Origin of the sequence: Enterobacter sp. SENG-6, assembly GCF_001605945.1 — a bacterium.
GTDB lineage: Bacteria > Pseudomonadota > Gammaproteobacteria > Enterobacterales > Enterobacteriaceae > Enterobacter > Enterobacter cloacae.
Window position 1 is genome coordinate 55,796 of record NZ_LOMM01000077.1, and the last position, 57,671, is coordinate 113,466.

Consider the following 57,671-nt stretch of genomic DNA (forward strand, 5'->3'; position numbering starts at 1 on the left):
AGTTGCCTATACCACATTTTGTTATGCTGCGAATCAGTTAAGAAGTAAGTAAATTCTTAATTCATATTAGGCTAAGGTCGGCTCTCATCTCCAATGGAAATGGGTATGGGGGGCTATTACCCGAAATTCAGTACGGGGGATTAATAATATTTTTCTGATTATCTATACCTCTTTTTGGGTAAAGGGTTAAACCATTCGCAGACTCAGGGAGATATAAATGATGAGAGAGCGAAATTATAAGTGGGTCCGATTATCCGCAGTGCTGGTGTTAATTTCGGCATGCATTAATACGACCTATGCCAATAGCGGCGCGTTGGGTTTTGCCACGGTGCCGACGACAACATTAAAAGAAAGTATTCTTTTTGCCATCGATCGCGATCCGTCGGTCAGCCAGCAGGCGGCACAATTGGGGATTGGTCAGGCGCAAATAGATGAAGCACGTAGCGGATGGATGCCGCAAATATCGCTGAACGGCAGTACGGGCCATAGTCAAACCACCGATTCCAGCGGTTCACTGAGAAATTCAGCGGCATGGGGATTAAGCCTTACGCAGCTCATTTATGACTTTGGCAAGACGAATAACAGCATCAGCCAGTCTTCAGCGCGACGCGATAGCTATCGTTATCAGCTGATGGAGACGCTCACCGCCGTGGCGGAAAAAACCGCGCTGAGCTACGTGGAGGTCAGACGTTATAGCGATCTGTTGCAGGCGGCTAAAGAGAATGTGCAGGCCCTCAAAAACGTGGAGCAGCTGGCGAAACTGCGCGCGGATGCCGGCGTAAGCTCAACCTCCGATGAGCTGCAGACCCGCACGCGGATCGCCGGTATGCAGGCGACGGTTGAGCAGTACAACGCCGCGCTCAACAGCGCCCGCGCAAGGCTCGCGGTGTTGACGGGCATGCAGGCTGAAGCCTATTCACCGGTCCCTGAGAAGCTTGCCGTAGAGCAGAATGCCGTCAACCAGATCGATTACTCGCTGATACCGGCGGTAATGGCCGCGCAGAATATGGAGCGTTCAGCCCAGTATGGGGTGGAAACCGCAAAATCTCAGCACTGGCCAACGTTAAGCCTGAAAGGAGGCCGCACGCGCTATGAGTCGGATAACCGCGCTTACTGGGATGACCAGATCCAGCTCAATATCGATGCACCGCTGTATCAGGGCGGCGCCGTTTCGGCACGCGTTCGTCAGGCTGAAGGCACCAGGGCGATGGCCTCCTCTCAGGTCGATCAGGCGCGGTTTGATGTGCTGCAAAAAGCCTCCGTCGCGCAGGCAGACTGGACCGGCGCGCGTGGAAGAATGACCGCCGGAAGCTTACAGCTTGAAAACGCGTTACGTGCCCGCGCGGTCTACAAAAACGAATACACCCTGAGCAAGCGGAGCATTAATGATTTGCTCAGCGTAGAACAGGATGTCTGGCAGGCCACGTCTGCCAAAATAATGGCCGAATATGATGGCTGGAGCGCGGCAATTAATTACGCCTCTGCTGTTGATAATCTCATGACGCTTATTGGAGTAGAAAAAAACGCTGCCGCAAAATTACCCGATTTGAGTTGAAAAAAGCCGCGCCTTTCTGCGCGAAATAAATCTGAAAATAATGGGTGAAATTTCCCAGGGATAGCTACATCTATCTGGTGGACATATCCACAGGAATCCGAGCACCTGCAAGGAGAGAAATATGAGTAACGTAAAAGTTGTAGATGTCATCATTCGCAAGACAGCGGAGAAAACGAAATTAACCGGCGAAGGAAATCTGTCGGTCTCCATTTCCTCTCCGAGCGTGATTGAAATCCAGGGTTCTGCACAGGACGTGGTGCGTTACGTCCGCCAGGGGAAAGACCTTCTCATTTATATGAAAGATGGCAGCGTTATTCGCTGCAATAACTATTTCGTTGAAGATCCTGAAACCCATAACCAGTCTGAACTGGTATTTAACGATAATCAGGAATTAACACATATCTCTTTTGCCGATGCCGGGGAAGCGTCAGGCGCAGCCGTTACTGAATTAACCGCGCAAGCCACACCGATTAGCAGCATTGAACCTTTCCTGACCCAGGAGAGCATATTGAGTGATGCGCCATGGGGCTGGATTGCGGGGGCGGCGTTAGGCGGCGGTGCTATTGGGGCACTGCTGGCTCACGGTGGCGACGGCGAAACAAAAACAAAAGTTATTGATAATACGAAAGAAGTTGAGAGCGCAACGCCAACCTTCATGCTCACCGATCTTGCGGGCGACAAGCAGGGCGTGCTGAGTGCAAATGCGATCACCGACGATAACACGCCAACCTTTAGCGGTACCGGGCAACCGGGCGCGACCATTCAGATCAAAGACAGCAGCGGCAATACGCTTGCCAGCGCGATGGTCAGTAAAGACGGCACCTGGACGGTAAAACTGCCGACCCAGACAGACGGGGAACATACCTGGTCAGTCGTGCAGATCGACGGCAGTAAAACGACCTCCGCAGGCAGCATCACCGTGACCGTTGATACTGCCGTGGCGAGCGTGACGCTGGCAACCACGGCGGGGGATAACGTCATCAACGCCAGCGAGCAGTCCGCAGGCTTTACGCTTTCTGGTGCCAGCAAGAACCTGGCGCAGGGAACAGAGCTGACCGTTACGCTGAACGGCAAATCCTATACGGCTGAGGTGGGTGCAAACGGCGCATGGAGCGTGAAGGTGCCTGCGGCGGATGCGCAGGCGCTGGGCGACGGCACCTGGACGGTGAACGTCAGCGGCAAGGACGCGGCGGGCAATACCGTGAACGGCAGTCAGACGATTGGCGTGGATACTGCGGCACCGACCATCACGGTCGATACTGTCGCGCAGGACAATATTATCAATGCCGCTGAACACCATCAGCCGCTGACGCTGAGTGGGAAAACCACGGCGGAAGCCGGTCAGATTGTCACGGTGACAGTGAACGGTAAAAACCATACCGCCACAGTGGGCAGCGACGGTACCTGGTCCGTCACGCTGCCAGCCAGCGAGGTACAGTCGCTGGCGAATGGCGAACACACCCTGACGGTGAACGTCAGCGATAAAGCCGGGAACGGGTCATCCACCCAGGCTCATTTCACCGTGGATACTGTCGCCCCGGTCGTGACCATCAATACCGTCGCGGGCGACGATATTCTCAACACCAGTGAGCAGGGCCAGGCGCAGATTATTTCCGGCCAGGCGACCGGAGCCGCAGCAGGCGATGTGGTCACCGTGACCGTTGGCGGCCAGAGCTTTACCGGCGTGGTGCAGGCGAATGGCAGCTGGAGCGTAGGCGTACCGGCGTCAGTCATTGGCGCGCTAGGGGAAGGTAACCACAGCATTGCGGTTTCGGTGACCGATGCGGCGGGCAATACCGGTAACGCCACCCACGGCATTACCCTGAGCGGTAACCCACCGGAATTCACCTTGAATGCCATCAGCCAGGATAACGTGCTGAACGCGCAGGAGGCGATGCAGCCGCTGAGCCTGAGCGGCACCAGCAACCTGCCAGACGGCAGCGTGGTAAACGTCACGCTGAATAACGTGAGCTATCAGGCCACCGTTAATAACGGCATCTGGTCAGTTCAGGTGCCGGTGTCTGACGTTCTGAACCTGGCAAACACCCTGTACACCGTCAGCGTGAGCGGCACCGATGCCGCCGGTAACAGCGGCTCCGCCGAAGCGACGCTGCTGGTGGATACCGTGCTGCCGCAGGTGATTATCAATACCTTCGCCGGTGACAACCTGGTCAACAATGCTGAAGTGGCGGTGGATCAAACCCTGAGCGGGCGCGTCACCGGCGCGGCGGCGGGCGACACGGTCTCTGTTTCGGTGGGCGGTAAGAGCTACACCGCTACAGTAGGCAGCGATCTGACCTGGAGCGTGACCATTTCGTCAGCCGATCTGAAGGCCTTTGGCGACGGGGCGTTAACCTTTACCGCTTCTGTCACCAACGCCCACGGCAACACCGGCAGCGGCGAGCGTGATATCAACATCAACGCCGAGCTTCCTGGCCTGCGGGTAAATACCATTTCTGGCGATGACGTGATCAACGCCATCGAGCAGCAGCAGGATCTGACCGTGACCGGCTCCAGTACCCACCTGGCAGCGGGCACGCACGTCACCGTCACCATCAACGGCGTCGGGTATGCCGCCGTGGTCAACGCCAACGGCAGCTGGCAAATCGGCGTCCCGGCGTCCGATCTGCAGGGCTGGACGGCCGGAGATATCACCGTTCACGTCAGCGCGACAGATGCCTGGGGAAATACCGTTTCAGCTGAGCACCCCATCGAGCTGGATCTGAACGCCGTGGCGGTGACCATCGATACCGTCAGCAGCGATGACATGCTGAATGCGGCTGAAAAAGGTGCCGATCTTGTGCTGTCGGGCCAGACGCAGGGCGTAGAGGCCGGGCAGACCGTGGTGGTGAAATTCGCCGACCAGACCTTTACCGCGCAGGTGCAGCAGGATGGCTCCTGGAGCCTGACCGTGCCGGCCAGCGCCATGGAGACGCTGATTGACGGACGCGCGCAGGTCAGCGTCAGCGTGACGAACGTCAGCGGCAACAGCGCCGACGCGTCGCGCGTGGTGACCGTGGATACCTTACCGCCGTCCATTACGATCGATAACCTGACCGACGACAACATCATTAATGCGGCCGAAGCGCAGCAGGATCTGATCTTAAGCGGCAGCAGCAATGCTGAGGCGGGACAGACGGTTACCGTTACGCTGAACGGCAAGCACTATCAGACCACGGTCCAGAGTGACGGGACCTGGACGGTGAACGTACCGGCTGCGGATGTCGGCGCTCTGACTGACGGCACCGTCACGGTAACGGCAACCGTGAGTGACGTGGCAGGCAACAGCAGCAGCGAAGATCGCGTTGGGCTGGTGGATGCGACCGTCCCGCAGGTAACCATTAACGATTTTGTCACCGACACCAATACCGTTAACCAGCTCGCACATTCACAGGCGCAGATCCTGAGCGGGTCGGTCACCGGTGCGGCAGCGGGTGACCTGGTGACCATCACCCTGAATAACGTGGAGTACACCACCGTGGTGGATGCGGCGGGGAACTGGAGCCTCGGCCTGCCAGCCTCCGTTGTACAGGGTCTGACAGACGGGACCTGGACCGTTAACGTCTCGGTGACCGATCGCTCCGGTAATACCGGTAGCAGCGCAGTAGACGTAGTGGTCAACACCGTGACGCCGGAAATCGCTATCAATACCCTGGCGGCGGATGATGTGATCAATGCGACTGAGAAAGGCGAGGATCTGCTGCTTTCCGGAACCAGCAACCAGCCGGAAGGAACGACGATTGCCGTTAGCCTTAACGGCATCACCTACACCGCGACCACCGACGCCAGCGGCAGCTGGAGCGTCACCGTACCTGCCTCTGCGGTCAGCGCGCTGGGCGAGGCACATTACACCGTGACCGCCAGCGTCACCGACAGCGTGGGCAACAGCGCCTCAACCACACACGATGTGCTGGTGGACAGCTCGCTGCCGGTTGTGACCATCAACGCGCTGGCGGGCGATAACATCGTTAACGCGGCGGAAGTGGCCGCGGGGCAGACGTTGACCGGTAAGGTTACTAATGCTGCTTCAGGTGACACTGTCACCATTATGCTCGGCGGCCAGACCTACACCACCACGGTTCAGGACGATCTCACCTGGAGCCTGCCGTTACCCCAGAGCCAGTTAACCGCGCTTGGCAACGGCGAACTGACCGTATCGGCCAGCGTCACCAACGTGCACGGCAACACCGGCTCTTCCTCACTGGACTTCACCATCGACGCCCAGCTGCCGGGCCTGCGTATTGATACGGTCGCAGGCGATGACGTCATCAATATCATCGAGCACGGTCAGAACCTGATTGTGTCGGGCACCAGCACCGATCTGGCGGCAGGCAGCACCGTTACCGTCACCATTAACGGCAAGGATTATTCCGCCTCGGTACTGGCAGACGGCACCTGGCAGGCGGTCGTGCCTGCGGCGGACGTCTCCCAGTGGGCTGACGGTTCACTGGCCATCAGCGCCAGCGCGCAGGACACCTCCGGCAACCCGGTCACGATTGGCACCGTCGTTGATGTGGATCTCAGCCCGGTCGCCATTAGCATTAACAGCGTGACCGCTGACAACGTGCTGAACGCGGCGGAAAAAGGCGAAGACCTGGTGCTCAGCGGCACCTCGGCCAACGTTGAGGCGGGACAGACCGTGACCGTTACCCTGGGCGGGAAAACGTATACGGCGACGGTAGACGCCAACGGCGACTGGACCACCACCGTTCCGGCAGCGGATCTGAGCAGCCTGAAGGACGGCGATGCCAGCGTGCAGGTGAGCGTGACCAACGTTAACGGCAACAGCGCATCGGCGGGGCGCGAGTACAGCGTGGATACCACCGCGCCGACGGTCACCCTCAATACCATCAGCGGTGACAACATCCTGAATGCGGCAGAGGCGGCGCAGGACCTGACCCTCAGCGGTACCTCCACCGCCGAAGCGGGCCAGACGGTGACCGTGGCCTTCAATGGCAACACCTATACCGCGCAGGTGCAGGCAGATGGCAGCTGGACGCTCGACGTCCCGGCGGCCGATCTGGCGGGCATCGCCGACGGTAATGCCACGGTCACGGCATCCGTTTCTGATAAAGCCGGCAACCCGGCGAGCACCGATGCGGCCGTGCTGGTGGATACCACCGTGCCGCAGATCGTGTTTGACGTTGTGGCGGGTGATGACATCCTGAATATCGCCGAACACGGTCAGGCGCTGATCGTCTCCGGTAAGGTCACGGGTGCCCAGGCGGGAGACGTGATTACCGTCACCCTCAATGGCAAAGACTACACCGCCATGCTGGACGCCTCCGGGAACTGGAGCACCGGCATTCCGGCCACGGACGTCGGCGCGCTGGTAAGCGGCGATCAGACCCTCTCGGCAACCCTCACCGATAAAGCGGGCAACAGCACCACCGCCACGCATGACGTTACGGTCTCCCTGACCGCACCGGTTATCGCCATCAACACCCTTGCGGGCGATGACGTGATTAACGCGACCGAAAAGGGCGACGATCTGCTGCTCTCCGGCACTAGCAATCAGCCGGACGGCACCGCCATCACCGTAACCCTGAACGGTATCAGTTATACCGCCACCACCGACACCAGCGGCAACTGGAGCGTGACCGTTCCGGCAGCCAACGTCTCGGCGCTGGGTGAAGCCAGCTACACCGTGACGGCGAGCGTGACCGATACGGCAGGCAACAGCGCGAGCGCAAGCCATAACGTGCTGGTGGACAGCGCGCTGCCGGTTGTCACCATTAATGCGGTTGCCACCGACGACGTCATCAACGCTGCGGAAGTGGCGTCTGGCCAGACGCTGAGCGGGAAAGTGAGCGGTGCCGCGAGCGGTGACACTGTCACGTTTTCCATTGGCGGCAACAACTATACGACAACCGTTCAGGACGATTTAAGCTGGTCGGTGAATGTGCCGTCTGACGTGTTAACCGCCATCGGCAACGGGGACCTGACCGTGACGGCCAGCGTCACCAACGGCCACGGCAACACCGGTTATGGCGAGCGTGACATCACCATTGATGCCAACCTGCCGGGCCTGCGTGTGGACACCGTGGCGGGCGACGATGTGATTAACAGCATCGAGCACGGGCAGAACCTGATTATCACCGGTACCAGCGAGGGGCTGAGCGCTGGCTCGGCGTTGACGGTCACCGCCAACGGTAAAACCTACGCGGCCACGGTGCTGGCAGACGGCACCTGGACGGCAGCGATCCCTGCCGCAGACGTCAGCGCGCTGAATGCGGGCACGGTCACCGTGACCGTTGACGGCCAGAGCAGCGCCGGTAACCCGGTGACTATCAGCCATGACGTGACCGTGGATCTGGCGACCGTGGCTATCAGCATTGACGCCATTGCCACCGACGACGTGATCAATGCGGCAGAAAAAGGGGCGGATCTGGTGCTGTCCGGCTCCACCACTAACGTGGAGGAAAACCAGACGGTTTACATCACCTTCGGCGGTAAGTCTTACACCGCCACCGTAGATGCCAGCGGCAACTGGACGGCCACCGTGCCATCGGCTGATTTGGGTAGCCTGAAAGATGGCGACGCCAGCGTGCAGGTGAGCGTCACCAACGTCAATGGCAACAGCGCGTCGGCAGGCCGCGAATACAGCGTGGATGCTACCGCGCCAACGGTTTCTATTGAGATTGTCAGCGATAACAACATCATCAACGCGCTTGAAGCGCAGCAGGATCTGGACATCAACGGCGTGACCAACGCCGAAGCGGGCCAGACCGTTACCGTGACCCTGAACGGCGTGGATTACACCACCACCGTACAGGCCAACGGCAGCTGGAGCGTCACCGTGCCGTCTGCGGACCTGGGCAGCATGGTGGACGGCAACTACACCATCAGTGCCGCCGTCTCCGATAAAGCGGGCAACCCGGCCTCTGCGGATCGCGACGTGCTGGTGGATATCACGGTTCCGCAGTTGACCATTAACACAGTGTCCGACGACGACGTGATCAACAGCGCCGAGCATGCGCAGGCCCTGATGGTGACCGGTTCCGTGACCGGCGCCGAAGCGGGCGATGTGGTTACCGTCACCATTAACAACAAATCGTATACCGCCACCGTGGATGCCTCAGGCAACTGGAGCGTGGGGGTACCTGCGGCGGACGTCAGTGCGCTGACCGCGGGCGATTACACCATCACCGCCGCGTTGACCGATAAAGCCGGTAACAGCAATAGCGCGACCCATGACGTGGAGGTGAACCTGACCGCCCCGGTGCTGACCATCGATACCGTGTCCGGTGATGATGTGATCAACAGCACCGAGAAAACGCAGGATCTGACCATTACCGGTACGGCCACCGGCCTGACGGCAGGTGCGGTTGTTACCGTGATGCTCAACGGCAAAGCGTATAGCGCGACGGTGGATGATAACGGTCTCTGGAGCACCACCGTTCCGGCGAGCGAGGTGGGGCAACTGGGTGAAGCGCTTTACAGCGTCACCGCGTCAGCCACGGACAGCGTTGGCAACAGTGCCAGTACCTCGCACACCGTGAACGTGGAGTCTGTACTGCCGGGGGTCATCATCAATACCGTCGCGGGTGACGACGTCATTAACGCGGCGGAGCTGGCAACCGGGCAGACCATCAGCGGTACCGTGGTGAATGCCGAAGCGGGCAATACCGTGACCGTGACGTTAGGTGGCAACACGTACACGGCCACGGTGCAGAGCGATCTCACCTGGTCTGTCAACGTACCGGAATCCGATCTGACGGCGCTGGGCAACGGCGAACTGACGGTGAGCGCCAGCGTGACCAACAATGTGGGCAACAGCGGCTCCGCTGAGCGCGATATTGCCATCGACGCCAATCTGCCGGGCCTGCGTGTGGACACCGTGGCGGGCGATGATGTGATCAACACCATCGAGCACGGGCAGAACCTGATTATCACCGGCTCCAGCGACGGTCTGACGCCGGGTACGGGATTAACCGTCACCGTGAACGGCAAAACCTACCCGGCGACGGTGCTGGCCGACGGCTCCTGGAGCGCAGCGGTTCCGGCGGCGGACGTCGGGGCGCTGGCTGCAGGGACGGTCACTGTGACCGTTGAAGGTCAGAGCAGCGCGGGTAACCCGGTCTCCATCAGCCACGATGTTACGGTGGATCTGGCAAGCGTCGCCATCAGCATTGACGCCATTGCCAACGACGACGTGATTAATGCGGCCGAGAAGGGCGCGGATCTGGTGCTCTCCGGCAGCACCTCGAACGTGGAAGCGAACCAGACCGTCACGATTACCTTCGGCGGCAAGAGCTACACTGCCACCGTCGGGACAGACGGTAAATGGACCGCCACCGTGCCAGCGGCGGATCTTGCCGGTCTGAAAGACGGCGATGCCAGCGTGCAGGTGAGCGTTACCAACGTCAATGGCAACAGCGCGTCCGCAGGTCGCGAGTACAGCGTGGACGCCACCGCGCCATCCGTGACCATCAACACCCTCGCGACGGACGACATTCTTAATGCCGCAGAAGCACAGGCCGACCTGATCGTCTCCGGTACCAGTACCGCGGAAGCGGGCCAGACGGTGACCGTGAGCCTGAACGGCAAGGACTACACCGCAACGGTCGGTTCAGACGGTAACTGGACGCTGAACGTCCCGGCGGCGGATTTGGCAGGTTTAGCTGACGGCAGCGTGACCGTTACCGCATCGGTCAGCGACAAGGCGGGTAACCCGGCGTCGGTTGATCATAATCTGACGGTGGACGTGACAGTTCCGATGGTGACCATCAGCACCATCGCGGGCGATGACGTCATTAACATCGCTGAACACGGCCAGGCACAAATCATCAGCGGCATTGCCACCGGCGCGGTGGCGGGCGATAAGGTCACCGTAACGATTGGCGGCCAGAGCTACACCACCGTGCTGGACGCGGCGGGCAACTGGAGCGTCGGGGTCCCGGCCAGCGTCATTTCCGGCCTCAGCGACGGCAGCGTGACGGTGACTGCGTCAGTCACTGACGCGGCGGGCAATACCGGCACCGGCACCCATAGTGTGACCGTGGATACCGGTCTGCCATCGGTTAATTTCAACGCCATCAGCGATGACAACGTCCTGAACGCGGTGGAGAAAGGCCAGGATCTGAACGTCAGCGGCACCAGCGCCAACCTGGCAGAAGGCACCGTGGTGACCGTGACCCTGAACGGTAAAAACTACACGGCCACCACGGCGGCAGACGGTACCTGGAGCCTGACGGTTCCGGCCGCCGATCTGGCGGGTCTGGGTCAGGCGAACTACACCCTGAACGCGACCGCCACCAACGGCGTGGGCAACAGCGTAAGCAATACGGCGAACCTGCTGGTCGACACCGCGCTGCCAACCGTCATCATCAACACCGTGGCGGGCGACAACGTGATTAACGCGGCGGAAGTGGCGGCGGGCCAGACCATCAGCGGCAGCGTGGCGAATGCCGAAGCGGGCAACACCGTAACGGTGACGATTGGTGGCAACAGCTACACCGCGACGGTGCAGAGCGATCTGAGCTGGTCCGTAAGCGTGCCATCCGACGTTCTGACCGCGCTCGGCAACGGCAGTCTGAGCGTGAGCGCGACCGTCACCAACGGCCACGGCAACACCGGTGAGGGTACGCGTGACATCGCCATCGACGCGAACCTGCCGGGCCTGCGTGTGGACACCGTGGCGGGCGATGATGTGATCAACACCATTGAGCACAACCAGAATCTGATTATCACCGGCTCCAGCGACGGGCTGACCCCAGGCACCGCACTGACCGTGACCGTCAACGGGAAAGACTATTTCGCAACGGTGCTGGCGGACGGCACCTGGAACGCGGCGGTTCCGGCGGCGGACGTGAGCACGTGGCCGGAAGGCACCGTGAAGATCAGCGTCACCGGCGACAGCACGGCGGGTAACCCAATTACCATCAGCCATGATGTCACCGTGGATCTGGCAACGGTGGCCATCAGCATCAATGCCATTGCCACCGACGACGTGATTAACGCGGCGGAGAAGGGCCTGGATCTGGTGCTCTCTGGTGCCACCACCAACGTGGAAGCCGGGCAGACCGTCACCCTGAGCATGGGCGGTAAAATCTATACTGCGCAGGTCGATGCCGATGGCAACTGGACCGCTACCGTGCCAGCGGCGGATCTTGCCGGTCTGAAAGACGGCGACGCCAGCGTGCAGGTGAGCGTTACCAACGTCAATGGAAACAGCGCGTCCGCAGGGCGTGAGTACAGCGTGGATGCCACCGCGCCGTCCGTGACCATCAACACCCTGGCGACGGACGACATTCTTAATGCGGCAGAAGCACAGGCCGACCTGACCGTCTCCGGTACCAGCACCGCGGAAGCGGGCCAGACGGTGACCGTGAGCCTGAACGGCAAGGACTACACCGCAACGGTCGGTTCAGACGGTCACTGGACGCTGAACGTCCCGGCGGCGGATCTGGCGGCGCTCAGCGACGGCAGCGTGACCGTCACCGCATCGGTCAGCGACAAGGCGGGTAACCCGGCGTCGGTTGATCACAATCTGACGGTGGACATGACCGTGCCTCAGGTGACCATTAGCACCATCGCGGGCGATGACGTCATTAACATCGCAGAACACGGACAGGCACAAATCATCAGCGGCATTGCCACCGGCGCGGCGGCGGGCGATAAGGTCACAGTAACGATTGGCGGCCAGAGCTACACCACCGTGCTGGACGCGGCGGGTAACTGGAGCGTGGGCGTACCGGCCAGCGTCATTTCCGGCCTCAGCGACGGCAGCGTGACCGTGACAGCGTCAGTCACTGACGCGGCGGGCAATACCGGCACCGGCACCCATAGCGTGTCTGTGGACACCGGTCTGCCTTCGGTTAATTTCAACGCCATCAGCGATGACAACGTCCTGAACGCGGTGGAGAAAGGCCAGGATCTGAACGTCAGCGGCACCAGCGCCAACCTGGCAGAAGGCACCGTGGTGACCGTGACCCTGAACGGTAAAAACTACACGGCCACCACGGCGGCAGACGGTACCTGGAGCCTGACGGTTCCGGCCGCCGATCTGGCCGGTCTGGGTCAGGCGAACTACACCCTGAACGCGACCGCCACCAACGGCGTGGGCAACAGCGTAAGCAACAGTGCGAACGTGCTGGTCGACACCGCGCTGCCGACCGTCACCATTAACACCGTGGCGGGCGACAACGTGATTAACGCGGCGGAAGTGGCGGCGGGCCAGACCATCAGCGGTACCGTGGCGAATGCCGAAGCGGGCAATACGGTAACCGTGATGATTGGCGGCAACAGCTACACCGCGACGGTGCAGAGCGATCTGAGCTGGTCCGTGAGCGTGCCGGAGTCGGTCCTGACCGCGCTGGGCAACGGCGATTTAACGGTATCAGCGACCGTCACCAACGGCCACGGCAACACCGGTACGGGCGAACGCGATATCACCATCGACGCCAACCTGCCGGGTCTGCGTGTGGACACCGTGGCGGGCGACGATGTGATCAATAGCATCGAACATGGTCAGAACCTGATTGTCACCGGCTCCAGCGACGGGCTGGCGGCGGGCACAACGCTCACCGTGACCCTGAATGGCAAAACTTATGCGGCTTCCGTGCTGGCTGATGGTACCTGGAGCGCGGCGATCCCGGCTGCAGACGTCGGGGCGCTGGCTGCTGGTACGGTCACCGTCACCGTTGCAGGCCAGAGCGCAGCAGGCAACCCGGTGACCATCAGCCATGACGTCACGGTCGATCTGACCGCGGTCGCCATCAGCATTGACACCATCGCCACCGACGACGTGATTAACGCGGCGGAGAAAGGTGCGGATCTGGTGCTCTCCGGTAGCACCAGCAACGTGGAAGAAAACCAGACCGTTACCGTCACCTTTGGCGGCAAGTCTTATACCGCCACCGTCGATGCAGACGGCAACTGGGCCGCCACCGTACCGTCCGCGGATCTCGCGGGCCTGAAAGACGGCGATGCCAGCGTGCAGGTGAGCGTCACCAACGCGCACGGCAACAGCGCGTCCGCAGGGCGTGAGTACAGCGTAGATGCCACCGCGCCAGGCGTCACCATTGATACGGTTGCTGGCGATAACGTTATTAACGGCAGCGAAGCATCCGCTGGTGTGACTGTCTCCGGCACGACCACGGCAGAAGCCGGGCAGACGGTTACCGTGACGCTGGGCGGCAACAGCTATACCGCCCAGGTACAACCGGATGGCACCTGGAGCGTCAACGTACCTCCCGCCGATCTGTCCGCACTGGCTGATAATGGCTATACGGTGCAGGTGAGCGTCAGCGATACGGCGGGTAACCCGGGCAGCGCGAGCAAGGCGATTACGCTGGATACCACACCGCCGACCGTCAGCTTTAACGTGGTGGCGGGCGATGACGTCATCAACAGCGTGGAACATGCGCAGGCGCAGATCGTCAGCGGCACGTCCACCGGCGCGAACGTGGGCGATAAGGTCGTCATCACCTTAGGCTCGAACCAGTACACCACCACCGTTGATGCCAGCGGTAACTGGAGCGTAGGCGTACCGGCGAGCGTGATTTCTGCGCTCAATGACGGCACCGTGACCCTCAGCGCAACCATCACCGACAGCGCGGGCAACAGCAGCACCCAGACCCACGACGTGGTGGTCAATACCGCCTCCGTGGCGCTGACGGTAAATACTCTCAGCGGCGATGACGTGATCAACGCAGCAGAAGCCACTACGTCTCTGGTGATTAACGGCTCCAGTGCTCAGTTTGCCAGCGGCACGGTGGTGACCGTGACCCTGAACGGCAAGAGCTATACGGCCACCATTCAGAGCGACGGCAGCTGGAGCACCACCGTACCGGCAGCCGATGTGGGGGCGCTGGCCGATGGCGCGAACTATCAGGTAGCGGTTTCTGCGCAGGACAGCGCGGGCAACAGCGCTTCGGCAACGCACAGCATCAGCGTGGACACCACTGCGCCGGTGGTGAGCATTGCAACGCTGTCGGGCGATGACGTGCTGAACGCAGCGGAAGCGCAGCAGCCGCTGACCGTGCACGGCTCCTCCAGTGCAGAGGCGGGCCAGACCGTCACCGTGACCCTGGGCGGCAAAACCTACACTGCCACCGTGGCGAATGACGGCACCTGGACGCTGGATGTTCCGGCTACTGACCTGGCTGCACTCGGCCAGGGCGCGCTGACGGTGACCGCGTCGGTCAATGACAACGCCGGTAATAACGGCCAGACCACGCACACCTTAACGGTGGACACCGTTGCGCCGACCGTCACCATCAGCACCGTGGCCGATGACGATATTGTCAACAACGCCGAGCAGCTGGCCGGCCAGACCATCAGCGGCACCACCACGGCGGAACAGGGCCAGACAGTGACCGTCTCCTTTAACGGCCACAGCTATCAGGCGACCGTCGCGGCAGACGGTACGTGGTCGGTCTTTGTGCCGGGCCGTGATTTCCTTGGCCTGAGCGACGGGGATTACACCATTACCGCCTCGGTGAGCGATAAGGCGGGCAACCCGGGCAGCACCACGCACGACGTGACGCTGAACGGCGATGTACCGACGATCGTTATTAACACCTTTGCCCAGGACGACATCGTCAGCGCCGCCGAACACGGTACGCCGCTGGTGATCAGCGGTACTACCGACGCGCCAGCGGGCCAGACGGTGACGGTGACCCTGAACGGCAAGTCCTATACGACGACCGTGCAGAATGACGGCAGCTGGAGCTATACGCTCGGCAGCGCAGATGTTTCCGCGCTGGCAGACGGCGGCGCGTATGTCATTAACGCGCAGGTGAGCAACACCATCGGCAACAGTGCCAGCGACAACCACACCGTTACCGTGGATCTGACTGCGCCGTCGATGGGGATCAGCATTGATTCCCTGCAAAACGACACCGGTCTAAGCGCGAGTGATTTCATCACCAATGACAGCCAGATTATCCTCAACGGTTCCCTGACCGCGCAGCTCGGCAACAACGAGAAGGCGCAGATCAGCCTGGACGGCGGGGCTACGTGGATTGATCTGAGCGTCACCGGTACGACCTGGCGCTACACCGATAGCCGCACTCTGACGGACGATACGTACCAGTACCAGGTGCGGGTGATCGATAACGCGGGCAACGTGGGGGCAACGGACAGCCAGGACGTGGTGATTGATCTGACCGCGCCTGTGGCAACGAGCATTACGGTTGACTCCATCTCCCAGGATACCGGTCTGTCCGACAGCGACTTTATTACCAGCGATACGCAGATCAGCCTGAAAGGGACGCTGGGCGCGGCGCTGGGCAGCGGTGACCACGTCCAGATCAGCCTCGACGGCGGCCAGAACTGGACCGATGTTAGCGTCAGCGGTTTGAACTGGACCTATGTGGATGGCCGTACGCTGGCCGACGGGGATTACAACTACCAGCTGCGCGTCATTGATGATGCGGGGAATATCAGCGCTACCGTAAGCCAGGTAGTGACCATCGATACCGTTGTGCCGGACGCCAGCAAAACGATCGCCATCGACAGCATCAGCGATGACACCGGCCTGAGCAGCAGCGACTTTATCACCAGCGATACCTCGCTGACGCTGCACGGCTCGCTCGGCGCGACGCTGGCCGACGGGGAATATGCCCAGATCAGTATTGACGGCGGCGTGACCTGGCAGAACGTGATTGTCACTGGCAACAACTGGTACTACGTGGATGGCCGCACGTTGGCTAACCAGACCTACGACTACTACGTTCGCGTGGTGGATGCCGCAGGTAACGTGGGTGCCAGCGCCCATCAGCAGGTCACCGTTGACACGGTGGCCCCGGATGCGGCGATCACGGTGAGCGTGGATAACATCACCGTGGATACCGGCTTCGACAATAACGACTTCCTGACCAGCTCGACATCCTACACCCTGCACGGCACGCTCGGTGCTGAACTGGGGGCGGGTGAGTACGTTCAGGTGAGCATGGATGGCGGCACCACCTGGGTCTACGCCACCGTGAGCGGCACGCAGTGGAGCTATAACGACACGCGCACGCTGACCGACGATAGCTACAGTTACCAGGTACGTGTTGTCGACCAGGCGGGGAACGTCGGGGCTACCACGTCGCAGGTGGTAACGGTGGATACGCAGGCGCCGCAGTACGGCGTCACTATCGACAGCATCAGCGACGATACCGGACAGTCCGGCAGTGATTTCATCACCATGGACACCACGCTGACCATTAACGGTTCGCTCGGTAGCGCGCTGGCAGGCGACGAGCGCGTGCAGATCAGTCTGGACGGCGGAAATACGTGGGTTGACACCACGGTCACCAACCAGCGCTGGAGCTACACCGATACCCGCGATCTGGATGACGGGAACTACACCTACCAGGTGCGGATTATCGACCAGGCGGGTAACGTAGGCTCCACCGCGTCGCAGGTGGTGACGGTCGATACTACGCCGCCAACCACCGTGGGTACCGTGGTGAGCTACACCGACGGTGAAGGCGAGCGTCAGGGCACTTACGGTGCGTCGGTGGCGACGGATGATACCTCACCGCTGATCAACGGCACGCTGAACCGCGCCCCGGACGACGGCGAAATTGTGCAGCTCTATCGCGACGGCATTCTGCTTGGTCAGGTAACCATGAACGGCAGCGCCAGCTGGTCCTTCCAGGACAACGGCCTGAGCGATGGCAACCACACCTACATTGTGCGCGTCACCGACAAAGCCGGTAACTACACGGAATCGGACGGGTTTGTGCTGAACGTCGATACCAGCGTACCGACCACCACGACGGCAATTACCGCCCAGACCACCTCCGATACCACGCCGATTGTCAGCGGTACGGTATCCGCAGACCTGGTGAACGGTGAATATCTGGTGGTGACGGTGAACGGGAAAACCTACACCTCCCAGACCGGCGGTGCGGTCGTGGTCGACCCGGATCACAACACCTGGTATCTGCAGATTCCGGACAGCGATGCGCTGGGCGTGGCGAGCTATAACGTCACCGCTCAGGTGAAGAGCAGTGCGGGCAACGGTAATACCACCGGTATTGCCAACGGCAGCCTGGTGATTGATACCACCACCGTGAATACCGACTGGGCGACCACGGCGGGTAACCTGAATAACTCGACCATGACCGTCGGCACGAACAGCAGCGGCCTGTGGAATATCATTGCTAACGGCCAGTCTTACTCCAGCAGCGATAGCTCGACCTATGCCGGCAATACGCTGAGCAACACCCGTGGCTATTACGTGGTGAGCCAGACCGCCGCCGACTTTGACCGTAACGGCACGCAGGATATCTTTGCGACGGAGAACACCTACGCGGGTTCTACGCAGGTGATGTGGACCTACGATGGCAGTACCTATAACGCCAGCCAGCTGGCGATGGGGACCACCATCTGGTACGGCGGCGTGGTGGCGTACGACAAAAACGGGGATGGTTATCTGGATCTGGCATACGGCGATGCGGGTGCGGACTCCATAACCTATCTGATTAACAACAATGGCGTGCTGACACCAGACGGTACCAACGGCGGGGCAGGCTTCTGGGGACAATTCACCACCATGCGTGAAATCTCCGGCGTCGACCTGAACAACGACGGCACCGTAGACATTGTGCAGCACACCAACCGCAGCGGCGCGTACTCGTTAACCGTGATGAACAACAACGGCAACGGCACGCTCTCCATCGGCCAGAACCTGACCAACGTGTTTGTGGTTAACGCGGCGAATACCACCACGGCAGCCTCCATGACGTGGGCGGACTTCAACGGCGATGGCTACATGGATCTGTACCTGGGCAGCAGCTACAACAACACCGGCGGGGTGATCTACTACAACAACGGTGCAGGACAGCTGTCCACGACCAAGAGCGCGGTAGAAGCCTCTAACGCCACGGCGGGGTATCTGTCGGTGGCGGTGGACTGGAACGGTGACGGGCAGATGGACATCATCAAGCTCAGCACCTACGGCGCGTCACAAACCGCGACCCTGTTCACCAACAACGGTTACGGTTCCACCTGGACCTCGAGCCAGCTGGCGTCTGGGCTTGCCAACGTCACCGGCGTGGCTGCGGTGGATTACAACTGGGACGGCGCACAGGATCTGCTGGTGTCGCAGCAAAACGGCAAGGTGGTGCTGGTGCAAAACAGCAAAACCATTGCCGACGGCACCGCGATGCACCTGCACATTGTCGACAGTGAGGGTATCAACGCTTACTACGGCAACACGGTCAATCTGTATAACGCCGCGGGTGTGCTGGTGGCCTCGCAGATCATCAACGCCCAGTCCGGTATCGGCTCGAACGATACCTCTGCGCTGGTGAGTTTCTACGGGCTGGATCCGAATGAGACCTACTCGGCCGAGATCGTCAAGATCACTAACGGCGTGTCGGATAACGTCACCTGGAGCGGCCTGGAGGCGGGAAACGGTAAGGAGGGCTACGTGCTCACTGCCGAAGCGGCCACCGGCGGCCACAGCGGAACGATTACCGGCACCGGGTATAACGACACCTTTATCGCAGAGGATGGCACCTATACCTATAACGGTTCCGGCGGCTGGAATACCCATTCCGACTATGACACCTGGAGCAACACCGGTGGAATGGACGTGGTGGATTACCGTAACGCAACGTCCGGCATTACCGTTGATTTACGCCTCTCCACGGCGCAGGACACCGGGTTTGGCACCACGCGGTTGTTGAACATTGAAGGGATCAACGGCTCGGACTTCGACGATGTCATCACCGGCAACAGCGGTGATAACCAGTTCGAAGGCCGGGGCGGAAACGACACCTTCAATATCGGCAGCGGCGGCCACGACACGTTGCTCTATAAGCTCATCAACGCGTCGGATGCCACGGGCGGTAACGGTCACGATGTGGTGAACGGCTTTACCGTCGGCACCTGGGAAGGCACGGCGGATACGGACCGTATCGACCTGCGCGATCTGCTCTCCGACAGCGGTTATACCGGCACGGGCTCGGCGAGCTACGTGAACGGGGTGGCAACGCTGGACAGCAGCGCGGGGAACATCACCGATTACATCCGCGTGGTGCAAAACGGCAGCAATACCGAAATCCAGGTTGACCTCGACGGTACGGGCGGTCAGTTCTCGCCTACCACGCTGGTGACCCTGAACGGCGTCCAGACGGATCTGGCGACGCTGCTGGCCAATCATCAACTGTTAATTGCGTAAAACCCTGCCGCGGGGAGCGATCCCCGCGGCCTTTTGCGTTTCTTTAGACGACTTGCGTTAACCCGGAGATTATGAAGACACATCCACAGTACGAACCCTGGTTGCAGGGCATGCTCATCATCGCGAAGCACTATCGGCTGGATTTTTCGGCGGAGCATGTTCGGGTCACGATTAACCATGAAAGCCAGTCCCCGCGCCAGCTGGTGCTGGAGGAGATGGCGCGCCAGCTTGGGCTTGGGATGCGTAAGGTGGAAGCAGACGCCGTCTCCCTCGACCCGTGGCGTTTACCGCTGCTGGCGGAGTTCACTGGCGGACAGATCGCGGTTATTAACCGCATGGACAACGACGGCAACGTCAGCCTGCAGTTCAGCGGCGATGGCGGGCTGGAGACAACATTAACGCGGGAAGCGCTCGGCGCACGGCTGAAAACGCTGCTGGTGTTGCGCCCGCTCGAATCCACGCCGGATGCCCGCGTGGATGATTACATCAAACCCTATGAGAAAAACTGGTTCTGGCAGCTGGCGCTGAAAGACTGGCGACGCTACAGCGACATCATGCTGGTGGCGCTGGTCGCGAACGTGCTGGCGCTCTCCGGCATGGTCTTCTCCATGCAGGTGTACGACAGGGTGGTGCCGTCGCAGTCTGAAGCCACGCTGTGGGTACTGTTTGGCGGCGTCATGCTCGCCATCGTGTTCGAGTTCATTATGCGCATGCTGCGCGTGCATATTTCGGATGTGGTGGGTAAGCGGGCGGATCTGCGGATTTCCGAGCGGGTGTTTGCTCACGCGCTGCGGATCAAAAACGGCGCCCGCTCTAAATCGACCGGGTCGTTTATCGCCCAGATCCGCGAGCTGGAGTCGGTGCGCGAGCTGATTACCTCCACCACCATTGCGGCGATTTCCGATCTGCCGTTCTTCCTGCTGTTTGTGTTCATTCTGTGGATGATTGGCGGTCCGCTGGTGCTGGTGGTTCTGCTTGCCGTGCCGCTGCTGCTGATCCCGGGCCTGCTGGTACAGCGCCCGCTGGGAAAACTCTCCAGCGAAGGGATGCGCGAATCCGCCATTCGTAACGCCACCCTGGTGGAGGCGGTACAGGGCATTGAGGACATCAAGCTGATGCGCGCCGAACAGCGTTTTCAGAATCAGTGGAACAACACCAACGATGTGGCGGCCACCGTCGGAATGAAACAGCGCTGGCTGACCGGACTGCTCCTGACCTGGACGCAGGAGGTACAGTCCATAGTTTACGCGGTAGTGTTGCTGGTGGGGTGCTATCTGGTCATCAGCGGCGACATGACCACCGGTGCGCTGGTGGGAACCTCGATTCTGGCCTCGCGCACCATCGCGCCGCTCTCACAGATTTCGGGCGTGCTGTCCCGCTGGCAGTCGGCGAAGGTGGCGAGAAAGGGACTGGACGACCTGATGCAGCGCCCGATTGACGATCCTCAGCAGGGTAAAAAGGTGCATAAAGCCCATCTGCGCGGGAACTATACCCTCGACGACGTGGGATTCTGGTACGACGACGAGGAAAAACTGACCGTGCTGCACATCAGCAAATTGCAGATCCGCGCCGGCGAACGGGTGGCGGTTCTGGGGCGCAACGGCTCCGGCAAAAGTACCTTGCTGCAGCTTCTGGCCGGGATGCAGGAACCGCAGCAGGGAAGCATTCTGCTGGATGACATTGCCTTAAATCATCTCGACACCGCCGATGTGCGCCGGGATATGCAGCTGCTGAGCCAGCAGGCGCGGCTGTTCTTTGGCTCTGTGCGCGACAATATCCTGATGGGCAACCCGCTTGCTACCGACGAGGAGATCCATCAGGCGCTGGTCAACAGCGGCGCGCTGGAGTTCGTGCGTAAGCAGAAAATGGGGCTGAACTACCTCATCAATGAAGGGGGGGCCGGGTTATCCGGCGGCCAGCGACAGGCGCTGTTGCTGGCGCGGGCCCTGATCACGTCGCCCAATATTCTTCTGCTGGACGAGCCTACCGCCTGGCTGGATGAGATGAGCGAAAAGCAGTTCATTCAGCACTTACAGCAATGGCTGGGCAAGCGCCGGACGCTGGTGGTGGCAACACACCGGCTGCCGATTCTGGATCTGGTTGACCGCATCATCGTGCTGGAAAACGGCAAAGTGGTGATGGATGGCCCGCGCGACGCGATCTTGCGTCAGCACGGTATGGCGCCGCAAAAGGCAGCGCAGCGTACCGTGACCATGAAACCGGCGGCCGTGGCCGAGGAGGGAATGGCATGAATGATCTATCCCGCTATAACAGCCGCCTGAAAGAGCCGCGCCTGCCGCGCTCAACGTGGGTGGCCTGGTCGCTGTTCGCACTGCTTGCGGCGTTTATCGCTTGGGCGAGTCTGTTCCAGCTTGATGAAGTCACCACCGGCAACGGCAAAGTGATCCCGTCTTCTCACGAGCAGGTCATTCAGTCGCTGGAGGGGGGCATTATCCATAGCCTGCTGGTGCGCGAAGGTGACATCGTTGAACGTGGGCAGCGGCTGGCTCAGCTTGACCGCACCAAAACGGAATCCAGCGTGCTGGAAAGTGAGTCTCGTCTGAATGCCGCGCTGGCCACGGCTGCGCGCCTGAAAGCGGAAGTGAACGACACGGAACTGACGTTTCCGCAAGAGCTGGATGACGACGTTGAACTGGTCAAACAGGAAACGGCGCTCTTCCAGTCCCGTCGCGAAAGCCTGGAAAAAGGGCTGGCCGGTTTGCGTCAGGGGGCTGAACTGGTCCAGCGCGAGCTGTCGTTAACCCGTCCGCTGGTCACTCAGGGGGCGGCGAGCAAGGTGGAGGTGTTACGTCTGGAGCGGCAAAAAAACGAGCTAGAGAACAAAATCACCGAAATGAAAAACCAGTATTACGTGCGCGCCCGCGAAGAGCTGGCGAAAGCGAATGCGGAGATTGAAGCCCAGCGCTCGGTCATGAAAGGGCGCGAGGATTCCCTGACCCGTTTGACCTTCAACGCGCCGGTGCGCGGGATTGTGAAGGACATCGACGTCACCACCGTCGGCGGCGTTATCCCCCCCAATGGGAAACTGATGAGCCTGGTGCCTCTTGACGATCAGATGGTGGTTGAAGCGAAAATTTCACCGCGTGATGTGGCGTTTATCCACCCCGGACAAAAAGCGCTGGTGAAAATCACCGCCTATGACTACTCGATTTATGGTGGACTGACGGGTGAGGTGACCATGATTTCACCCGATACCCTTCAGGATGAGGTCAAAAGAGACGTGTACTACTACCGCGTCTATATCCGTACTGACAGTAACCACCTGACCAATAAACAGGGCAAGGAATTTCCGGTATTCCCGGGGATGATTGCGACGGTGGATATTAAAACGGGCAGTAAATCCATTCTGGATTATCTGCTGAAACCGCTGAACAAGGCGAAAGAGGCGTTGCGGGAACGCTGACGAACAGAAAAGGGCGCTCGGGAAACCGAACGCCCCAGGATTATACCGGGGAGGTTACGTCACCCCCCTGGCGTCGCTCCTTCGGAACCACGTTGATGTAATGCGTGACATAGGCAAAATATAACCCGGCATAATTTTCGACGAGCTGCATAAATGCAGGATAAATGGTCATGCGGCCATCCCCTCTGTCTTTAAGATAACCTGCCTCTTGCGCGGATTTAATTATGCGCGCCACGTGGATACGTGAGACAAAAAACGCTTTCGCCAGCGTGCCGGGCGAATAATCAATTATCGCGCCATGTGCGGTTTTGTTTTTAATGGCCTGCAAATATAAATACAGCATAATCATTCGCCCTCCATCCTTATCAATAAATAACCCCACTTCCGGTAACACGGCTTTGAAGGTTAATCCGCGAAACAGATACTCAGCCGCCCGGCGGAAAAAGTTATTTCTCAGAATGTCGTTATCTAACAGGTTAAGGTCGATGTTAAATGTCGGGTAAAGAATACTGACAGGTATAAATGCGCCGCTCATGTAACGTTTTAGTTCATCCAGTCCTTTTTGCGTGGGGGCGATGCGCGTCTTTCGGCGATCCTCCATACAGCGCCAGGTCTTAATCCGCCCGGTAGTTCTCAGTAAGGTGATGATAGCAATAACGCTGTTGGGACTGGCGATTTTGTATCGCGAACATAATGCTTTTATCTCTGAAACAGATTCGGCCTGATTACCGAATATAAAACAACACATGGCAAGAATAATATTGAACCGTGATTCCTGGAGCATTGTTTTGTAGAACAAGGGTTGTTTTTTATAGATGCTGTCATTGATTTTGTAGTGTTCTATTATTGCCTCGCTAAACCGCGGGTTGTTCTTAATAACATCCCTTCGATGTAGCAAGGCCCTGGATGAGATATGATTATCCATAGCATTTTCTCTTTTTGAGCAAGCCGACGTAATGAAGTGTCCAGACTTCTTTTTCGGAATTTTCATTATACCTTGCGGGGAAAACATTTTCCGTCGTTATTTGCAAAGATTGTTATATTTGCACAGCATATGGATCCAGGCGGTGATTAACGCAAAGATGTTGCAGGGCGAGACGTTGATAACGGTTTATTAACCTACGGGGGTAAGATAAAATTAACCTGTTACGCAGGTTATATTCAGGCTTGTGACATTTCCGCATGTTTTTAGTCTCGATGTGCTGGTCATTATTGACCAGGGCAACGGTGTTTTTGTACCCAGGAGCGCATTATGATTCAAAACAATTCTCACAATAATCATGATTGTCATGCACAGGAATTTGTTATTTCAGCCTGCAGTTTTACGTTCCAGGGGTACCGTCTGTTACTGAAAGAGCAGGGAGGGGGGGCGTCACAGGTGCGTTTTGAGGATGACGTCGCAAATCGGGAAGATGTCTACACTATTATCAAAAATCAGGACGCTAAAATTACGGTCTTTCGCGGGGAAGAGATCGTGGATCTTTTGCAGAGCCTCAGGCACCTTGCCGATCTTCTTAACACGCTTCCCGTCATCCGCCCGGTCACTCTGTATGGCAATATACCTGACAGTTGGCTGTACGGGACCTTGCGTAGTTTATTGAATAACAATCAAAAATTATCTCTGATCCGCATCGCCAACAGCGGCGATATTATTGCGCGTGTTCAGAAAAAAAGCGACGCATGCAGGGACAGATCTCGCTCATTACAGGATCATCATGCGGACTGTAGCTTTAAAGACCGTCAAAAAGGGCTCACAAACAGAGAACTCGATGTCTTATTAAATTTCTACCGGGGTATGTCGGTAAATAAACAGTGCAAAAAATTTGGGCTGACAAATAAAACGGTATATACACATCGCAAGGCCGGTTTAAGAAAGCTGCAATTAATCCAGTTGTGGTATAAAAATTCTCAGGGTTTTTCTGCGCCAGGGAGTGGGGAACGGCAGGGCAAAATAGAATCACTGTCCAGTATTGAGGTGGATGTCTTTAATGCGCTGCTTAAAAGGGAGATATTTCCTGCGTATCAAATCATCACCGATGAAAATAAAAAAGGTGTGGGGTTTGAGATTTTATTACGCTGGAACAAGAACGGTAAAATTATCAAGCCTGCCCGTTTTCTTACCGGGGTGAAAAATCGTGAGCTATGGTTGAATATCACGGCGCTGGTGCTTCATGCCGCTGTTTCTGGCATCAACAAATATAACGGGAAATATTATTTTTCGGTGAATATACCGCCGGAACTCGCGGCCGGAAATGCCTTGCCCGAGATGGCCAAAAAAGCCATCAAGATGCTGCTCAAACCCCAGTGGGCCGGGAACCTGGTCTTTGAATTTGCTGAAGATATTGATGTGACCAAAGATAAAACCATCCCAGAAACCATGCGTCGCCTGCGCAGTACGGGGTGTCGGTTATTCCTGGATGATTGCTTCTCCAGCCATCAAACCATGTTTCCGGTGAGGCAGGTTCATTTTGATGGTTTAAAGCTTGACCGGGATATCGTCGGAAAGTTTGTCGCTAATGACAATGATTACAAACTTATCAAAGCGATTCAGATATACAGTGACATGACCGGCAGCGAATGTATTGCAGAGGGGGTGGATAGCGAAGAGAAATTTGAAAAGCTGGTGGCGTTAGGCGTAAAAAGTTTCCAGGGATATTATCTTTCCCACGCCGTGAAGGAAGAGGAGTTAGATCGCATGGTAAGATTGTTTAGCTAATAAAATAAGGCCCCGTGGGGCCTGAGATTATTTACGGCCGAGTAACAGGCCCAGAACAATACCCACTGCACCAGCCGCAATCAGGCCGGTTAACGGGTTATTTCTGACTGCCTCAGTGACATCAGAAACGGCATCACTGGCCTGCGCAGCATATTTTCGCGCTGCCCCTTTCACCTGATGTTTAGGGGAGTCAACGAATTCACCAAACTGCTGCTGAGCAGAGCCCGTCAGTTCGTCGAGTTTATTTTTGGCTTTATCACCAGCATACTGTGCGTTTTTATCAGCGTCGAAATCAGACATTGTTACCTCCTTTTGTGGATAATTAAAGGATAGCCGCTATTTCAACATCTGAGAGCCGTAATGCGGATTCTGGCGCGTTTTAGGATATGTCTCCCTTCGCGCCGCCTTACTCGTCAGACTCGTCTTTGCCGTAAAACAGTTTGCCAATTTTGATGAGAGGACGCCCCTGCGACTTACGGTGAAGGTTGCTGTCACGCAGAGAATATACGCATCCGCAGTACTCCTGCTGATAGAACTGTTCGCGCTTGCTGATCTCAATCATCCGCGACTATCCGCCTTGTTTGCGCCAGTTATAATCCCAGTAGACCATGCCCGGATAGTGGGCTGCCGCGCGCTGACCGCAGTCGTTAATCTGCTGCATATTCTTCCAGCGCGAGATGCCAAGGGAGCTGCTGATCACACTGAAGCCATTTTCCGCCGCGTATAACGCCGTGCGTTCGAAACGCATATCGAAACACATGGTGCAGCGGATCCCACGCTCAGGCTCCCATTCCATCCCTTTTGCGCGTTCAAACCAGTTGTCCGTATCGTAATCCGCATCAACAAAGGGCACGCCGTGTTTTTCCGCAAAACGAATATTCTCTTCCTTACGGATGAGATACTCCTTTTGCGGGTGGATATTGGGGTTATAGAAGAAGATGGTGTAATCAATGCCCGAGGCCTGAATGGCCTCCATTACCTCGCCGGAGCAGGGCGCGCAGCAGGAGTGCAGCAGCAGTTTGTCAGCGCCGTTTGGCAGGGTAAGCTGAGGACGAATGAAGGGGACTGTGCTCATGGTATTCAACAATATGTTAATGAAATTTATGGAATTGTAGCATAGATCCCGCACAGCCGGGATCTCTGCACAGCGCGCGCCGTTTACCCGGCAAATTTCAGCAGCGCTTCTCCATCCAGGCGATAGCGCACCCACTCGGACTGCGGGAGCGCGCCAATGCTCAGGTAGAAGTCGATTGCCGGCTGGTTCCAGTCCAGTACGCTCCATTCCAGACGACCGCACTGGCGTTTTACGGCGAGCTGCGCGATATGTTTCAGCAAGGCTCTTCCCGCGCCTTTACCGCGATAATCCGGGGATACATACAGGTCTTCCATATAGATACCGTTGCGGCCAAGCCAGGTTGAATAGCTGGTGAAGAACACGGCATAGCCAGCGATCTTACCTTCATACTCCGCGATCAGCGCTTCGGTTTTACTGTCTGCGCCAAAGAGGGTTTCGCGGATCTCGTCCGGCGTGGTGATCACTTCTTCCGGTGCTTTTTCATAGACCGCCAGCTCATAAATCATGGCGTAAATAGCCGCCGCATCCTCGGGGCGGGCCTGACGAATAGTAATGCTCATGGTATTTCCTGCATGTTTTGCGATTGATGGCGCTAAGCATACGGAGTATTGTCCGAAGAATTAAGTGCAATGAAATCAACAAATGATGAATATTATGCATCCGGCCCTGAGACGCCTTGATTTAAACCTGCTGCCCGTTTTCGACGCCATTTACCGTCACCGTTCGGTTCGCCTGGCCGCCGATGAGTTAGCGATGAGCACATCGGCACTGAGCCATGCGCTGTCACGTTTGCGAACGACGCTGAATGATCCGCTATTTTTCCGGGAAGGGCATCGCATGTCACCCAGCGTGTATGCCACACAGCTCGCGCCGTCCATTGCTTCTGCTTTGTCGTTTCTTAATCATGAGCTTACCCCGCAGCCGGAGTTTGAAGCGGCCAAAAGTAGCGAGAGCCTGCACATTGCGATTACAGATTTTACCGCGCTTTGTATATTCCCGGCCCTGATGCACACGTTGCAGGATGCCGCGCCGGGTTTGCGTTTTGAACTGCGTTATCTGCCGCACAGCCCGGCGCTGACGGAGCTGCTGGCAGGCGAAGTGGATCTGGCGCTCGGTTTCAGCACGGCGGAGGAGATCCGCCATCCTGAACTGGAGGAGATAAGCTGGTTTGAAGATGAGTATGTGGTCATCAGCAACGCAAGCCGGACACGTCTGACGCTGAAGGATTATCTCGCGGCCCGCCATCTGGTTGTCACCCCCTGGAATGAGAAGCAGGGCGTGCTGGATTTACGGCTGGAGGAGTTGGGCTATACCCGGCACATTGCAATCAAAACCCCGTCAATGCTCAGCGCACCGTTTATCGTTGCGCAAAGCGATCTGCTGATGGCCATTCCCCGGTATGCAGCCGAAAAGCTGAAGGCGGCCGTGAATATCAACATTTTTACCTTACCGTTCTCCATTCAAAAATTTGACGTGAAAATTTACTCCCATAAACGCAGCGGTCAGCGGGGCGCAACCCGCTGGCTGAAAGAAGAGTTGCAAGCGCTGGCGCAACAGGGTGATAAATGATTAATGAATATATTGTCTGAAATATGAACGCGCACCTGCCGCAAGTCATCGACAGGCGCGCGGGGGCAGTAACTGATAGGGTTTCAGTTGGTATCTCAGTCTAATATATGTTAAGCATGCGGTCCCTGTAACAGGGGGCAGCGGATCCAAAAGCTAACTTATTAAATGATTAGCTATCGCGGGGCACTCTTATTATCAACGGGGTTGTCTCAAATCCGTGCGGGCATTTGCGCGCATTGCAATGCTCAGCGTATGAGCAGTCTTCAGAATCCAGGTTTTTATTAAAAGGACAGGCCATTTTGTTTTTTATTTCGTCCCACAGGTTCTCATTGTATGGCGAGACGTTATAAAGGGATATTTGGTTGAACACCCCATTTACAAAAATTCCATTTTTTGTTGTATGTATTCTGTCTCCGGGCAAAAGATAGATGTCACTCTCGTACCAAATTATTAATCTTAATAATTTCAAACCAACAATGTGCGAATAAACGATTCCTGTGTTAGGGCAAATGACAGAACTTAATACTCGCCACGACATCATACTCTTCTCCATAAGATATTTTTACCTGGATTTAGGTTTAGCACGTGATCAGACATCGATCAATGTTGTAACTCATTGATATTGATCGTTATTTTAAAGTGTTGTGATTTTTCTCTATATATAACAATGGCTTGCGCAATATGGTTTCGATAATTATTTTGAATTATATATCTTACATCAAAGAGGAGTGGTTTGATTTTGACCGTTTACAGGTTCTGAACGCCAAAAAATAAGATTTCGTAGAAGCCTTTATTATTAAGGAAAATTTAATAATGGCGGAAACCATTTCATTTCAACCTGTTACAAGGTTTAAGGTTTAGAAGGTTTTTTGAATTATTATCAATGCTGCTTATAGATTCCAGCGAATAAAGGGTGCTGGTGACGCTTTTTTTTGGCTTAGCCATAGAAAATGGCTGAATTCGAATGTTGAGGCCAGCATTTCAAAGAGAAATTATTCAGAATTACTTATGTATGATAATGCGCTTCAAGAGCCTGATAACCCTATGAAAGCTGTTGTTTACATAATGTTGCTTTAAAAGGTACCATACCCCCCTATAGTATCAGGAGGCCGTATGCCGCACTCACCCGAAGATAAAAAACGTATCCTCACTCGCGTTCGTCGCATTCGGGGCCAGGTTGATGCCCTTGAACGCGCGCTGGAGTCGGGCGACCCCTGTCTGGCCATCCTGCAGCAAATTGCCGCCGTGCGCGGCGCTGCCAATGGCCTGATGGGCGAAATGGTCGAAATTCACCTCAAAGATGAGCTGGTAACGGGGGAAACCACGCCGGATCAGCGAGCCGTGCGCATGGCAGAAGTCGGCCATTTGCTGCGCGCTTATCTAAAATAAACCCACATACCACACAATAAGGGAAGACACTATGAAATCTCGCGCAGCCGTCGCATTTGGCCCTGGCCAGCCGCTCAAAATCGTTGAAATCGACGTTGCACCGCCGAAGAAGGGCGAAGTGCTGATCAAAATTACCCATACCGGGGTGTGCCATACCGATGCCTTTACGCTATCGGGCGACGATCCGGAAGGCGTTTTCCCGGCGGTGCTCGGCCATGAAGGGGGCGGTGTGGTGGTGGAAGTGGGCGAAGGCGTGACCAGCCTGAAGCCGGGCGACCACGTGATCCCGCTGTACACCGCAGAATGCGGCGAGTGTAAGTTCTGTAAATCCGGTAAGACCAACCTCTGCCAGGCGGTTCGCGCCACCCAGGGCAAGGGGCTGATGCCGGACGGTACCACCCGTTTCTCCTATAACGGCGAGCCGGTTTACCACTACATGGGCACCAGCACCTTCAGTGAATACACCGTTTGCGCGGAGATCTCACTGGCGAAGGTGAACCCGCAGGCGCCGCTGGATAAAGTCTGTCTGCTGGGCTGCGGCGTCACCACCGGGATTGGTGCAGTACACAATACGGCGAAAGTGAAAGAGGGCGACACCGTGGCGGTGTTCGGTCTTGGCGGGATTGGTCTGGCGGTGATTCAGGGCGCGGTCCAGGCGAAGGCCGGGCGGATCATCGCGGTGGATACCAACCCGGAGAAATTCAAACTGGCGGGTGAAATGGGCGCGACCGATTTCGTGAACCCGAAAGATCACGAAAAACCGATTCAGGAGGTCATTGTTGAGATGACCGACGGCGGCGTGGACTTTAGCTTCGAATGTATCGGCAACGTGAACGTGATGCGTTCCGCGCTTGAATGCTGCCACAAAGGCTGGGGCGAGAGCATTATCATCGGCGTGGCCGGTGCGGGCCAGGAGATCAAAACCCGTCCGTTCCAGCTGGTAACCGGGCGCGTATGGCGTGGCTCAGCGTTCGGCGGCGTGAAAGGGCGCACGCAGCTGCCGGGGATGGTTGAAGATGCGATGGCCGGGAAAATCCAGCTCGATCCGTTCATTACCCACCGTTTACCGCTGGAGCAGATCAACGAGGCGTTCGATCTGATGCATGAAGGTAAATCCATTCGTACTGTTATTCATTTCGGCGACAAGTAACTCTTCTGCCAGCGGTTTTTCGCCGCTGGCGTTTCTTTAATAATCTTCTCTAAAGTGTGACCAGTGCGGCGTTTTTAGCCGTAATCTAAATCTCAGCCGTGCCGATGACTATTTAACAGGCGTGTTTTTACGCATCTTACCTACAAGAGAGTCGACGGTCATGGACAACACTACTTCGATGCCAGCGCAGCGCAAGCTGGGCTTCTTGCATCACATCAGGCTGGTTCCGCTGTTTTCCTCCATTCTCGGTGGCATTATTCTGCTATTTGCCTTGAGCGCAGGTCTGGCGGGATATTTCCTTTTACAGGCCGACACCGATCAGCAGGATGTCACGTCTGAAATTCAGGTGCGTATGGGGCTGTCGAATAGCTCAAACCATCTGCGAACCGCGCGTATCAATATGATCCACGCCGGGGCGGCGAGCCGTATCGCGGAAATGGATGCGATGAAGCAAAACATCGCTGAGGCGGAAAAACGGATCAAACAGTCTCAGGAAGGGTTTAATGCCTATATCAATCGCGCGGTTCGTACGCCTGAGGATGAAGCGCTGGATGCCGATCTGAAAACACGCTATGACGCCTATATCGCAGGCCTGCAGCCGATGCTTAAGTTTGCTAAAAACGGCATGTTTGAAGCCATCATTAACCATGAAAACGAAAGCGCCCGCCCGCTGGATGATGCCTACAACGCCGTGCTGCTGAAGGCGATAAAGATCCGCACCGAGCGCGCGAACGCCCTGACGGTTAAGGCACACAGCCGCACCCAGCTGGGTCTGATGTTTATGGTGGGCGCGTTTGCCCTGGCGCTGGTGCTGACGGCCATGACCTTTGTCGTGCTGCGTCGCACGGTGATCACCCCGCTGCAGCGCGCCGCGAAACGCATTGAAAATATCGCCAAAGGCGACCTCACCATGCCGGACGATGTGGCCGGACGCAGCGAAATTGGCCGCCTGACGCGCGACCTGCAAACCATGCAGCACTCGCTGGAGAACACCGTCGGTACCGTGCGTCAGGGGGCGGAAGAGATCTATCGTGGCACCAGCGAAATATCCGCAGGCAACACCGACCTCTCTTCCCGTACCGAGCAGCAGGCGGCAGCCATTGAGCAGACGGCAGCCAGCATGGAGCAGCTCACCGCAACGGTGAAACAGAACGCCGATAACGCGCACCATGCCAGCAAGCTGGCGGAAGATGCCTCCGGTAAAGCCAGCCGTGGCGGCCAGATGGTCTCCGTGGTGGTTAAAACCATGGGCAATATCTCCACCAGTTCGAAGAAGATTTCCGAAATTACCGCCGTGATTAACAGTATCGCCTTCCAGACCAATATTCTGGCGCTTAACGCGGCGGTAGAAGCGGCGCGTGCGGGTGAGCAGGGGCGCGGGTTTGCCGTGGTGGCAAGCGAAGTTCGTACTCTGGCAAGCCGCAGTGCGAATGCTGCCAAAGAGATCGAAAGCCTGATCAACGAATCCGTTTCGCTGATTGACCAGGGCTCGGGTGAGGTCGTCGCCGCCGGTAATACCATGAATGAAATCGTCGAAGCGGTTAAACGCGTGACGGACATTATGCTGGAGATCGCTGCCGCGTCTGATGAACAGAGCCGTGGTATTGAGCAGGTGAGCCAGGCGATTTCTGAGATGGATAAAGTGACCCAGCAGAACGCCTCGCTGGTGGAAGAGGCTTCCGCCGCGGCGGCATCGCTGGAAGAACAGGGCGCGCGTCTGACCGAGGCGGTGGGTGCATTTCGACTGAGCGGCGCGAAGCAAGGCCGGGCGGCAATGTCTGCGCCAGTGGCGAAGAATGCGCCGCTGCGTCCGGCGGCAGCGGTTTCCGGGGATAACTGGGAGACGTTCTGAGTGGCGTGTTGTGTCGGGTGGCGGCTTCGCCTTACCCGACCTACAAATAAAAAGGGACCTTTCGGTCCCTTTTTTCATCGCTTACTTTTTATCGGGTAACGCATACGCGATAACGTAATCACCGCGATCCGGTGACTGGCGGGCGCCGCCAGCGTTAATGACGATGTACTGTTTACCAGTTTTCGGTGAAACGTAGGTCATCGGCCCGGACTGGCTGCCGACCGGCAGACGGTCTTTCCAGATCTCTTTTCCGGTGGCGGTATCGAACGCGCGCAGGTAGAAATCCTGAGTGCCGGCAAAGAACAGCAGGCCAGACTGGGTGGAGAGCGACGCGCCAAGGGTTGGCATCCCGATAGGGATTGGCATGTGCATGCGAATACCCAGCGGGCCGGTATCTTCCACGGTTCCTACCGGCACCTGCCACACCAGCTTGCCGGATTTCAGGTCAACCGCGGACATCGTGCCAAACGGCGGTTTCTGGCATGGAATACCCAGCGGTGACAGGAAACGCTCGCGCATGGCGCCGAACGGCGTGCCGTCCATGGGCACAATACCCATCTCAATCCCGCTGGCGTCTTTCGCCACGCTGGCACGCGGTACCATGTAGTTGGCCAGACCCAGGCGCATATCGTTGACGAACATCAGCCCGTTGTTCGGATCGACTGAGACGCTGCCCCAGTTCATCCCGCCCAGTGAGCCAGGGAACTGCAGGGAACGATCGAGACCCGGCGGGGTAAAGACCCCCTGATGGCGCATCTCTTTAAACTGGATGCGGCACAGCAGCAGGTCGACAGGCGTCGCGCCCCACATGTCGGATTCGGTCAGGGTCTGGTTGCCAATCATCGGCATACCGACGGAATACGGCTGCGTCGGGGAGTAGCGTTCGCCCTGCACGTTACCCGCCGGGACCGGACGTTCTTCCACTTTCGCCACCGGTTTGCCGGTTTCGCGGTTGAGCATAAAGATCATGCCCTGTTTACTGGTCTGCACCAGTACCGGCGTGGTTCCGCCTTTACCGTCTGGCAGATCGTACAGCAGCGGTTGAGAAGGCAGATCGAAGTCCCACAGGTCGTGATGGGTGGTCTGGAAATGCCAGCGGACCTGGCCGGTGGTGGCATCAACGGCAACGATGGAGGAGCTGTATTTATCATCCAGCGCGGTGCGTTCTCCGGCCCAGAAATCTGGCGTGGCGTTACCGGTTGGCAGGTAAATCAGGTTCAGTTTTGCGTCATAGGACATTGCAGACCAGACGTTTGGTGTACCGCGCGTGTAGGTCTGGCCTTCCGGCGGCAGACCGGTCAGGTCCGGATTACCCGGATCCCACGCCCAGGCCAGTTTACCGGTATGAACGTCATAGGCGCGCACCACGCCCGGCGGTTCGCCGGTGGAGAAGTTATCCGCCACGCGTCCGCCGACTACCACCACGTTTCCTGCCACCAGCGGCGTGGAGGTTTGCTGATAGTAGCCCGGTTTTATCTCACCCATACCCACGCTCAGATCCACGGTACCTTTGTCACCAAAGTCTTCGCAGGCTTTACCGTTATCGGCGTTGATGGCAATCAGGCGGGCATCGGTAGTGGGCAGGAACAGACGGCGCGGGCAGGCGGCGGGCTGCACATCTGTCTGTGACGTTGTCACTTTTTGTGAATCTTCAAAATAGCCCAGCCCACGGCAGCGCTGCCAGTTCGGGGCCGTGGCGTTGGCGTCGTAACGCCACTCCTCTTTCCCGGAATCCACATCCAGCGCCAGCACTTTGCTGTACGGCGTACAGACGTAGAGCGTGTCGCCAATCTGCAGCGGCGTGTTCTGGTCTTCCGCACCGGAGCCGTTGCTCTGAGGGATATCCCCGGTATGGGCAACCCACGCGACTTTCAGCTCGTTAACGTTCTGCTTGTTGATCTGGTCGAGGGCCGCAAAACGATCCCCGTGGGTGGTGTTACCCCAGTGTTCCCAGTTCTTCTGCTGTTCGCCAGCCGCGACCGGTTTCACCGGCACCGGCTCATTCGCCGCCACCAGCGTTTGGGGTTTAAACATCCAGCCCAGGCTGACCAGCATTGCCACGGCGAGCAGCGCCGCCACGCCAAAGGCCGGGCCTTTTTTCACCGGCGTCGCACGGTTTGCCGCACGCAGGAACGGCCAGACGAGGGCACACAGGAATGCCAGAACCGCAAAAGTGAAGAGGCGTGAGAAGAGCGGCCAGAAATCCCAGCCGGCATCGCTTACCGCCCAGAACAGCGACGCGATAAACGCGATGCCATACAACACAATCCCGCTGCTGCGGTTGATGAAAATCAGGATCGCGGCAATCACCATTACCACGCCCATGATCAGGAAGTATCCACTTCCGCCTACGGTGACGAGTTTAAAACCCAACCCGCCAACGGCCAGACCGACGATCGTCATCAGTCCGGCAAGGATCCACTGCAGGATACGGGGTATCCCACGTGGCGCGCTGCCAAATGCCATCTCTTTCTCCTTAAGATCCCCCGCTGCACAGCACGACAACGTGCCGGAAGTGTACCAGGTGGGTAATAAATGCAGTGGGAATAATGATTAATACGCTTGAATTCGGGGTTGATAAAACATTTACGAACCATTTGGTGAATTCATCGCTATGATAAAACTGTTAAATTGTTTTGCGCAATTGTTAATAAATGATTTCGCATTAAATGATTAGAACGCAGGAATGACCCTCGCCCCGGGGGGAGAGGGTCAGGGCAAGGGGAAAGGAATCAGGCAGGCATCGATTTACGTATCGCGCTCAGCAGCGTCTGTGCACCTGAGGAGAGCGGCGTATCAACGCGGGTTAAAATGCCAATCGGTTCGCCGGCGCCGGGCGAGGTCACCGGCAGTGCGGTGAGCGTGCCCTGGCGTAAATCATCTTTGACCGCACCGGAGGGGACGAACCAGACGTAGTCATAATCCACGGTAAGCTGGCGTGACAGGGAAGCGGACAGGGTTTCAATACAGCCTGTCGGCAGCGTACAGCCCTGCATCTGCAGTAACGTTTCGGCATTTTGCCGTGGAACCGTACCTTTTGGTGACACGACCACCGGCCACTCCATCACCCGGCTTAGGGTAACCGTATCCTGCAACAGAGGATGGTTAGGGCGTACCACCAGCTTCAGGGATTCCAGGAACAGCAGCTCATAATTCAGACCCACCATCAGTTCGGGATCTGACATCCGTCCGATACCCAGATCCAGCTCGCCGGATTTCAGCCCCGCAAGCAGCATGGTGTTATTCATGGTGGCGACCTGCAGGGTCGTATGTTTTTGCTGTTTGTGAAACTGACCGATCACCGGCGGCAGAATGCCCAGCGCCGCCGTGGGCAGGGCACCCACACGGACAATCTCGTGCGTCTGCTCTTCTTTACGGTTTAGCGCCTGTCCGGCGGTATTGAGCGCATCAAGCACTTTGACTGCATGGGTTAGAAACTGCTCGCCGACCAGGGTCAGTTGTGCGCCCAGACGGCCGCGATCGAACAGACGGGCACCGGTCAGTTGTTCCAGCTCGTTAAGCGTTTTTGAGAGAGCAGGCTGGCTCAGGTTAAGGGTTTCAGCCGCACGCCCCAGCGTTCCCTGTTGAGCGACGGCCACAAATGTATGCAAATGGCGCAAGCGTATGCGCTGACTGAACAGACCATTTTTTTCCATAGGCGATGTTAAAAACAGAGCGATGCGGGTGACAAGCTAAGTTGTTTAATTTTGATAACTTGATTGCAAAATATTTTTAACATTTGATCTGTTTGAGTTACAACATGTTTTTGGCGGGGGGCTGAACGTCCTTGTTCATTCATTGCACATTCGGGCAGGGAAACGTTAAATCACGCCATCACCGCCGTCGGAACACCATACCTGGCCGGTCGTAAAGGAACACTCATCTGACGCCAGCGTGACGTATAAAGGTGCAATCTCCACCGGCTGGCCCGGACGGCCCAGCGGTGTGTCACCCCCAAACTGCTTCACTTTCTCCATTGGCTGGCCGCCGCTGGATTGCAGCACCGTCCAGTAAGGCCCGGGAGCCACGGCATTAACGCGAATGCCCTTCGGACCCAGTTGTTTGGCAAGGGATTTGGTAAACACCGCCAGACAGGCTTTGGTCTGGGCATAGTCGAGCAGGACAGGGCTGGGTTTTACCGCCTGCACTGAGGAGGTGTTAATAATTGCCGCAGGGGCTTTCAGATGGCGAAGCGCCGCTTTGGTGATCCAGAACGGGGCATAAACGTTGGTTTTAAACGTGGCATCGAAATCTTCGGTAGTGAGTTCTTCCAGCGATTCCCGATACTGCTGGCGACCGGCGTTATTCACCAGAATGTCCAGCCCGCCAAGTTTAGCCACCGCTTCTTCCACCAGGTTCTGGCAGAAGGTTTCATCCCGGACATCCCCCGGCAGCGCGACGGCGTTGCGTCCTTCGGCCTTGATCAGGTCGATGACCTCTGCGGCGTCTTTCTCTTCTTCAGGCAGATAGTTAATGGCGACATCGGCGCCTTCACGGGCGTAGGCAATGGCCACCGCGCGGCCGATACCGGAGTCACCGCCGGTAATCAGCGCTTTTTTGCCCGCCAGACGGCCGTGGCCTTTATAGCTCGTTTCCCCGTGATCGGGAACAGGTTGCATCTCAGAAGCCAGTCCTGGTGGCGTCTGCGGCTGTTCCGGGAAAGGGGGTTGCGGATAAGCGTTCGTACGTTGTTGAGTATCACTCATAGCTGACTCCTTAAGCCAATAGGTGAGTTAGGATGAAAATACAGCGTTAACGCTTCGCTGAGTTATTTCTGCAGATGATCGACACGTACAACGGAAGGCGATGACTTTTTATCAAGCGAACCGTTAATGCTGATCATCTGGTCTGGTTTGACTGTTCTGCCGTCAAAAACTGCTTTTGGGATAATAACGTCGATTTTTCCGGATTTATCCTGAAATACATACTTATCGCCGCTACCGTCAATAAGGTTGCCGCGCAGTGAAATGGTCGCGCCATCATGCATTTGTTTCGCCTGGTCGATGGTCATAATACGGGCATCATCCGTGCCGCGATAACCGCTATCCAGCGCATGCGGAGGAGGCGGCGCTTCACCCTTTTGTAACCCGCCGTTATTATCAGCCCATGCGGTTGGCACCATAAATATTAAAAAAGCGGAAATAAGTGATAATTTCATCTGATATCCTTCATTTAAGGTGTCTTGACTTATTAAGTATTGTTGCTATTCCTTTATGTGGCAAATGTGATAAGTCTTAAAAACATTCGCCATACAAAACAGAACGTTTGGTAAATAAGCGAAACGGTGATAGCTGCCATGAATGATAAAAATGAAAAGTTACCCGGGATAAATGAGAGTTATCGCTTGCTGAGGTTTGAATATGCATTTCGCCAGGTCGGATTTATTGTGTTACTGAGTATTATCATCGCGGCGATTGCCGGTCTGTTTTCAAGTGGGATAGTGAGTGACACGGAGAAAACCAATTCAGCAAAATCCCTGACCCTCAACTATGAGCGCTTTGCGCGTCGGCAAACGGAGTCGCGACTTCAGGTGACCTTTCCGGTCAACAGCGAGGGCAAATACACTGTGAGCATGACCAGCGAGAGCAGCGACGCCTACGAGCCGGGCAGTGTCTGGCCGCAGCCAGACAGCATGTACAGCCGCGGGAACACGCTCTATTTTGTCTATAATCATCTTGATAAATCGCCACATTTTTCGGTCTGGCTGTTCATTACCCCGACCAGAGGCGGTAAATGGCACAACGTCATTCGTGTAAACAACCTGCCGGATATTCCTTTCTGGCAATTTATTTACCCTTAGGAGGCTGCCATGGATATGGTTTTTAGGGCGTTGGCGATTTACCTGTTTCTGGTGGTGGTCTTCAAAGTGGCCGGACGACGTGCGTTGCTGCAGATGACCAGCTTTGACCTTATTCTCCTGTTAATTATCAGCGAAGCAACCCAGCAGGCCCTGCTGGGGGAGGATTTTTCGGTCACGGGCGCAATGATAACCATCACCACGCTGGTGGTTGTGGATATTATTTTTGGACTGATGAAAAAGTATTTTTCGCCGGTGGAGAATATTCTGGATGGCACGCCGGTAATTCTGGTTGAGAACGGCGTGCCCTTAGCAGATAAACTCAAAAAGGTCGATGTTTCATGTGATGATATTCTGGTTTCAGCCCGGCAGAATAATGGTATTACAAAGTTAAGTGAAATTAAATATGCCATTCTGGAACGCAATGGCCATATTTCCATTATTCCTGAGAAAAAATGAGAGGCCTGATGATGAGCAATCTATACCACGACAACACCATTACCGTGGCTGAACTGACCAAAAAACTGGCGAGCAGGTTAATCGATGCCGGGCTTCGCTTAACAACCGCAGAATCCTGCACCGGCGGGAAGCTTTCCGTGGCGCTCTGCGCGGAAGAGAACACTGCCGATTTTTATGATGTGGGGCTGGTCGTCTTCAGCGATAGCGCGAAGGAGAGGATCCTGGGCGTAAGCCCGGAAACCCTCGCGCGGTTTACCGCCGTCAGTGAACAGACCGTCACCGAGATGGCGGCCAGCATCCGCGACATTGCCCAGGCCGATGTCAGTATCGCCATCAGCGGCTATGCCGGGCCGGAAGGGGGAGAAGACGGCACGGCGGCGGGGACCGTGTGCTTCGCCTGGAATATTGGCGGAAAGACGGAAACGAGCAGGGTGCTCTTTTCCGGCGACTGCCAGGACGTGGTGGAAAAAGCGGTGCATTACTCGCTGGCTGAATTAGTGACGAAATTATCGGGCTGAAATAACGCGGAGGTTTTATGGCTGTGATGGTCATTACTGGCGGGACGGCGGGCGTGGGGAAAGCCACGGCGCTGCACTTTGCAAAAGCGGGCTACGATGTGGGCATTATTGCGCGCGAGGAGACAAGCCTGCACTCGACCCAGGAAGAGCTACGCCGTTTTGGCGTCAATGCATTGGCCGTGCAGGCGGATGTGGCCGACAGTCAGGCGGTGGTGGATGCCGCCAACGAAATTGAGTATCGCCTTGGGGCGATTGATGTGTGGGTCAATAATGCCATGGGGGCGGTGCTGGCGCCGTTTCGGACCATGACGCCGGATGAATTTCGCCGCGTCACAGAAGTCACCTACCTTGGCTACGTGAACGGTACCCGTGCCGCGCTGGAACTGATGGTGCCGCGCGATCGGGGCGTAATTATTCAGGTTGGCTCCGCGCTGGCCTACCGCTCCATTCCTCTGCAGTCCGCCTACTGCGGCGCCAAAGCCGCGATCCGGGGCTTTACCGATGCGGTGCGTACCGAGCTGATGCATGAGAACAGCCGGGTGCAGCTCGCCATGGTCCAGATGCCGGGGCTGAATACGCCGCAGTTTGAATGGGCACGGAATAAGTTTGCCTGGGCGATGCGCCCGGTTCCGCCGGTGTTTGAGCCAGAAGTGGCCGCGAGTGCCATTTTCAGGGTGGCGCAAAAACCGGTGCGCGAGCTGTGGGTGGGCAGCAGTACCATCCAGTCGATTGTCGGCCAGTTCCTCTTCCCCGGCTTTCTTGACCGCCTGATGGTGAAAAAGGCCTGGGAAGGGCAGATGACCGACACCCTGAACGCAGAAGACCGGCGGGATTACCTCGACCAGCCGGTCAACGACCTGCACAAAATCCACGGCCATTTCTCTGCTGAGGCGAAAACGCGCGCCAGCGCCGTCTCCTCTGGCGCGCCCGGGAAAGTGCTGCTGGGCTCCCTGGCCGTCGCAGGGATTGTGCTCACACGCCTGATGCGCGGCCGCAAAAAGTAGTCAGCGCAGCGCGCTACGGTTTGTCCAGAACCAGCGATAGCCGTAGCCGCCTATATTCAGCTCAACGGTTTTGCCGCAGACGAGCGCATCCTCGTAGCGTTTGTCTGCCAGACAGGCAGTCCAGGTGGCGTGGCGGATCCCTCTGGCGGTGAAGGTCACCGGTTTATCGCTGAAATTAACAAAGGTAAGAATGCTGCGATCTTCAGCCTCGTAGTAAATTCCCAGCACTGCATCATTATCGATGGCAATAAGATGAAACGGCGCCACGGCAATCTCCGGGAATTCAGACCGCGTGTTGGCGATATCGATAATCCGGTGCAGTAGCGAGTTGCGGTGCAACAGCGAATCCGCCACGTTAATTTTCTGATAACGATAGGGCCCATGGTCAATGATGGGCGCGATAAAGCTCTGCGGGTCTGCGTCAGAGAAGCCACCGCCCTGAGAGGGCGCCCACTGCATGGGCGTACGCACGGCGTAACGCTCTTCTAAATCCAGATCATCACCCATGCCGATTTCATCCCCGTAGCGCATAACGGGCACCCCGGGCAGGGAGAACAGCACGGCGTGGCAGAGCGCCAGCCGCTTCTGGTCGCCATTCAGCATCGGCGCCAGGCGACGGCGGATCCCACGCTGGTACACGTTCATCTCTTCATCCGGGGCGAACGTGTCGAGGACGAACTGTTTATCCTTTTTAACGATCCCCTCCAGATCCAGCTCGTCGTGGTTACGCAGCCAGTTGGCAAAGCAGCAGGAATCCGGTGGGACGATCATTTTCTTCACCGCGTTGCGCAGCGGGCGGGCGCTTTTCCTGGCAAGGCTCACGTAGAAATATTTGTTAAGCCAGAAGTTAAGCACCAGATTCAGGCGGTCGTTATTGCCGAAATAGTCCTTGTAGGCTTCCACCTCTACGTCAACTTCACCGAGCAGGATCGCCTGCGGGTTATGTTGGGTAATCAGGCGGCGCAAGTGCTCCAGGATCCACAGCCCCTTTTTCTCGTCACCACCTCCGGCCTGGGTGGTGAGATGCGACGCGGCGTCCAGACGGAATCCCGATACGCCGAGCTTAAGCCAGAAGAGGATAATGTTCTCTATCTCTTTAATTACCGCAGGTGAGGTGAGGTTGAGATCAGGCTCGTGGCGATAAAACATATGTCGGTAGTATTGGCCCGCCTCGTCGTCCCATGTCCAGATGCTCTTTTCCACGCCGGGGAACATCGGAGGCGTATCGTCATCGTCATTATCTGACCACAGATAATAGTCGCGAAAGGGGGATTTCGGGTTGCGCCGGGCCTCCTGAAACCAGGGGTGGGCGTCCGACGTATGCTGGATCAACAGCTCGATAATGACCTGCATCCCCAGCTCACGTGCCTGCTCAATAAAAGCGATGATATCCGCCAGTTTGCCGAACCGGGGATCGACCTGCAGGTGGTCGCTGACGTCATACCCTTCGTCCAGAAAAGGGGTAAGGTAAAACGGAGTGATCCAGATTACTGTCGCCCCCATGCGGCGTATATATCGCAACTTGGCCGTTATTCCGGCGATGTCTCCGCAGCCATCGCCGTTTAAATCGTAAAACAGTGCCGTATCAATTTGATAAATAATGGCCCGTGTATGCCATCCTGCCATCCTGCACCTCAGTGGTAACCTTCTGTATCAGAAACTTTTCCCCGAAAGACGTAGTAACTCCAGGCGGTGTACACCAGGATCACCGGAATAATCAGTAATGTCCCCACCAGCATAAAGAGCTGGCTGGCGGGCGGGGCCGCGGCATCCCACAGGCTAATGCGCGGCGGAATAATGTTCGGCCACAGGCTGATGCCCAGTCCGCTAAAACCGAGGAAGATAAGCCCAAGCGTCAACAGGAACGGACGCGCGTGGCTGGCCGGGTTGCGGGTCAAGCGCCAGATCCACAGGCTAAATATGCCCACCAGCAGAGGCACCGGCAGGAACCAGAAGAAGTTAGGCAGGGTAAACCAGCGCTCGGCCACGTACTGCCAGCCGAGTGGCGTCCAGATGCTCACCACCGCGATGACGACAATCAGCGCCAGCAGCACGTGGCGGGTCAGTTCGCGCATGCGGTTTTGCAGTGCACCTTCGCTTTTCATGATAAGCCACGTGGTGCCCAGCAGCGTGTAGGCCACCACCAGCCCGATACCGCAGAACAGGTTGAAGGGGGTCAGCCAGTCGAGGGCAGACCCCACGTAGCGTCGGCCTTCTACTTCAAAACCGTTGATCACCGCGCCGACCACCACGCCCTGGCTGAAGGTGGCGAGTAGCGAGCCTCCCGCAAAGGCATAGTCCCAGAACTGGCGGTGAGAGGGCGTCGCTTTGAAGCGGAACTCAAAGGCGACACCGCGAAAGATAAGACCGATCAGCATGGCGGTAAGCGGAATGGTGAGCGCATCGATGATCACCGCATAGGCCAGCGGAAAGGCGCCAAACAGCCCTGCGCCGCCCAGCACCAGCCAGGTTTCGTTGCCGTCCCAGACGGGGGCCACGCTGTTCACCATCACGTCGCGCTCTTTAGCATCGCCCACGAAGTTAAACAGCAGACCGATCCCCAAATCAAAGCCATCCATAATGATGTACATCAGGGTGGCGAAGACGATGATGGCAAACCAGATAACCGAGATATCGACGCCCATCAGATTCTCTCCTCTTCCGGAACAGACTCAGCGGCAGACAGCGGACGGGCGGGAGTGCCCGAGGTGTTTGAGGTTAGCGTGTCCACCGGCTGTGGTCCTTTCTTAATCAGACGCACAAGGTAGACATAGCCCACGCCAAACACCGAGCAATAAACGACGATGAAGGCCAGCAGGCTGATGCTCATCTGCAGCGTGCTATGCAGAGAGACCGCGTCGATGGTGCGCAGATAGCCGTAGACCACCCACGGCTGGCGACCCACTTCGGTGGTTACCCAGCCTGCGAGCAGCGCCAGCAGACCGGCTGGCCCCATACAGAGAGCAAACCAGTGGAACGGGCGCGAGTGATACAGCCGGTGGCGATAGCGTAACCACAGGCTCAGGACACCGAGGGCGATCATCAACAGCCCCATGCCAACCATGATGCGGAACGACCAGAAGACGATGGTGGAGTTCGGGCGATCTTCTTTCGGGAAATCTTTCAGCGCGGGGACCTGTTTATCCAGACTGTGGGCAAGGATCAGGCTGCCGAGGGCCGGGATCTCAAGCCCGTATTTGGTGCGCTCCTCTTCCATATCCGGCAGACCAAACAGCAGCAGCGGGGTGGCTTCCCCTGGCGGATTTTCCCAGTGCCCCTCGATGGCGGCGATTTTGGCAGGCTGATGTTCAAGCGTGTTCAGGCCATGCATATCCCCGACTACGGCCTGAATGGGGGCGACCAGCAGGGCCATCCACATAGCCATCGAGAACATTTTGCGAATGGCGGGCGTGTCGTTGCCGCGCAGCAGGTGCCAGGCTCCCGACGCGCCCACAAACAGTGCGCTGCACAGGAATGCGGCAATGGACATGTGAATCAGCCGGTACGGGAAAGAGGGGTTGAAGATGACGGCCAGCCAGTCTTCAGGGATCACCTGACCGTTCTCAATGGTGAAGCCCTGCGGAGTGTGCATCCAGCTGTTAGAGGCGAGGATCCAGAAGGTGGACATTAGCGTACCCAGCGCCACCATGCAGGTTGCGAAGAAGTGCAGTCCCGGTCCAACCTTGTTCCAGCCGAACAGCATTACGCCGAGGAAACCGGCCTCCAGGAAGAAAGCGGTTAATACCTCGTAGGTCAGCAATGGCCCGGTGATGCTGCCTGCAAACTGAGAGAACCCGCTCCAGTTGGTGCCGAACTGATAGGCCATGACCAGCCCGGACACAACGCCCATACCAAAGTTGACGGCAAATATTTTGAGCCAGAAATGGTACAGGGAGCGCCAGACGTCGTTTTTGGTACGCAGCCACATCCCTTCGAGCACCACCAGATAGCTGGCAAGCCCGATAGTGATCGCCGGGAAGAGAATATGAAACGAGACGGTAAAAGCGAACTGAATTCTCGCCAGATGAAACGCGTCGAGTTCGAACATGGTCCGTACCTCTGGAACGATGGGGCACGAGAATTACCAGGCAGCGGGAGCTGCCTGGCAAAACCGGTTACGGTTTTTTCTTACCGGCGCCTAGCTCGGCACCTGTTAACGGGTCGGCGTTCGGATCGGATTTTGTACGAGCAGACATCGCCTTAACGAGCGTAGCCTGTTCGGTCGAGAGCGTCACGCTTGCACTCCCGTCTCCACCGTCAACCGCAGGTTGGGGGGCCTCAACGTAGTCGAAATGCTTATCGCTGTTCCAGCTTCCGCGGACCTCGCCACCTTCAGACATATTGTAGTACTTGTTGGTGAATTCCTCGATTGGCGGCAATTTCCCCGGCGGGAAATTATTGCGAATAGACTGAAGCGCCTTCTCGAAGGAGAGCTGGTGCGCCGCCTCTCGCGTCATCAGAAACGCCAGTGCATCTTTCACCCCGGGATCGTCTGTCACGTTGATCAGACGCTCATAGATGATTTTTGCCCGCGCCTCTGCGGCCACGTTCGAGCGCAGATCCGCCGTGGGTTCACCAATGGTATCAACATAGGCCGCCGTCCAGGGCACACCCGCAGAGTTAGTGAGCGGGGTACCGCCGCCGTAGAGCAGGGAGGTGATATGGCTGTCGTTGCCGTTTTCGGTCATGGACCGGTACAGCTCGGCTTCGTTCTCTACCCCTTCCGCCAGCGCGCCTTTGGCTCCTTTATTCAGCATGCCGACCAGCGTCCCGATGATTTCAAGGTGGCTCAACTCTTCGGTCGCGATATCCATCAGCATATCTTTACGGCCAGGATCGTCATCACTCAGGCCCTGGGTGAAGTAGCGGCAGGCGGCCGCCAGCTCACCCTGCGGCCCGCCAAATTGTTCCAGCAGAAGATTGGCGAGGCCGGGATTCGGTTCAGCAACGCGAACCGTGTATTGCAGCTGTTTGACGTGTCGAAACATACACTCTCCTGTGGTTTATTTTTTCGCTTCGACACCTGATGCATCAGAACGCAGCAGGAACTGTTCCGTCGTTTGCGGAATATGACGAATTAGCCAGTCGGCCATCTCGCGCTCTTCGGCAAGAATGGTCTCGATGGCGGGTACAGAGGCGGTGTCGCCCGCTTTTTTGGCCGCGGCCAGCAGGGAGGTGTAGCAGGCAATTTCGAACTGTTCGAAAACATAGCCGCTGATGGAGCCTTTAACAATCTCATCGGACGGGAACATACCGCCGATGGACTGGCCGAGCGCAGCCATTTTGCTCATCGAGTCTTTTAAAACCGAACGAGAAATATCATTACGATCGAGGATTTCCTCCAGCAATGTGATTTGCCGTTTTGTCTCATTAAGGTGCTGCTCAATACGGGCGCGAACATCAGGATAATTTTCAATACGGCTGGCCATCGATTCCAGCATTGATTCGGCTTGCTTTTCCATTGCATGGGCATCGCGTAGCCAGTCATGATAGTGTTCTACGTGATTCATATTTCGTTCCTCATTATAGGTTCGCTTATTTGGTCTCACTTTCAGCAGCCTGATCGGCACGTGCGGCACTGTAGCCAGATAAATGGCCGACAATATTGGCGTAAATACTGATGATAATGACCCATAGTACGCTATTCTTCCACCATATTACGGAAGGGATAGCAAGAATGAACCATATTATAGCTGCCGTTAAATGGCACCGTTTAATTGTCCTGGGACTGATGCTCATTATATTTAACCTGTGTTATAGCGTCATTTTTGCGCTTTTTGGTTAATATTTCCTACGGCCAGGTCGGTGAGTTTAAGATCGGTTTCTTTTTCTTCTTCCAGTGTTTCGGCAAGAAGTTTAACGGCTTTTTTATAGCCAAGTTGTTCTGCTAATGTGGCAAGGGTACCGTAACTGGCAATTTCGTAATGTTCCACTTTTTGCGCAGCGGCAATTAATGCTGCATCACGGACTTCATTTTTTTCTGTGCTTTCGATGACCTCATTGGCCTCTTCAATTAAGCCTTCCATTGCCACACATTTCATTCGCTTAAGCTTAATACCGTCTTCCTGTTCGATAATCTGATCGATACGCTCAATCTGACCCTGCGTCTCCTCAAGGTGGGCGGTGAAAGCCGCGCTGAGCTTTTCACTGGAGGCGGCACGGGCAAGTTTGCTCAGGGCTCGGGTGAGCTGTTTTTCCGCGCTGTAGGTATCGGACAGTAGATGAATAAAAACATCCTCGATACTTTTCATATTCATATATTTTGCTCCGGTTAAAACGTTAAGGGAACTGCGAGCCTTTCGGCCCGCAGCATGCTCTCTGGTATTACTGAGACAGCTTAATAAAATCAGGAGTTATCAGATTTACGGCCTCCGCCGTGACTATTCTGACCCCCTTTCTTACCTGCTTCAGATGCGCGTTGCGGATCGTTTTTGAAATTACCGCCGCTGTGCTGGCCGCCTTTACGTCCAGCTTCTGATGCTTTTTCACGGTCTTCAGCGAAATTACCGGAACCACCACGATGCTCTGCCATATTAAACCTCATAGTCATATATTGGTTATGTCAGTACGATACAGAAATATTCCGTATCACTCGTCGTTCGAGTAATAACTTTAGACGCTGTGCGGCATGCGTCAAATGCGTTTCGCCATTCACGGTTGCGTTATTTAAAAATATTGGTGGGTTTACGCTTCGTTTGGCGAAAAAATATGGATGAGTGGGAAGGACTTGTAAAAAAATGCTCGGATTAATCCTAAGTTGCCGCTAAAAACCTGAAAGGTGAGGATAAAAATTGTAGCGCCACAATTTCGTTCAATTTTTAGCCGGGATGGCCTCCAAAATTACTCCTTTATAGCTAGAAAACAGAATAATCATTAATTATAAGGAAACTCCTGGACGACGGGCCGGGGGGAAAGGAAGGGGGCCTGGTACGGCCGCGACAGGTTCGGGCAGCACACGGTTTGACCACTGTCGTCGTAAGATCACAAATCGTAAATTCTTCCCCCCGGAAGGAACGGGTTTCTCTACACTCCAGGTAATATTCACTGGAGGCATGACACCATGGCGAACACCATCACGGCTGATGATATTCGGGAACATTTTTCGCAGGCTATGTCGGCGATGTACCAGCAGGAAGTTCCGCAGTACGGCACCTTGCTTGAGCTGGTCGCGGACGTAAACCTGGCGGTTCTGGAAAACAATCCACTCTTACATGAACAACTGGCGAATGCAGATGAGCTGGCGCGCCTGAATGTGGAGCGTCACGGGGCTATCCGCGTTGGCACCGCAAAAGAGCTTTCTACTTTACGTCGTATGTTTGCCATCATGGGCATGTACCCGGTCAGCTACTATGATCTCTCTCAGGCGGGCGTTCCGGTTCACTCGACGGCATTTCGCCCGGTGGATGATGCGGCGCTGTGCCGTAACCCGTTTCGTATCTTTACCTCACTGCTGCGCCTTGAGTTGATTGAGAACGTTGCCCTCCGCGAGCGGGCGGCGGAGATCCTCTCTCACCGCAACATCTTTACGCCGCGCTGCCTGGCGCTCATCGAACTGCACGAAAAAGAAGGGGCGTTCACCGAGGCGCAGGCGCGGGAGTTTGTTCAGGAAGCGTTAGAAACCTTCCGCTGGCACCGTCATGCGACGGTCGATCAGGAGACCTATCTGGCGCTGCATAATGAGCATCGCCTGATTGCGGATGTGGTCTGTTTCCCGGGATGCCACATCAACCACCTTACGCCACGCACGCTGGATATTGACCGGGTGCAGGAGCTGATGCCGAAGTACGGCATTGAACCCAAAATTCTGATTGAAGGGCCGCCGCGCCGCGAGGTGCCGGTGTTATTGCGTCAGACCAGCTTCAAGGCGCTGGAAGAGCCGGTGCTGTTTGCCGGGGAACATAAAGGCACCCATACCGCGCGCTTTGGTGAAATTGAACAGCGCGGGGTGGCGTTGACGCCGAAAGGTCGCGAGCTTTATGACAGTTTGCTCGCCGAGTCCGGCACCGGTAAAGACAACCTGACCCATCAGCTTCATCTGCGTGAAGTGTTCAGCGCCTTCCCGGACAGCGAGCTGATGATGCGCCGACAGGAGCTGGCGTATTTCCGCTATCGCCTGACGCCAGCGGGTGAAGCGCATCGTCATGCGTTTCGTCCGGGCGACGATCCGCAGCCGTTAATTGAACGCGGGTGGGTGGTTGCCCAGCCGATCACCTATGAAGATTTCCTGCCGGTCAGCGCCGCAGGGATTTTCCAGTCCAATCTCGGGAATGAAACCCAGGCGCGCAGCCACGGTAACGCCAGCCGGGATGCCTTCGAAGCGGCGCTGGGCTGCCCGGTCTATGACGAGTTCGCACTGTACGAGGAGGCGGAAACCCGCAGCAAACAGCGTTGCGGTTTGCTCTGAAATCGTTACTCTTCAGGGGTGTGATGGAAAAAGAAGGTAGTTATGCAATATCCCTCCGCCCCTGTGGTTGAAACGCGCTACGGCGCACTGGCTGGTTTTACGGATAATACTGTTCAGGCGTGGTACGGCATTCCCTACGCCGCACCGCCCGTTGGCAACTGGCGCTGGCGCTCACCGCGACCGCCCGAACGCTGGGATGGGGTTCGCACGGCAACGGCGTTTTCCGCCTCAAGCTGGCAAAGCAGCGAATATTGCCAGGAGCTGGGTGGCGGGGATCCCGGACAGTTTTCAGAGGATTGTCTTTATCTTAATGTGTGGTCGCCCGTTGACCGCGTTGAGCCGCTGCCGGTGATGGTCTGGCTGCACGGTGGTGGGTTCACGCTCGGCGCGGGTGGGTTACCGCCCTATAACGGCAGGGCGCTGGCGGAACGCGGCGTGGTGGTGGTCACCCTCAATTACCGTCTTGGTCATCTCGGCTTTTTCGCCCATCCTGCGCTGGAGGGGGAAGAAGATCGCGTGGTGCACAATTTTGCCCTGCTGGATCAGATCGCCGCTCTCGAATGGGTGCGGGACAATATCGCCGCGTTTGGCGGCAATCCCGAAAACGTCACGCTGTTTGGTGAATCAGCTGGCGCACGCAGCGTGTTGTCGCTGCTGGCCTCGCCGCTGGCGAAAGGGTTATTTCATAAAGCGATTGTGCAAAGTGGCTATACCTTGCCGGATACCCCGCGCGAGCAGGCCCTGCGAAAAGGGGAAGCGCTGGCCGCGCATTTTGGGCTGGAGAACGCGACAGCGGAGCAGTTGCGTGCTATTCCACCTGAGTCGTTCTGGCCGTTAACGGCACCGCTGAATATCGCCCCGGCCCCTGTTGCCGGAGATTGTGTTCTCCCGGAGCCGATGCTGGACGTCTTCTTTGCCGCCCGTCAGCAGCCTGTCCCCATCATGATTGGCTCCAACAGCGACGAGGCGAGCGTAATGGCGGTGTTTGGCATCGATCTCGCCGGACAAATTCAGAAGCTCCGCCGGGAGCGGCGCTTTGGTCTGGGGCTGATCAAGCTGCTCTATCCAGGCGTGAAAGGCGATGAAGAGCTGGGAAGGCAGGTGTGCCGGGATATGGCGTTCACCACCATGGGCTATGTGGTGATGCAGGCCCAGCAGCGCGTCGGCGCGCCGTGCTGGCGCTACTGGTTTGACTATGTGGCCGAAGCGGAGCACGCCACCTATATCAACGGTGCCTGGCACGGCAACGAGGTGCCGTATGTGTTTGATACGCTCGGAGAGGTGGAACCTTCACGGCAGTATGTGAACGCGCGTGATTTACAGTTCGCCGCCCACGTGGCCGACTATTGGGTGAGTTTTGCCCGCGATGCGGGGCATCGTGACAGCCTGCCTGGGCCGACGCACTGGCCAGCCTGCCGTAAAGGGCGTGACGTCCTGTTACGCATTGGTGTGAATAAGCATGCAGGTTTTAAGCTTGAAAACCGCTTTATGCGCGCCCGCATGAGCCTCTTTAAACGGGTGATGAAGCACCACGTTAACCTCGATTAAGCAAACAGGCGCGAAACGCGGCCAGGCCGTTTTCCGTGCCTGGCGCTTCGCGCAGCACCAGCCGGTAGCTCGCACCGGTTTTGATGCTGGTCGCAAAAGGCCGCACCAGCCTTCCTGCGCGGATGTCCTCTTCCACCAGCGTTTCATCGGCGATGGCGACGCCCAGCCCCTGAATGGCCGCCGTAATGGCGAGATCCATCGTGTCGAAGTGTTGATTTTTGTGCATAACAACGCCCGGCTCATCCTGTTTCGCCAGCCACAGTGACCAGTCGGTTTTATCCCGTGTCGGGTGAAGAAAGGTTAATGAACCCAGTCCAGTCCCCGCCCGCAGCGGGCTGAGCACCGGAGTTAACGCCTCTTCGAACAGCAGATCGCCCGCGCTCATGTGCGTGCCAAACACGATGGCGGCGTCGTAGGATTCGGTTTTAAAGTTGACGTTATGATCGGTGGTGGTGGTCAACGCGATTTGCAGATCGGGCTGCTCGCGCTCTACCTCCAGCAGGCGCGGCACCAGCCAGCGCATGGCGCAGGTAGGCGCTTTCAGCCGGATCACCGTATGCTGGGTGCGGGCCCGAACGGCCACGTTCAGCATCTGTTCGAAAGCGGATTGTAGCTCCGGCAGCAGGGCGCTACCCTGGGAAGAGAGGCGCAACCCGCGCGCGTGGCGCTCAAAAAGCGGAAAGCCAAACCACGCTTCCAGAGCGGCGATTTTACGGCTCACGGCCCCCTGAGTCAGACAAAGCTCTCTGGCGGCATGGGTGAGATTCAGGTGACGCGCGGTCACCAGAAAGGCGTCGATGGCATTGAGCGGGAGCGAACGGCGCGACATAAAAACACCTCAGCTATGCATTTTTCTCATGGCTATTATGACAACAATTCGATTGTCCCGGCAACGGCGTTGTTGTTTGAATAGTTATGCAATCCCCATGAGAAGGATAAATGATGACCCTGAAGACCGCGGTACAAACCCGTTCCAAATTACCGGATGTGGGTACCACCATTTTTACCGTAATCGGCCAGCTTTCTGCTCAGCACAACGCCATCAATCTTTCTCAGGGCGCACCGAATTTTTCCTGCGACCCGAAACTGATTGCGGGCGTAACCCGCGCAATGGAGGCAGGGCATAACCAGTATGCCGCGATGACCGGCCTGCAGCCTTTGAAAGAGCGTATCGCGGAGAAAATTGCCACCCTTTACGGCACCACGTATGACCCGGGGCGCGAGGTGCTGGTTACCGCCAGTGCCAGCCAGGGGCTCTATTCCGCCATCAGCGGGCTGGTGCATCCGGGCGATGAGGTGATCTACTTCGAACCGTCATTTGATAGCTACGCGCCGATTGTTCGCCTTCAGGGCGCCACCCCGGTCGCCATCAAACTCACGGTGCCGGATTTTGCCGTGAACTGGGATGAGGTCCGCGCGGCCATCACCCCCAAAACGCGTATGATCATCATCAACACGCCACATAATCCAAGCGGGCAGGTGTTCTCCGCGAATGACCTGCAGCAGCTGGTGGCCGTGACGCGCAATACCGATATCATTATTTTGTCTGACGAAGTGTACGAGCACGTCGTTTTTGACGATGAGCCGCACCACGGTATGGCTACACATCCGCAGCTGGCGGAGCGTAGCGTCATTATCTCTTCCTTCGGAAAAACCTATCACGTTACCGGATGGCGCGTGGGGTACTGTGTTGCACCGGCGGCACTGATGGAAGAGATTTGTAAAGTGCATCAATTTTTGATGTTTTCTGCCGATACGCCAATGCAGCATGCGTTTGCCGAACATATGACCGATCCGCAAACCTGGCTGTCGCTGGCGCCGTTTTATCAGCGCAAGCGCGATCTGCTGCAAACTCTGCTGGCTGAGTCGCCGTTTAAACTGCTGCCGAGTGCGGGCTCGTTCTTCCTGCTGGCGGATTACAGCCCATTCAGCGACGAGCCCGACAGTGAGATGGTGAAACGGCTGATCGTTGAGTGCGGTGTCGCGACCATTCCACTATCCGCTTTCTATACGGATGGTACGGACAATAAATTGATTCGTCTCTCTTTTGCCAAAGATGAGGCGACGTTACGGGCAGGTGCCCAGGCCCTGTGTCGGGTTAAACCACGCTAAGGAGTTTGAGATGAAATTACGCGCGTTAGTTGTCGGCATGGGACTGCTGTGTACGTTTTCGTCATTCGCGGCCACCGAACTGCGGTACGGGCTGGAAGCGGAATATCCACCGTTTGAGAGCCGCAATGCCTCCGGCGAGCTGGAAGGGTTTGACGTTGAATTGGGGAATGCCATTTGCAAAGCCGCAGCGCTGAAATGCACCTGGGTGGAAACATCCTTTGATGCGTTGATTCCGGGACTGGTGGCGAAGAAATTTGATGCCATCAACTCGGCGATGAACATCACCGAACAGCGGCGCAAAAGTATTGATTTTACCCAACCTATCTACCGCATCCCCTCGCAGTTAGTGGGCAAGGCCGGAACCGCAGTAGAGGCGACACCTGAAGGGCTGAAGGGCAAAACCATTGGCGTGTTGCAGGGTTCCATTCAGGAAACCTATGCCAAAGAGCACTGGGAAAAGCAGGGTGTCACGGTAGTGTCGTATAAAGATCAGAATATGGCGTGGGGCGATTTGCTGAATGGCCGCATCGACGCCTCGCTGGTGATGTCCGCGGCCGGGCAGGCAGGGTTCCTGAGCAAGCCGCAGGGGAAAGGGTTTGGCTTTATCGGCAAACCGGTGTCTGACGACACCATCCTCGGCAGCGGGATCGGCTTTGGGCTGCGCAAAGGGGATGAGGCCACCAAAAAGCAGCTTGATGCCGCGATTGATAAAGTTCGTGCCGACGGCACGATCGCAAAACTCGCTGATAAGTACTTCCCGGGTATCGATGTCAGCGTAAAATAACCACCTCATTTCGCCCCGGTTGTCGATGTCGCACCGGGGCATTTTTCTTCACACTTTCCAGGCTTTCTTTACACCACTTTCGGGCCGTTCTGGTCGACAGAAAATATTTCTCACTTTGCTCATATAATCACCGGCCAACAATTGGATTCTTAACCGTTTTTGTTTAGGCTGTGCGTTCTTTCTTGCCGTCATTTCGCCGAGCGCGAAACACATTCACACGACCATAAGGACGTTTTTCCAGGCATGAATCGCAGACGTTTTTTACAAGGTTCGCTGGCAATGGCAGCCCTGAGCGGCACTTCTGGCCTTGCTTCACTGTTCTCCAGAGCGGCCTATGCCGCTGACTCTGACATCGCTGATGGCCAGAGCCGTCGTTTTGACTTCTCCGTACTGCAATCCATGGCCCATGACCTGGCGAAAACCCCGTGGGGTGGTGCGCCGCGTCCGCTGCCGGAAACGCTGGCAACCATGACGCCGCAGGCCTATAACGCCATCCGGTACGATGAAAAGCAGTCCCTGTGGAACAACATTGAAGGCCGTCAGCTTGACGTGCAGTTCTTCCACATGGGGATGGGCTTCCGCCGCCGCGTGCGGATGTTCTCCCTGGACCAGTCGACCTCTCAGGCGCGTGAGATCCACTTCCGCCCGGAGCTGTTCAGCTACGGGGATACCGGGGTAGATACCAAACAGCTGGAAGGGCAGAGCGACCTCGGTTTTGCTGGCTTCCGCGCCTTCAAAGCACCTGAGCTGGCGCGTCGCGATATTGTCTCTTTCCTCGGCGCGAGCTATTTCCGTGCGGTGGATGACACTTACCAGTACGGCCTGTCGGCGCGTGGTCTGGCGGTGGACACCTTTACCGACACGCCGGAAGAGTTTCCTGATTTTACGGCCTTCTGGTTTGAAACCGTCAAACCGGGCGACACCACCTTTACCGTCTATACGCTGCTGGACAGCCCAAGCATTACCGGTGCCTATAAGTTCGTGATCCACTGCGAGAAGAGCCAGGTGATCATGGAAGTGGAAAACCATCTCTATGCGCGTAAAGACATCAAACAGCTCGGTATCGCGCCGATGACCAGTATGTTCAGCTGTGGCAATAACGAGCGCCGTATGTGCGACACCATTCATCCGCAGATCCATGACTCCGACCGTCTGGCCATGTGGCGCGGTAACGGCGAGTGGATCTGCCGTCCGCTGAACAACCCGCAGAAACTGCAGTTCAATGCCTTTGTCGATAAAAACCCGAAAGGGTTTGGTTTGCTGCAGCTTGACCGGGATTTCTCCCACTATCAGGACGTGATGGGCTGGTATAACAAACGCCCAAGCCTGTGGGTGGAGCCGCGTAACGACTGGGGTAAAGGTGCGGTTGGCCTGATGGAGATCCCGACCACGGGTGAAACGCTGGATAACGTGGTTTGCTTCTGGCAGCCGGAAAAAGCGGTCAAAGCGGGCGATGAGCTGGACTTCAAATATCGCCTGTACTGGAGCGCCATGCCGCCGGTGCGTTCCCCGCTGGCCAACGTCTTCGCGACGCGTACCGGTATGGGTGGCTTCCCGGAAGGTTGGGCGCCAGGTGAACACTACCCGAAAGTGTGGGCCCGCCGCTTCGCTATCGATTTTGTCGGCGGCGATCTGAAAGCGGCCGCGCCGAAGGGGATTGAGCCGGTGATCACGCTCTCCAGCGGTGAGGCGAAGCAGGTTGAAATCCTCTACGTTGAGCCGTTTGACGGATACCGCATTCTGTTTGACTGGTACCCAACGTCCGATTCGACGGAGCCGGTGGACATGCGCCTGTTCCTGCGCTGTCAGGGCGATGCGATCAGTGAAACCTGGCTGTATCAGTATTTCCCGCCAGCGCCGGACAAACGTAATTACGTTGACGACCGGGTAATGCGTTAACGATCGATTCCCTCTCCCTTTGGGCTGAGGGATCCCCATAAATCATGCCTGCACAGACGGCCCCCTCTCCCTTTGGGAGAGGGCTGGGGTGAGGGGCAATAACCGCAGCAAAATCCGAAATTATCCCGGTATCTTCCCCCTATAGCGCGCCCAGCAGGGGCGTGCGGGTGATTCGACTCTCGCCATTAACCACTTTTTCGCCGCGCAGATGAATGCTGTCGCCGTCGAAAGCCTCAATGACGGCATCGTCGGTGATTTCAACGTGGTGCTCAATCAGTACGTCGCCGCTGATCCGCGCCCGTCCCTGAATCACGACCTTATCATCAATCATGATCGGCCCGCCGCGTAGCCACGCCTGACCGCCAATCAGTACGTGGTGTTTAATTACACAGTTGCCTTCCACCACCGCATTCTCAGCCACCTGAGAGCTGTAGCGCTCGGTAGGGATGGCATCGTCGTCGAATCCGGCAATCAGGCGCGCGTTGCCGTACACTTTTGCGCAGTCGCAGACCCAGACGTTATTGATATCGTTCCCTTCAAGAATCGCCTTGTCGAACACCTCGGCACGGTGCTCGATAAACGCATAATTGACGATGGCCTCGCCGTAGATTTGCGCCTGATGCACCACGCGCGACTGGCTGACGGTCGCGTTGTCGTAGATTTTAAGGATCTGCTCCTGGTCTGGGGTTAAGCCTTTGGCGGCGATAATCATGCTGTTATGCAGCACCCGGGCATCACCAAAAATATGGCATTCCCCCCGTACGGTGGAGTTTTGAATGGTGACGTTGTCACTTATTCGCGCCCCATGGCTCACGTTTGCCCCGTCCAGCCAGCTGTTGCCGCTAATATGGGCATGGTCGCTGACGACGCACGGCAGGGTCAGACGGGCATTACCGGAGACGGTCGCACCGGCGAAGACCACGCTGTTTTCGTCGTAGATCCAGCAGTTCCCCTCCTGAGACAAGGCGCGTTCATCTTCAATCCAGCCGCCTTTCGTCCCGGCGACGACGTCATTAAAATCTGTCGTGGCGATAATCTGCTTTAACGTAGCCGAGTGGGGCGTTTCGCCGTTTTTCCAGTGCCAGAGCCGGGTTTCATCGCTGAGCCGATACTTTTTCATCGTGTTATCCCTGGTAAGCGTCTTCACTAAACGTAGCAAACTTTCAGCTTTGCGTTGTGCTGGCATCCGAGGCGGAAACACCTTAAAATGGCATTTCAAATACATTTTAAATTTTAAAATTAATGAATAAAAATGATGAAACCCGGCAGGTACTTAACCTGCCCGCAGGTTATTTTGGCATGGTCCTTGGCATTATCGGCATGGGGTTCGCCTGGCGATACGCCAGCACCCTCTGGCCAGTTACGCGCTGGCCGGGTGAGGGGCTGGTTGCCCTTGCGGTGGTATGTTGGTTTTTACTGACGGTGGCGTTTATTACGCGCGCGGTGCGTTTCCCGCGTAGCGTGCTGGCGGAAATGCGACACCCGGTGATGAGCAGCTTTGTCAGCCTTTTTCCGGCCACCACGATGCTGGTTGCCATTGGGTTTGTCCCCTGGTACCGCCCGGTTTCGCTGGTGTTGTTTGCCGTGGGCGTGGTGGTGCAGCTTGCCTATGCCGCCTGGCAAAGCGCCGGGCTATGGCGCGGTAACCATCCTCAGGAGGCGACAACGCCGGGGTTATATCTGCCTACGGTGGCAAACAATTTTATCAGCGCGATGGCGTGTGGTGCGCTGGGGTTTAACGATGCAGGGTTAGTCTTCCTCGGCGCAGGCGTCTTTTCCTGGCTCAGCCTGGAACCGGTTATTCTCCAGCGCCTTCGCAGCGCGGGTGAACTGCCCACCGCACTGCGTACGTCGCTGGGTATTCAACTGGCCCCGGCGCTGGTTGCCTGTAGCGCCTGGATTAGCGTCAACGGTGGGGAAGCCGATACCTTTGCCAAAATGCTGTTCGGTTATGGCCTGTTGCAACTGCTGTTTATGTTGCGTCTGTTGCCGTGGTACATGTCCCAGCCGTTTAACGCATCGTTCTGGAGCTTCTCGTTTGGCGTGTCGGCACTGGCAACCACCGGTCTGCATCTGGGGCACAGCAGCGCGTCAGGCTTTTTCCACGCCATTGCCGTGCCGCTCTTTATCTTCACTAACTTCATCATTGGGATGCTGTTGGTTCGTACATTCATCCTGCTGATACAGGGCAAACTTCTGGTGCGCACTGAGAAAGCACGGCTTATGCAATCTGAGGAACAATAATGGCTGTCGACGAAAACTACTTCACCGAGAAATATGGACTCACCC

General features: G+C 56.9%; 38 protein-coding genes and 1 pseudogene (1 of these 39 cut by a window edge). 20 read left to right on the forward strand and 19 right to left on the reverse strand.

Annotated elements, in window-relative coordinates; all coding sequences use genetic code 11:
* The first annotated feature begins 217 nt into the window (after positions 1–217).
* From AX755_RS22880 to AX755_RS22895, 4 genes are all read left to right on the forward strand, one after another.
* Positions 218–1,555, forward strand: coding sequence for a TolC family outer membrane protein (locus AX755_RS22880; protein ID WP_062857523.1), 1,338 nt, complete (start codon positions 218–220; stop codon positions 1,553–1,555).
* 196 nt (positions 1,556–1,751) lie between these two features.
* Positions 1,752–19,682: an Ig-like domain-containing protein gene (locus AX755_RS22885; protein ID WP_442856042.1), complete on the forward strand. Its 17,931-nt coding sequence runs from the start codon at positions 1,752–1,754 to the stop codon at positions 19,680–19,682.
* A 71-nt stretch (positions 19,683–19,753) separates the two neighbouring features.
* The gene (locus tag AX755_RS22890; protein ID WP_013096691.1) at positions 19,754–21,934 is read left to right on the forward strand and encodes a type I secretion system permease/ATPase; all 2,181 of its coding nucleotides are present in this window, start codon (positions 19,754–19,756) and stop codon (positions 21,932–21,934) included.
* The gene (locus tag AX755_RS22895; RefSeq protein ID WP_013096690.1) at positions 21,931–23,106 is read left to right on the forward strand and encodes an HlyD family type I secretion periplasmic adaptor subunit; all 1,176 of its coding nucleotides are present in this window, start codon (positions 21,931–21,933) and stop codon (positions 23,104–23,106) included. The genes AX755_RS22890 and AX755_RS22895 overlap by 4 nt, the downstream gene beginning before the upstream one ends.
* 40 nt (positions 23,107–23,146) lie before the next feature.
* On the opposite strand, the gene AX755_RS22900 is transcribed toward AX755_RS22895, so the two are convergent.
* Positions 23,147–24,031, reverse strand: a complete 885-nt coding sequence (locus tag AX755_RS22900; RefSeq protein WP_013096689.1) for a hypothetical protein — start codon at positions 24,029–24,031, stop codon at positions 23,147–23,149.
* 327 nt (positions 24,032–24,358) lie between these two features.
* On the opposite strand from AX755_RS22900, the gene AX755_RS22905 reads away from it, so the two are divergent.
* Complete coding sequence (locus AX755_RS22905) at positions 24,359–25,822, forward strand: EAL domain-containing protein (protein WP_062857525.1); 1,464 nt, start codon at positions 24,359–24,361, stop codon at positions 25,820–25,822.
* Between the two features lie 27 nt (positions 25,823–25,849).
* Here AX755_RS22905 and AX755_RS22910 read toward each other — a convergent pair whose 3' ends face one another.
* The 3 genes and pseudogenes from AX755_RS22910 to AX755_RS22920 all read right to left on the reverse strand — a co-directional run bounded on the left by AX755_RS22910 (position 25,850) and on the right by AX755_RS22920 (position 27,457).
* Positions 25,850–26,122 carry a DUF883 family protein gene (locus tag AX755_RS22910; RefSeq protein WP_013096686.1) on the reverse strand — a complete coding sequence of 91 codons (273 nt, stop codon included), beginning with the start codon at positions 26,120–26,122 and terminating at the stop codon, positions 25,850–25,852.
* Positions 26,123–26,228: 106 nt separating this feature from the next.
* Positions 26,229–26,897: pseudogene (locus tag AX755_RS22915) on the reverse strand (epoxyqueuosine reductase QueH).
* An 83-nt stretch (positions 26,898–26,980) separates the two neighbouring features.
* Entirely contained in the window at positions 26,981–27,457 is a 477-nt protein-coding gene (locus AX755_RS22920; protein ID WP_029883812.1) for a GNAT family N-acetyltransferase, read from the reverse strand.
* 82 nt (positions 27,458–27,539) lie between these two features.
* Here AX755_RS22920 and AX755_RS22925 point away from each other — a divergent pair, with 82 nt between their 5' ends.
* The gene (locus AX755_RS22925; protein WP_062857526.1) at positions 27,540–28,466 is read left to right on the forward strand and encodes a LysR family transcriptional regulator; all 927 of its coding nucleotides are present in this window, start codon (positions 27,540–27,542) and stop codon (positions 28,464–28,466) included.
* Positions 28,467–28,635: 169 nt separating this feature from the next.
* Here AX755_RS22925 and iraM read toward each other — a convergent pair whose 3' ends face one another.
* A complete protein-coding gene (iraM, locus tag AX755_RS25010) occupies positions 28,636–29,019 on the reverse strand; it encodes an anti-adapter protein IraM (protein WP_306295019.1) in 384 nt (127 codons plus the stop codon).
* A 560-nt stretch (positions 29,020–29,579) separates the two neighbouring features.
* Between iraM and AX755_RS22930 the strand changes: the two genes are divergently transcribed.
* The 3 genes from AX755_RS22930 to AX755_RS22940 all read left to right on the forward strand — a co-directional run bounded on the left by AX755_RS22930 (position 29,580) and on the right by AX755_RS22940 (position 32,857).
* The gene (locus AX755_RS22930) at positions 29,580–29,855 is read left to right on the forward strand and encodes a metal/formaldehyde-sensitive transcriptional repressor (protein WP_013096678.1); all 276 of its coding nucleotides are present in this window, start codon (positions 29,580–29,582) and stop codon (positions 29,853–29,855) included.
* A gap of 31 nt (positions 29,856–29,886) precedes the next feature.
* Positions 29,887–31,005, forward strand: coding sequence for an S-(hydroxymethyl)glutathione dehydrogenase/class III alcohol dehydrogenase (locus AX755_RS22935; protein ID WP_023619503.1), 1,119 nt, complete (start codon positions 29,887–29,889; stop codon positions 31,003–31,005).
* 160 nt (positions 31,006–31,165) lie between these two features.
* Positions 31,166–32,857 (forward strand): methyl-accepting chemotaxis protein, encoded by a 1,692-nt coding sequence (locus tag AX755_RS22940; RefSeq protein ID WP_062857527.1) that lies wholly within the window; start codon positions 31,166–31,168, stop codon positions 32,855–32,857.
* Positions 32,858–32,938: 81 nt separating this feature from the next.
* Here the strand turns inward: AX755_RS22940 and AX755_RS22945 are convergent, their stop codons facing one another.
* The 4 genes from AX755_RS22945 to AX755_RS22960 form a co-directional block, all read right to left on the reverse strand.
* Positions 32,939–35,323 carry a glucose/quinate/shikimate family membrane-bound PQQ-dependent dehydrogenase gene (locus AX755_RS22945; protein ID WP_062857528.1) on the reverse strand — a complete coding sequence of 795 codons (2,385 nt, stop codon included), beginning with the start codon at positions 35,321–35,323 and terminating at the stop codon, positions 32,939–32,941.
* Between the two features lie 266 nt (positions 35,324–35,589).
* Positions 35,590–36,513 (reverse strand): LysR substrate-binding domain-containing protein, encoded by a 924-nt coding sequence (locus AX755_RS22950; protein WP_014831860.1) that lies wholly within the window; start codon positions 36,511–36,513, stop codon positions 35,590–35,592.
* Between the two features lie 165 nt (positions 36,514–36,678).
* Positions 36,679–37,563: an SDR family oxidoreductase gene (locus tag AX755_RS22955; protein WP_013096673.1), complete on the reverse strand. Its 885-nt coding sequence runs from the start codon at positions 37,561–37,563 to the stop codon at positions 36,679–36,681.
* Between the two features lie 62 nt (positions 37,564–37,625).
* Positions 37,626–38,015, reverse strand: a complete 390-nt coding sequence (locus tag AX755_RS22960) for a YdeI family stress tolerance OB fold protein (protein WP_013096672.1) — start codon at positions 38,013–38,015, stop codon at positions 37,626–37,628.
* A gap of 138 nt (positions 38,016–38,153) precedes the next feature.
* On the opposite strand from AX755_RS22960, the gene AX755_RS22965 reads away from it, so the two are divergent.
* Genes AX755_RS22965 through AX755_RS22980 form a run of 4 tightly spaced genes read left to right on the forward strand, consistent with a single transcriptional unit; the run spans position 38,154 to position 40,635 of the window.
* A complete protein-coding gene (locus AX755_RS22965) occupies positions 38,154–38,657 on the forward strand; it encodes a hypothetical protein (protein WP_062857529.1) in 504 nt (167 codons plus the stop codon).
* A 9-nt stretch (positions 38,658–38,666) separates the two neighbouring features.
* Positions 38,667–39,113: a DUF421 domain-containing protein gene (locus tag AX755_RS22970; RefSeq protein ID WP_013096670.1), complete on the forward strand. Its 447-nt coding sequence runs from the start codon at positions 38,667–38,669 to the stop codon at positions 39,111–39,113.
* 11 nt (positions 39,114–39,124) lie between these two features.
* Complete coding sequence (locus tag AX755_RS22975) at positions 39,125–39,631, forward strand: 2-oxo-tetronate isomerase (protein WP_028027876.1); 507 nt, start codon at positions 39,125–39,127, stop codon at positions 39,629–39,631.
* Between the two features lie 17 nt (positions 39,632–39,648).
* Positions 39,649–40,635, forward strand: a complete 987-nt coding sequence (locus AX755_RS22980; RefSeq protein WP_020688581.1) for an SDR family oxidoreductase — start codon at positions 39,649–39,651, stop codon at positions 40,633–40,635.
* Here the strand turns inward: AX755_RS22980 and AX755_RS22985 are convergent, their stop codons facing one another.
* From AX755_RS22985 to AX755_RS23020, 8 genes are all read right to left on the reverse strand, one after another.
* A complete protein-coding gene (locus tag AX755_RS22985; RefSeq protein ID WP_062857530.1) occupies positions 40,636–42,261 on the reverse strand; it encodes an alpha-amylase family protein in 1,626 nt (541 codons plus the stop codon).
* A gap of 8 nt (positions 42,262–42,269) precedes the next feature.
* On the reverse strand, positions 42,270–43,280 hold the full coding sequence (cydB, locus tag AX755_RS22990) for a cytochrome d ubiquinol oxidase subunit II (protein ID WP_029883802.1): 1,011 nt from the start codon (positions 43,278–43,280) through the stop codon (positions 42,270–42,272).
* Positions 43,280–44,683 (reverse strand): cytochrome ubiquinol oxidase subunit I, encoded by a 1,404-nt coding sequence (locus tag AX755_RS22995; protein WP_062857531.1) that lies wholly within the window; start codon positions 44,681–44,683, stop codon positions 43,280–43,282. The genes cydB and AX755_RS22995 overlap by 1 nt, the downstream gene beginning before the upstream one ends.
* Positions 44,684–44,750: 67 nt before the next feature.
* Positions 44,751–45,623 carry a manganese catalase family protein gene (locus tag AX755_RS23000; RefSeq protein WP_020688584.1) on the reverse strand — a complete coding sequence of 291 codons (873 nt, stop codon included), beginning with the start codon at positions 45,621–45,623 and terminating at the stop codon, positions 44,751–44,753.
* A 15-nt stretch (positions 45,624–45,638) separates the two neighbouring features.
* On the reverse strand, positions 45,639–46,145 hold the full coding sequence (locus AX755_RS23005; RefSeq protein WP_013096663.1) for a ferritin-like domain-containing protein: 507 nt from the start codon (positions 46,143–46,145) through the stop codon (positions 45,639–45,641).
* A gap of 25 nt (positions 46,146–46,170) precedes the next feature.
* Complete coding sequence (locus AX755_RS23010; RefSeq protein WP_013096662.1) at positions 46,171–46,374, reverse strand: hypothetical protein; 204 nt, start codon at positions 46,372–46,374, stop codon at positions 46,171–46,173.
* Between the two features lie 23 nt (positions 46,375–46,397).
* Positions 46,398–46,892 carry a YciE/YciF ferroxidase family protein gene (locus AX755_RS23015; protein WP_014831873.1) on the reverse strand — a complete coding sequence of 165 codons (495 nt, stop codon included), beginning with the start codon at positions 46,890–46,892 and terminating at the stop codon, positions 46,398–46,400.
* A gap of 89 nt (positions 46,893–46,981) precedes the next feature.
* Positions 46,982–47,167 carry a general stress protein gene (locus AX755_RS23020; protein ID WP_004150795.1) on the reverse strand — a complete coding sequence of 62 codons (186 nt, stop codon included), beginning with the start codon at positions 47,165–47,167 and terminating at the stop codon, positions 46,982–46,984.
* A gap of 528 nt (positions 47,168–47,695) precedes the next feature.
* Here AX755_RS23020 and hglS point away from each other — a divergent pair.
* Positions 47,696–49,039 (forward strand): 2-oxoadipate dioxygenase/decarboxylase HglS, encoded by a 1,344-nt coding sequence (hglS, locus tag AX755_RS23025; RefSeq protein ID WP_020688588.1) that lies wholly within the window; start codon positions 47,696–47,698, stop codon positions 49,037–49,039.
* A gap of 42 nt (positions 49,040–49,081) precedes the next feature.
* Positions 49,082–50,587 carry a carboxylesterase/lipase family protein gene (locus tag AX755_RS23030; RefSeq protein ID WP_038980629.1) on the forward strand — a complete coding sequence of 502 codons (1,506 nt, stop codon included), beginning with the start codon at positions 49,082–49,084 and terminating at the stop codon, positions 50,585–50,587.
* Here the strand turns inward: AX755_RS23030 and AX755_RS23035 are convergent.
* Positions 50,574–51,416, reverse strand: a complete 843-nt coding sequence (locus AX755_RS23035; RefSeq protein WP_062857532.1) for a LysR family transcriptional regulator — start codon at positions 51,414–51,416, stop codon at positions 50,574–50,576. The genes AX755_RS23030 and AX755_RS23035 overlap by 14 nt on opposite strands.
* Positions 51,417–51,529: 113 nt before the next feature.
* On the opposite strand from AX755_RS23035, the gene AX755_RS23040 reads away from it, so the two are divergent.
* From AX755_RS23040 to AX755_RS23050, 3 genes are all read left to right on the forward strand, one after another.
* A complete protein-coding gene (locus tag AX755_RS23040) occupies positions 51,530–52,699 on the forward strand; it encodes a pyridoxal phosphate-dependent aminotransferase (RefSeq protein WP_062857533.1) in 1,170 nt (389 codons plus the stop codon).
* A 10-nt stretch (positions 52,700–52,709) separates the two neighbouring features.
* Positions 52,710–53,483, forward strand: a complete 774-nt coding sequence (locus AX755_RS23045; protein WP_014831878.1) for an ABC transporter substrate-binding protein — start codon at positions 52,710–52,712, stop codon at positions 53,481–53,483.
* Between the two features lie 243 nt (positions 53,484–53,726).
* Positions 53,727–55,382 carry a glucan biosynthesis protein D gene (locus tag AX755_RS23050; RefSeq protein WP_013096654.1) on the forward strand — a complete coding sequence of 552 codons (1,656 nt, stop codon included), beginning with the start codon at positions 53,727–53,729 and terminating at the stop codon, positions 55,380–55,382.
* A gap of 139 nt (positions 55,383–55,521) precedes the next feature.
* On the opposite strand, the gene ydcK is transcribed toward AX755_RS23050, so the two are convergent.
* On the reverse strand, positions 55,522–56,502 hold the full coding sequence (ydcK, locus tag AX755_RS23055) for a YdcK family protein (RefSeq protein ID WP_062857534.1): 981 nt from the start codon (positions 56,500–56,502) through the stop codon (positions 55,522–55,524).
* Positions 56,503–56,624: 122 nt separating this feature from the next.
* Here ydcK and tehA point away from each other — a divergent pair, with 122 nt between their 5' ends.
* The gene (gene tehA, locus AX755_RS23060; RefSeq protein ID WP_013096651.1) at positions 56,625–57,626 is read left to right on the forward strand and encodes a dicarboxylate transporter/tellurite-resistance protein TehA; all 1,002 of its coding nucleotides are present in this window, start codon (positions 56,625–56,627) and stop codon (positions 57,624–57,626) included.
* Positions 57,626–57,671, forward strand: partial view of a tellurite resistance methyltransferase TehB gene (gene tehB, locus AX755_RS23065; protein ID WP_013096650.1) — the beginning only. The gene runs 548 nt beyond the window's last position; the window shows 46 of its 594 coding nt (coding positions 1–46); its start codon is at positions 57,626–57,628; its stop codon lies beyond the right edge, outside the window. The genes tehA and tehB overlap by 1 nt, the downstream gene beginning before the upstream one ends.

Bases quoted from the DNA above. Each gene is read 5' to 3' on its own strand.
- cydB (WP_029883802.1), bottom strand. From the start codon at position 43,280: ATGGGCGTCGATATCTCGGTTATCTGGTTTGCCATCATCGTCTTCGCC.
- AX755_RS23015 (WP_014831873.1), bottom strand. From the start codon at position 46,892: ATGAATATGAAAAGTATCGAGGATGTTTTTATTCATCTACTGTCCGAT.
- AX755_RS22980 (WP_020688581.1), top strand. From the start codon at position 39,649: ATGGCTGTGATGGTCATTACTGGCGGGACGGCGGGCGTGGGGAAAGCC.
- AX755_RS23005 (WP_013096663.1), bottom strand. From the start codon at position 46,145: ATGAATCACGTAGAACACTATCATGACTGGCTACGCGATGCCCATGCA.
- iraM (WP_306295019.1), bottom strand. From the start codon at position 29,019: ATGGAGAAGAGTATGATGTCGTGGCGAGTATTAAGTTCTGTCATTTGC.
- AX755_RS22920 (WP_029883812.1), bottom strand. From the start codon at position 27,457: ATGAGCATTACTATTCGTCAGGCCCGCCCCGAGGATGCGGCGGCTATT.
- AX755_RS23010 (WP_013096662.1), bottom strand. From the start codon at position 46,374: ATGAGCATCAGTCCCAGGACAATTAAACGGTGCCATTTAACGGCAGCT.
- AX755_RS22905 (WP_062857525.1), top strand. From the start codon at position 24,359: ATGATTCAAAACAATTCTCACAATAATCATGATTGTCATGCACAGGAA.
- AX755_RS22945 (WP_062857528.1), bottom strand. From the start codon at position 35,323: ATGGCATTTGGCAGCGCGCCACGTGGGATACCCCGTATCCTGCAGTGG.
- tehA (WP_013096651.1), top strand. From the start codon at position 56,625: ATGAATAAAAATGATGAAACCCGGCAGGTACTTAACCTGCCCGCAGGT.
- AX755_RS22940 (WP_062857527.1), top strand. From the start codon at position 31,166: ATGGACAACACTACTTCGATGCCAGCGCAGCGCAAGCTGGGCTTCTTG.
- AX755_RS22900 (WP_013096689.1), bottom strand. From the start codon at position 24,031: ATGGATAATCATATCTCATCCAGGGCCTTGCTACATCGAAGGGATGTT.
- AX755_RS22955 (WP_013096673.1), bottom strand. From the start codon at position 37,563: ATGAGTGATACTCAACAACGTACGAACGCTTATCCGCAACCCCCTTTC.
- AX755_RS22995 (WP_062857531.1), bottom strand. From the start codon at position 44,683: ATGTTCGAACTCGACGCGTTTCATCTGGCGAGAATTCAGTTCGCTTTT.
- AX755_RS22960 (WP_013096672.1), bottom strand. From the start codon at position 38,015: ATGAAATTATCACTTATTTCCGCTTTTTTAATATTTATGGTGCCAACC.
- AX755_RS23045 (WP_014831878.1), top strand. From the start codon at position 52,710: ATGAAATTACGCGCGTTAGTTGTCGGCATGGGACTGCTGTGTACGTTT.
- AX755_RS22985 (WP_062857530.1), bottom strand. From the start codon at position 42,261: ATGGCAGGATGGCATACACGGGCCATTATTTATCAAATTGATACGGCA.
- AX755_RS23050 (WP_013096654.1), top strand. From the start codon at position 53,727: ATGAATCGCAGACGTTTTTTACAAGGTTCGCTGGCAATGGCAGCCCTG.
- AX755_RS22935 (WP_023619503.1), top strand. From the start codon at position 29,887: ATGAAATCTCGCGCAGCCGTCGCATTTGGCCCTGGCCAGCCGCTCAAA.
- AX755_RS23040 (WP_062857533.1), top strand. From the start codon at position 51,530: ATGACCCTGAAGACCGCGGTACAAACCCGTTCCAAATTACCGGATGTG.
- AX755_RS22910 (WP_013096686.1), bottom strand. From the start codon at position 26,122: ATGTCTGATTTCGACGCTGATAAAAACGCACAGTATGCTGGTGATAAA.
- AX755_RS23030 (WP_038980629.1), top strand. From the start codon at position 49,082: ATGCAATATCCCTCCGCCCCTGTGGTTGAAACGCGCTACGGCGCACTG.
- AX755_RS22930 (WP_013096678.1), top strand. From the start codon at position 29,580: ATGCCGCACTCACCCGAAGATAAAAAACGTATCCTCACTCGCGTTCGT.
- AX755_RS22965 (WP_062857529.1), top strand. From the start codon at position 38,154: ATGAATGATAAAAATGAAAAGTTACCCGGGATAAATGAGAGTTATCGC.
- AX755_RS22970 (WP_013096670.1), top strand. From the start codon at position 38,667: ATGGATATGGTTTTTAGGGCGTTGGCGATTTACCTGTTTCTGGTGGTG.
- AX755_RS23035 (WP_062857532.1), bottom strand. From the start codon at position 51,416: ATGTCGCGCCGTTCGCTCCCGCTCAATGCCATCGACGCCTTTCTGGTG.
- AX755_RS23000 (WP_020688584.1), bottom strand. From the start codon at position 45,623: ATGTTTCGACACGTCAAACAGCTGCAATACACGGTTCGCGTTGCTGAA.
- ydcK (WP_062857534.1), bottom strand. From the start codon at position 56,502: ATGAAAAAGTATCGGCTCAGCGATGAAACCCGGCTCTGGCACTGGAAA.
- AX755_RS22950 (WP_014831860.1), bottom strand. From the start codon at position 36,513: ATGGAAAAAAATGGTCTGTTCAGTCAGCGCATACGCTTGCGCCATTTG.
- AX755_RS22975 (WP_028027876.1), top strand. From the start codon at position 39,125: ATGAGCAATCTATACCACGACAACACCATTACCGTGGCTGAACTGACC.
- hglS (WP_020688588.1), top strand. From the start codon at position 47,696: ATGGCGAACACCATCACGGCTGATGATATTCGGGAACATTTTTCGCAG.
- AX755_RS23020 (WP_004150795.1), bottom strand. From the start codon at position 47,167: ATGGCAGAGCATCGTGGTGGTTCCGGTAATTTCGCTGAAGACCGTGAA.
- AX755_RS22890 (WP_013096691.1), top strand. From the start codon at position 19,754: ATGAAGACACATCCACAGTACGAACCCTGGTTGCAGGGCATGCTCATC.
- AX755_RS22895 (WP_013096690.1), top strand. From the start codon at position 21,931: ATGAATGATCTATCCCGCTATAACAGCCGCCTGAAAGAGCCGCGCCTG.
- AX755_RS22925 (WP_062857526.1), top strand. From the start codon at position 27,540: ATGATGAATATTATGCATCCGGCCCTGAGACGCCTTGATTTAAACCTG.
- AX755_RS22880 (WP_062857523.1), top strand. From the start codon at position 218: ATGATGAGAGAGCGAAATTATAAGTGGGTCCGATTATCCGCAGTGCTG.